This is a genomic window from Bacillus sp. CDB3 (assembly GCF_002081505.1).
Lineage (GTDB): Bacteria > Bacillota > Bacilli > Bacillales > Bacillaceae_G > Bacillus_A > Bacillus_A cereus_AT.
In genome coordinates this window covers 1-42,362 of sequence record NZ_ALBR01000034.1, presented here as the reverse complement: position 1 = coordinate 42,362, position 42,362 = coordinate 1, and the positions used below count along the sequence as shown (strand labels likewise).

The following is a 42,362-nucleotide window of genomic DNA, read 5'->3' as shown; positions in this document are numbered from 1 at the left end:
TACTACCTACCTTACTTACTTACCTACCTAACTTACCTTACTTACTAATAAGTAATACGTAACGTCGTCTACTACGTACTACGTACGAGAGCGGCTTTTATATTATCTATTTCGGTAGACGTGATAACTTTTCTGCAATTGTTCTATAAAACTCTTGAATATTAGAAAAACCTAACGTGTCTGAAACGCTTAATCCTACCATATCGAGATGATCCCAATTTGCTTTCGTTTCGATATGATTCCATTTTCCGATTTGTAAAGACCCATTACTACTTACAACAGTATTAGACGAAGGTGCAATCATAGAATTTGTATTTACTACACCGTCATTTTGCCACCAAGAAGTATCTATTAATGGTCGGTTTTCTTCATATCTTGCATAAGATCCTAAGAAGAATGCATTCCCCATTAGCACTTTATTCATCGTTATATGTGGTAGATGCAAACCTGTTATAGGTGCTGCTTGCGATGCATGTCCACTATAGGATAAGTAATATACATCCGGTTGCGTCGTTACCCAATTATTTAACTCCTTTGCTCCATCAGTACTTAAATCCCATTGACTAATGTCTTTTGTATTTTCCCAAATTGAATTATTTACAATACGATCAGTATATTGGAAAAATGACTCTCCAGCATTCTTTTTTATACCCCATTGATCCAATTTAAAATCATATAATGATAAATTATTGTTTCCACCTAAACTTGCAGCTGTAATGAGTAAATCTTTAACGAATGGTAACAGAAGACTTCCGTCCGCGAGTGTTGTACCATTGTGAGGAGTTGCTAATGTTGTAACACTATGAACATATGATTTACCACCTTCAAATAGTGGCGATATCTTTGCGTTTGGATGATTTTTCACGTAATTCTTTTCTTCATAACTTCCTTCTTTTAACAACTGCACTAAAGTTCTCGTCGTTTGTCCACCCATGCTATGCCCAACTAAATGAACTTTATTAGTTTCACTCCAATTCGGTGCAAATCCACTATAAGTTCTACCAAAACGATTATGTCCATGTTTCTCAGCATGCACCGCTCCATAATCTACTGTTCCACCGTTAATTTGCGCATATAATTCACATGCACGATCCCAGTTACTAGATACAGGCCCAACTGCTGCAGTTTGAACTATATAACCATTTCTCTTTAAATCTTCCTGTATATCATGAACACCACCCCAATATTTAACACCTAGCATTTCCTCTCTACCCCATCCAGCAAATCCATTCACTAATATGATAGGATAATTGTTTTGTTGACCCTCTTCAGCGTATGTTGTTTTCGCTGTGAATGAACAAACAGTCACTAATGCGAAAAAACATATTTTTATAAATAACTTCCCCACACTTTCTCCCCCTAATTAAACGCTTTCATTTTTCTGTGAAAAAGATTGACACAATCAGTTTTTAACTTAAACATAATGTAAAGTATTTTATATACGTTGTATATATAGAAAACATATATAAATGTTGATAAATATTAATTCAAGTTAATATTTACTTTTTACAGTATCAGCTATAGTTTCCTCATGTTAAACGGATTAAAAGATCATAAGAAAACTAATTTCACTGCTTGAAAAGGAGGAAAAAGCATGCAAATCGGATCAAACATTCATACATTATCTCAACCTACTAGAATAACTCCATCTAATCTTGAGCATAATACTATCCCTTCTACTAAACTTGAAGGTAAGAAAGCGAATGATCCTATCAAGTTCAATATTCGTTCATCTGAAAAAGAAATGAAACAGCCTGAGCATACATTTAACGAATTGGATTTATGGGAGATGTTGGAAGATAAAGGTGTTCCTTTATGGATCATACTTGAAATGCTACAAAAATCCCGTAAAGAAAAAGAAGCTCAAAATAATTCAGTTCAACATTCAAATGCGATTGAAGAAACAAGTGAGACTCGATTAAATGAAATAATGTAAATCATAATATTTGATTGGTCTATAAACTAAAAAGAGTTCGAAGTTGATAAAATTTTCATCAGCTTCGAACTCTTTTTTAAGGTTTTTCTCCAATCGTTACAAACTGAAAAGATAGTTCTCCTTCCAAACCTTTAATTAGCTTTTTTACTTTGACATTTTCATTAACCAATGTATTATCTGTCGACATTTTAGGCTTTTCGTCACCTAGAGATTTTTTCAAATGAAGAAGGTGCATTTTCGTTTCATTTGCCTTTATTTCTTTATACACACTATTTTTTGATACAATCACATACCATTGCGTTGGATATTTACGAGTGTTACCTATCCAAGCGTCACTATCGTATGAAACTGGAATCCCTTTTCCTTCTAATTCCATACTTTTCATATTCTTTTCGTCTTCATGTGTAAACAACAGCGAACCTTCTTTTGGGAATTTCGGTAACGTATCTATAATATAATTGGAGCCATTATCTCGTTTACGAAAAACTTTTTCTTTAATCAATGCTTGCGCTGTAGATTCATTTAAAATTAATACCTGTCCATTTCCAACTTTACCTTTTTTCACAGAAAACACTTCATTTTCTTTCGTAATTTCTTGATAACGATTAATAATTGGTGAAATTTTATTTTCATCTCCAATGATTAATAAACCGTTTGCAGGAAATGGATTTTCCTTTTTAGAGCATGCACTAAAACTTATTAAAAGTAGTATCGTTAACATAAAAATAGTTAAAGTTCTTTTCATCGCGTTTCCTTTCATCATACAGTTCATTTTTTCACATACTTTTGTGTAGTCTTACAAGCCTATTGCTCCATAACTTTATAAAGCTTTTGTAGGTAACGCCAACGGGTTATAAAGAAATATAAAACTTGTATACATATAAATGAAATTAAAATAACGATAGAGCTACTTAAAATAGAAAAATCGACTAATTGTTGTAATGCCGTATAAGCAACTACAGTATGAATCACTGCAACAACGATCGGTAAGAAGAACATTAATAATAACTGTCTCGTTACAACTTTTTTTAATTCTCGTTTACTTAATCCCATTTTCGAAATCATTTTATATTGCTGTTGATCTCGGTCCAAATCCGTATATAATCGGAAATAGATAAAACTAGCAGCGAATGTAAAGAAGACGATTCCGACTAAAACACTTGCCATAAGTAATAATCCATTCGTTTGCTTTGCACTTAACAACTCTATTGTTAGAGCTCGGAATTCAAAAGGTATTTCCCTAGTATCTTTATCGAATATACTAATTAATTGGTTTGAAATCTCCTTCGTTTTCATCCAATCGTCTATAACAAATCCATAAGTACGATATGGAGTACCTATATTTAGATCTTTATCATGAGGAATTCCATCATACACACGATCTTGAACAGCAATATAAATACCTCTAGTATCATGAGGTAAAACTAAATTTTCTACAGCTTTTTTCACACGAAATGTCCTTGTCCAATCTCCTTGAATGACTTCAATATTCTTTTTATAATCACCATTTTTAAATTCTTGTTTTTGGGATACCATTCCAGGGATTAATAAAATTTCATCTTCTTTTTCAATCGTTTCTTGTTGATACCCGAGTTCTCTTGCAAGTTCGTTATATTCACTTAACTTCATTACATTTACGTTACTTTCTGTATATTTATTTGAAGATGAAGCCATTCGATACGGAATATTAGCATCTGCAAGATGTTTATTTATAATAGAGAGATGTTTATCCGCTATTTTGTCATTTTCAGGACCTGTATACAGAAATGTATACGGATTTGTCATCCTTACCAAATCTTTATTTCCAAGAGCAGCTGTTGTGCCAATTGCAGTAAATGCAACTGCTGAAATAATAGATACAATAAAAAACATTGTTGCATTATCTTTCATACGGTAAATTAATTCTGAAAATGTTAATATATTTGTTCTCTTTAAAAAGAAAGATTCACTCCTTTTCGCAAGATACAATATATAAACACTACATTGTGTATATAAAAAGTACGTTCCTATAATTACTAGGAGTACACCTATTCCGAGCGTTATAAAATTGGAACTTGGGATAAAGCGAAATACTGAAAAATATCCATATCCTATACAAATTAAAGAAAGTAATGATAATAAAATTGATGATTTCGGTTCAGGTTTTGGCTTTTCCTCTGCTCGAATAAGTTCCACAAGTTCTGTTACTTTTATCATTTTAAATGTAAATAGTGAAACAATTAAAAACAAGAAAAGAAATGTGATAACTGTTAATAATACAGCCTGTACTGGTATATAAAAAGGTAAACCATTACTAATCATTAATACACTTGCACTTATCAATAAAACTAGTTTAGAAAATATGAGTCCAATGAAAATCCCTATACAAATTGAACCAAGTCCAATTAACATATTTTCTATTAATAATTTTTTTAAGCTGTCTCATTGACATACCTTGCATCATTAATATGCCGAATTCTTTCTTACGTGTTTTTAAAAATGAGCTTACTGAATATAGAATAAAGAAAAATGAGAATACAAAAATCAAGCCTTGCGAAACTGAAAATCCCAATGTACCGTATGCACTTATTGTTGCACTTGTCGATTTTAACTCCCCTTGTAAATCTGGATGAAATAATAAAAGTGCATACGTAAAGAAAATCATAATAGAAAATGCACTACTTAAAAAATGAGCTGCATATGTACGTTTATTGCGAAAGATATTATTAAATGCGAACTGACGAAAAGTCATGCCTTTTCCCTCCTAACAAAGAAAGGACATCCATAATCTTTTGGTAAAAAGTTTGCCTGCTTTCACCACAATAAATTTCGTTATATAGTTGACCATCTTTAATAAAAATTACTCTGCTACAAAAGCTCGCTGCATACGGATCATGTGTAACTAACATCATCGTTGCCTTTTCTTCTTTATTAAGAGTATCTAGCACCTCCATTACATCATTTGAAGATTTAGAATCCAAGTTCCCTGTTGGCTCATCTGCAAGTAATAATTGCGGCTTATGAACAATTGCACGAGCGATTGCTGTTCTTTGAGCTTGCCCCCCTGAAATTTCAAAAGTTCTTTTACTCAATATATCTGTAATATTTAATTTCTCTGCAATTTCTTCAACTCGTTTGTTCATTTCTTGTACAGAAACACCATCTAATGTCATCGGCAATACGATATTTTCCTTTACTGTAAGTGTGCTAAGTAAATTAAATGATTGAAAAACAAATCCTAATTGTTTCCTACGGAATAAAGCTAAATTATCTGATGTCAACTGGAAAGGATTTGTACCATTTATTAATATTTCTCCCGATGTTGGAGAGTCGATAGTAGATACCATATTTAATAACGTTGTTTTCCCGCTCCCTGATGGCCCCATAATCCCTATAAATTCACCTTCTTGAATTGATAAATCAATATCTACCAATGCTTTAAAAGGTACTTTCCCTTTATATACTTTACTAATACTTTTTGCATGTAAAATTTCCATTTATATTCTCCCTTCATTTGCACTTCTCACAATATAGTGTAAATGAATTGTCTTATAGCACATATTGATTCATCTTTCATTTATCTTACACGCTTGTAAGATAAATGAAAAAACTGATAACAAACTTATTTTCAAGCTATAACTGAAGTATATCTATCTTATAACATTTGTATAATGACATAAAATACAATGCTACTTATTTCTGGTCGCCGTGACACCTTGTAAATCTATTAATTATATAAATAGAAGTGGGATTAAGAGATGTTTATCCTCATTAATAGCCGCTGTATTCCTTGTATTCTTTATTAGCAACATAAAATATATTATAAAGAATAACTATACAACTTCAAAACGATGAACAATAACTTATAATTCATAAGTATAATCAAAAAAGTAAATAGTACATAAAAAAGCTCAGAGCTTTAGCTCTAAGCTTTTTTAAAATCATTTCATTCTATTATAACTCTTTTTAAAGAGCAATATTTTTTATCCACTCTGATTTGCTCAATAAATAATGATTATATAGTTGGTTTTCTATCGTCTGTTGGCTCATATAAGTAAATCCACATTTCTCAATAACTTTATTTGATGGTACGTTGTTAATTAAAGCAATTGCGTTGAGGACATCTACATTTGTATTTTTAAACAAATAATCAATTAACCCTTTAGTCGCTTTCGTAGCATAACCATTGTTTTGATACTCGCTTGAAATAGCATACATTATTTCTCTATTTGGTGAAGGAAGTTCTTCTTTAATGCTTGTGCAGCACCATCCAATAAATTCATTTGTGGCTTTCTTAAATATTCCCAGCTTTAATATATGATCATCTATGTTAGACATTTTTGTCACTGCATCAAGAAATGCTTTGTTTGCTGGTATTTCATCACTGATAATCCAATGAGCCCTCTGTTCTTTCGTTGATTTCCAGTCCGGCAAAAACTTTTCTATTTCCGGTTGATTTGCTATTTTATAAATACTCTCTGCATCTTTGACCGTAAACTCTTGCAAGTATATATCTCTACAATCTATTCTAAATAACTTAGTCAGACTCTCTTCTCCCATGTTAATCCCCCTCCCTTACGTTACAGCGCCTTAATCTGCTTCGTAAGTTCTATAAATCGTTCATCAAGTTCTTTATATTCTTTGTCTTTAGAAGTTAAAAAGCTTAATCTACCTAATACTTCTTGTCTCTCTGTTTCTAACGTTAAACGTAGTTCTTCAATATCATCTCTTGTTTTAGTAGGTTTTTCTAGCTGCTTTTGTATCGTATGATTTGAAAACACAAGTTTCGTATTAGTTGTTTTCTCCAGAAAATATCGATCGTGAGAAACAATAACTAATGTTCCGTTATACTCAGCTAATGTATTTTCAAGTTGTTCACGTGAAGGAAGATCCAGGTGATTCGTCGGTTCATCTAAAATGAGTACATCTTTTTCATCTAAAATATAAGTCATTAACTTACATTTCACTCGTTCCCCCATACTCATATGTTCAATCGGCTCTTTCCATTGAGAAGATTGGAACCCTAAATGTTTCATTAAATTTTGGACTTTCCCTCTTTCTGCAAATGAATCTTTAAAAAATAAATCTTCTGGCGTTTTATCAAGTGGTAAATCAAATACTTCTTGTGTTAAATAACCGATGTTTGCTGATGGTGAAATCCATGCTTCTCCTTCAGCAGTTTCCGTTCCCATAATCATCTTCAGTAATGTTGTTTTCCCGCTACCGTTTGGTCCAACAATCGCTACCTTCTCACCGTGTTGGATTGTAAAATTAACGTTTTCAAATAATGTCTTTCCATGAAAGTCTTTTTTTAATTGCTTTACTTCTAAAAAGCGTTTTCCTACTTTTTTATTCGCTTGAATAGAGAACTCGACTGAATACTCTTCTTTCACACGTTCTACTTTCGTTTTCTCAAGCTCTTTTTCGAGACGTTTTCGTTTCGATTTAACTTGTGCGTCCATTCGCTTCGCTTTTACACGATAAAACTCTTTAACTCCTTCTTGTTTTGTAGACTGTGCGTGTGCCTTTTGTGACCATGAACTTAATTCTTTTATATGTGTTTCTACTTGTTCAATCTTTTTTTGCTGCTTTTCATATTCACGTTGCTGCGTCAGTCTTTTTTGCTCACGCGCTTTCATATAACTCGTATAATTACCACTATGCTCAATTAATTTTTTATCCTCAATTGACCATATTTTTGTTGCGACAACATCTAAAAAATATCGATCATGCGATACAATGATAACTGTACCTTTCATATTTTTTATTTGTTTAATGAGAAATTCCGTACTCATCTCATCTAAATGATTTGTCGGTTCGTCTAATATTAAAACATTAGGATTTTCCGCAAATCCTTTCGCTAATCGAACCTTTAGCTTTTCACCACCACTTAAAGTATGAAAATCGTTCGTTGGCACGCCCCATTTCGCAAGAAGTTCTGCTTCTTTTGCAATCACATCATTACTAATAAAAGATTCTATTTCTTGTTCAACATATGCCGTTGTCATATTCGTTTGCTGCCATTCAACAATCCCTTTTGATGGCTCAATCTTCCCATTTATTAATTGAAGTAACGTTGATTTACCGGCACCATTTTTACCAATTAATCCGATAACATCCCCTTGTCTTACTGTAAGATTCATTTTCTCTAACAAAGTATTTTCCTTTATTTCAACATAAACATCATTTAATTTTAAAATTTCTTTCATATTACCGATCCCTTTCATTAAGGGAGAACAAAAAATCCCCCAAATTAATTTGGCAGGATTAGTCGTTAACATATTTATACCCAAATACGCTATTACGCATAATAAATAGCAATACCGTTGAATGGAATTGGGCAGACTAATCCTATTTTTTACAAATTGAAATTTATTTAATTTCAACATTTAAAAATAAGATTAGTTAATCATCGTCCACCCATCATTCCTTTCCGTCGTTAGTAACCATATTGTACCATAATAGTAATGTATGAGTAAATGTAATTATATGTACTGTAATAAAGAATGCTTTCTTCTAGGTCTAATTATCATTTCTTTACTTCATATTTAACAAGCGCAAATTACATTGGTTGTAATAAACTTCCAAGCACTCCCTCTTATATAATTTTTATATAAATTTATGTTTAATTATATATTATACATACTACATTTCTGTTCTTATAATAAAGTTATCATTTTTAAGGAGGGATTCTACAATGGAATTTAGCAAACTCGGAAACAGTGGATTAACAGTAAGTAAGATTGCATACGGGAACTGGATAAACCATGGTGGAAAAGTAAATGAAGATACTGCAAATGATTGTGTGAAAACCGCACTAGATGTCGGAATTACAACGTTTGATACTGCTGATGTTTATTCGGACACTATCGCTGAGGAAGTACTTGGCCGATCTTTAAAAGGTATACGCCGAGAAAGTATAGAACTATGTACAAAAGTATGTCATCCGACTGGACCCGGAAAAAATGATCGAGGCTTATCACGAAAGCATATTTTAGAAAATTGTAATGCATCTTTACGTCGATTGCAGACAGACTACATCGATGTCTATTATGCACATAGGTATGATACAACCACTCCTCTTGAGGAAACAATGTTAGCTTTCTCAGATCTTGTACGACAAGGTAAAGTCCTTTATATTGGCGTAAGTGAGTGGACATCAGAACAAATTACCCGTGGTGCAGCACTTGCACGAGAATTGAACATTCCACTTATCGCTAGTCAACCTCAATATTCGATGTTGTGGCGAGTTATTGAAACTGATGTAATACCAACATGTCAACGTGAGGGACTTGGTCAAGTTGTTTGGTCTCCCCTTGCACAAGGTATTCTCACAGGAAAATATCAACCTGGTAAACCAATACCGAATCAATCACGTGCTAACTCTGATGCTGGTAAACCATTTTTCCAAAAACTCGTGCAACGTTGGATGAGTGATGATGTACTCACTGCAATTCAGAAACTTAATCTCATCGCACAAGAAACTAATCTTACCTTATCTCAACTCGCTGTTGCTTGGGTACTACAAAATCCAGCTGTTTCCTCTGCAATTATTGGTGCATCAAATCCGGAGCAAATAAGAGAAAACGTAATTGCGTCTAGTGTTAAATTACAACCTGAAATTATGGATCAAATTGATGGTGTACTAAAAGGTTTCATTGAGTACGATCCGAGCAAAACAGGTTAAAATATCAGTGAATTCTCCCTATAAAGAAGCTTTCCTTTCCAAATCCACACTGCCCATCCTATAAAGATGGGTTTTCATCTTTTACATTCATATTGTGAAGTCGTATAAACCTCTCTAACAACTGTTAAAAAGTTCTCTAACACAACAGACTTTTCATCTAGTCTCCATCCAGCATATAAATTTATTTTCGGGGTATTTTCTTGAATTTCTTTATATATGACTCCCGATTTTTTATAACTTTCCACTGATGATGGAACGACAGAAATCCCCATTCCTGCTGCAACTAAATTCACAATCGTTTGCATTTGGATCGCCTCTTGAACAATATTTAAACTTACTCCATGTTCCCAAAAGTAACTAATAATTAAATCATAAAAGTTAGTACCGAAATGACGAGGAAATAAAATAAATGGTTCATCAACTAATGATTTGATTGAAATGCTAGGTAACGAAACTAAAGGATGATCTTGATGCAAAACTAATTTTAAACATTCTTCAGAACAAACTTCGGAAGCTAATATTTCATTATTCTGCTTGGAACGAATAAATCCAATATGAATTTGTTTTTCATATAGCGCTTTTATTTGCTGGTCTGTTGTCATCTCGCGTAATATAAGCTGAATTTTAGGAAACCGTTCTCGAAATTTTTTTAATATCTCTATTACGGTTTCTGTAGAATCGACAAAACCTATTATTAAATGTCCTATCTTCCCTTCATCCGCAAGCTGTGTTTCTTTAATGGCTCTATCTACTTGAAGCAACGTTTGCCGCGCACCTTCTAAAAAGATCTTTCCAGCATCAGTAAGTTCAACCATTCGTTTCGTTCGATGAAAAAGTTGAACTCCTAATTCTTCTTCTAATTTACGAATTTCTTGACTTAAAGGCGGTTGTGCCATCATAAGACGTTCTGCTGCACGACTAAAGTTTAATTCTTCTGCTACTGTTATGAAATATCTCATTTTACGAATGTCCATTACAATCCCCCTACCATAACCGAATAATAAACAATTCGCTTTTACTTCTCTTAGGTAAATAATTCTTTATTCCCAAGTGGTACAAAACAAGGCTAAAAAACTTATCTCCAAAGTTCTTTAGCCTTGATCACTTGTTACACATTAAAAAATATTATTCGTACAACGGTACCTTTACCAACTTCTGAATGGATTTCTACACTATGTCCTAATTGTTTCGTAATTTCATATACAAGATAGAGCCCCATTCCAGTTGATTCTTTAAAATCTCTACCGTTTTCTCCTGTAAAGAAGGGTTTGAATACTCTTGGTAAATCTTGCTTCGGTATCCCTACGCCATTATCGATAATTTCAAGCACAACTGTATTACCTTCCTTACAAGCTTTCACTTTAATCTTTTCTCTACTACCTGATGAATATTTAATTGCATTCGATATAATTTGTCCAATTAAAAATTGTAGCCATTTCGCATCACTTTCTACAGTAATGCCCTTATCAATTTCAAGCTCTGGATATACGAATTTCCGGATAAAAAAGCGTTTATGTTCATGTACAGAATCATTCACTATTTTATGTAGTTGTACTCTTTCCACATAAAAATCTTGTGTAAATGCCTCTAAACGTGCGACATACAGTGCCATCTCTAACCCCTTTTTCAACCTATCCGTTTCCTCATTAATACTTTCAAAACGCGAATCCACTTCATCTTGTGTAATTAATTCTATTACAGATAAAGGTGTTTTCATTTGATGAATCCACTGATTCATAAAGGTTAAATGATCATTATTTTTTCTCTCTTGTAACTGGAGCTGATTTTGATAATGTCGATATTGTACTTCGAGCAAATCTTGGAGAGCAGTAGATAAAACTGCAAAATCAGATTTTTGAACAGATTCATCCAAAGATTGCATTGGGTTTGCTAAACGCTCATAAAAAGATCGATGTGTAAAATAACGAAATACTAAATAACTTACCATAAAAAAAGCACCTAAAAACATTGCATATAATGCCGTTGAAATACGATTATGCCCATCAAACCAATAAACTAAGAATATGGCTAGTAGTTGGATCGCAGTAAAACAAATAAGGGGTATATGATCACGTATAAACAACCTTATCATTTTTCCATACCAGTATCCCAAGTAATATGCAATCTATATCCAACACTACGAATTGTTTCAAGTGCTCCTTCAATTTGTAACGTTTTTAACTTTTTACGCACACGTGTTGTATTTACACTTAATGTATTATCATCTACATAGGATTCACTATCCCATAATTTATTTAATAATACTTCCCTACTCACAACACGCGGATAGTTTTTCATTAACATCTCTAATAAAATGGCTTCGTTTCTCGTTATATCAATCTCTTGATTCCTAAGTTTTAATACAAGTCTTTCGGGATATAAACTAAGACCTTGTTGCTCAACCATTCGTTCTTCTAATTTCGGTGCATAGTCTCCATAAGCACGTCTTAAATGACTACGAATTTTCGCCATTACAACTTCATAATGAAACGGCTTCGGAATAAAATCATCGCCACCATTTTCTAACGCCATAACTTGATCCATCGTACCTTCACGGGCCGAAATAAATAAAATCGGACATGTAGAAACCCCGCGAATTTGACGACACCAATAGTAACCATCAAAACTTGGTAAATTAATATCTAATAAAACTAACTCCGGTTGTTCTTCTAAAAATATGTCTAACACATTTTGAAAATCCGTTACAATAATTCCTTGGTAACCGTATTTCGCAACATATGTTGATAATAGCTCCGCAATTTTCATATCATCTTCTACAATCATAATTTTGACCATTTCTGAACTCCTTTTTGATCCACAATCTCAAATATACTTATATAAATAAATACTACCTCTTTTCACAAAATCCGTAAAATAGAAAAAGAATACTTTTATACAAAAGTATCCAGGCTGTGGAGAAAGTCTTCTCCACAGCCTGTTTTTGTGTCTGAACCTCTTTTTATGTGTCAACACTGATAAAAAAGAGGAAAAGGAGAGATTTCTTATGATGGGTGCTTTAAAAAATCATCGCGATGAACGTGTATCTGTTTCTGTAGAAGAGTTAGTTCCACAAGATCATTTCCTTCGTGCGATTGAAGCGACAATTCGTTTTGATTTTATTGAGGAGAAGTTACGCCCTTATTACTGTGAAAACAATGGACGTCCGTCAATCCATCCTATCGTTTTATTCAAAATGATGTTTATTGGATATTTTTATGGTATTCGTTCTGAGCGTCAATTGGAAAAGGAGATTAAAACGAATATCGCCTACCGTTGGTTTTTAGGGTTTTCTCTATCAGATACTATTCCAGATCATTCTACAATCAGTTGGAATCGCCGTACCCGTTTTATTCATACAAATATTTTCGAAGAAATTTTTGATGAGATTGTGAGGCAAGCGACGGAGAACCGGATGGTGGGAGGACGTGCACTGATGACAGATTCTACACATATTAAGGCCAATGCTAATAAAAATAAATTTGTACATAAATATAAAAAAGAAAAGGCAAAGTTTTATATAGATGAACTAGAAGCTGCGGTAATCGAAGATCGTGAGGTACACGGAAAAAAGAATTAAAACCTAGAAAGGAAAGTGATACCCCTACTAAAAAAACTCGTATAAGCACTACGGATCCAGATAGTGGATTTTTAATGAGAGATGGAAAACCGAACGGTTTTCATTTCTTAGATCATCGTACAACTGATGCGAAGTACAATATCATTACAGATACCTATATAACGGCTGGAAATATGGCAGATTCCGAGCCGTATTTAGCACGTCTACAAGCTCAAATTAATAAATTCGGATTTAAGGTGGAAGCTGTAGCTCTTGATGCAGGCTATTTTACAGGTTATATCTGTAAGAAATTATCAGAAAGAAATATATTTATGGTGATGGGGTATCGCCGATTTGGAAAGCGAAATAAAGAAGTACCGAAAAGCCAATTTAAATATGTAGAAGAAATGAATGCATTTGCTTGTCCGATGGGATGTATTTTAGAGTATGCGACAACGGATCGCGAAGGATATCGTCAATATAAATCGAATCCAGAAGACTGCGCTGTTTGTCCGCTACGTGAGGTGTGCTTTTCAAAGAAACAGAAACAAAAGTTATCACTCATCATGTATGGGAGAAATATAAAGATATCGCTAGAAAAAACAAGCTAACAGTTACAGGGAAAAAGTTGTATAAAGTACGCTGTTCAACTATAGAGCGAAGCTTTGCGGACGCCAAAGAACTCCATGGCTATCGATATGCTCGGTTTCGGGGGCTGAAGTCTGTCCAAATGCAGGCTTATCTCACCTCAGCTTGTCAAAATATGAAAAAAATAGCCCTCCATCTGACCAAAAAGGGTCTGGTGGAGGGCTATTTTTCTAAATTCTATTATTTTATGTTGTTTTCATTTGCTAAAATCAAAAAGATTTCAGAGTGTTGGGAACCCTAAAGGGTTTCCCAACACTCTGAATACTTTTATACAAAAGTATCCTTTTTCTATTTTTTCTTATTTAATATGAAATTCACTTAGAGAAAATCCTAACTTCTCCACATATTCCCTTCCTAGTTCCATCCGCGCCGTTTTTAGTGGATCCACAACTTGGCAAATTTTCAAATTACCTGCTGCTGATAATAAAAGAGTTGCATCAGCTTTAGACATTTCTAATTCTTCATGTAAAAATGTCACCATATTACGTACAGCGCGACTAGCTGCATCATCTAACAATTTCTCTGAAGCAATTGTCATTATTTTTTCTTTTTGGATAGCCATTGGTAGTGGCCATTTCTTTTCTTTTATAATTTGAACAGTTACAGTTACCTCACCAGCAACCTCTACTCCACTAACACCAATTTCACCATCACCCATCGCAGCGTGTAGATCACCTAATGCTAAAAGAGCACCAGGAACATTTACAGGTAATAATAACATTGTTCCTTCTTTTATCTCTTTACAATCCATATTCCCGCCATGATCATGCGGTGTGCCACATGAAATACTCTCTTCTTTCGGTGCAGTACCAATCACACCAATCATTGGATTAATTGGAATTTGCAGTTCATTTGATAATGAAACATATCCATTATGTATTGGGACAATTTTTACTGTATTTTCATTTAACTTATCACCCATTACACCAAGGTTCGCACCTGTCGTTAAAACGCCCTGCCCTGCAATTTTAATCTTTTCAATCGTTACGACTAAAATATCGCCAGGTTCTGCGCCTTTAATATATACAGGTCCAGTTGCTGGATTAATTCGATTCCAATCTAACTCTTGAAACACAACATCTTCAGAATCAATTTGATTTTCAAAGCAGTCGTACGTTTCAAATACAATCCGACTCCCCTTGTCTACTTTTATACATGGCTCATTATTTGGTGACATTGCATAAATGATGTGTTCTTTATGAATTCGATACATACTACCTCTCCCTTTCCATTATTATCTTCTATAACTAATTAGCTTTAATTCATACAAGCTCCTTGTTAAAATTAAAAGTTATTTTCAGATTACAAAAGCACTTAGCTCATTTTGAAACATACACTCTTTACTATAACAGTTATAGAAAGGTGGTATCACTATGCCCCTTATTCCATACAACGAAAGTGACGTTGATTTACTAGCACGTTTAATCCGTGCTGAAGCTGAGGGCGAAGGACGACAAGGTGAACAACTTGTTGGATGTGTTGTAGTAAATCGTGTATTTTGTGATTGCTTAGATTTTAAAGACCTTCGATCTGTGCGTGATGCAGTATATCAAAGCCCTGGCGGATTTGAAGCGGTTCAATACGGATACTTTTATCAACGTGCCCGTGAATCAGAAAAAGAAATCGCAAGAAAAGTTTTACAAGGTGAATGGCGCTGGCCAGCACGATGGGCTCTTTGGTATTTCCGTCCAGTTGGAGCTTGTCCACCTGAATGGTATAATCAGCCGTTTGCAGGGCAATTTAAAAGCCATTGTTTTTACGAACCACGTGGTGATGAATGTCCAAAAATGTATTCACGATAGTAAAAATTAAGCAACGCAAGTACTCAATAGAATAAGTACTTGCGTTGCTTTTAACTATATTTTAGAAATCTAATAATGTGACGAATTTTCTGGTGCCTACCGCATGTATTAATAATGGTATACGTGGACCATTTGATTGATTCATAATGAGCCTATATAAAATGGTAAATAATTGTTTTTGATTTTCTTTCATTATTTTTTTATTTTCATGATGACAAATCGTATACAATTGCTCCATTAGTTTAGAATGATCGTTATTAGAACGAATTATTTTACAAACTTCTACTAGCCATTTTTTCTGCCGTTCATCTAATGTGTTATAAAACTCCGTATTTTTCTCTTTATTTACCGCAATTAATTTTTTAGATTGAAAGTTTCTTATCCAATACTCAGCACGATTACTTATCGCTATCATTTCAGGTAATGCATAGCTCCTATCTATTTTCTCTAATATATCTTGTAAAATAGATGAATCAAAATTTAATAACGGTAAAGTTCCTGCTACTTGATTAAACTTTGGATACTCTTTAAATCGGCTATCAAGTCTAGAAAGTTTAATTGCAGCAAATAAATCTTCATTTTTGAGTGTTTTATTTTCATAACTATCCTTCAATCTCTCATACTCTGTATAATTGCGAATCACATCTTCATCAAGTCCAATATGAAAAGCTGCGCCGGGCCTATATTTTGCAAACATAAAAAGAATCACTTCTGGTACATACACTTTTAATAAGTCGCTAGGTGTAATACTATGCCCTGAAGAACTGGACATTTTTTCATGATGTCCTTTAATTCCAATGAAATCATAAGCAACGTATTCAGGGGCTTCATAATTGAATATTTCCCTTGCAATTTCTTTTGATACATTATAACTACCAGTTTCCGATGAATGATCTCTTCCGCCTGGTTCGAAAATAACATCCTCTATCATCCATCTCATCGGCCAATCGATTTTCCAATTCAGTTTTATTTGACTTGTATTTAATACGGATAATTTATTTTGATTTCCACATTCACAGTCATACCGAACTGTTTTTAATACTTCATCAAAATGTGTAATAGTTGTTGCATCTTTCCCGCAGCTCTCACAATATAACGTAACGGGATAAAAGTTTTCTCTATCTTCTTCTCGGTGTATTCCTGTTTTAAAAACCCATTAAAATATCATATATTTCTTTTCTTTTATACAAAGACTCTAATATGTTTTCGTTATACCTTCCGCTTCTATATTCAGCATGTTGATATATGAATTCCACTTCAATCCCAAATGCTTGGAGCGATTTCTCAAACTCTTTTTCAAAATGATCCGCATATGAGTTATGACACCCATGCGGATCAGGGATATCACAGTACGGCATACCAATGTATCTTCCAAAAGATGGATCAATATTTTTAGGAACTTTTCTAAACCTGTCATAGTCATCCCATGAAAAGATAAAACGAGTCTTTTTCCCTAAATCTTGCAGAGCCCTTACAACGAAATAAGTCGTTACTATTTCACGGAAGTTCCCAATATGAACAGAACCCGATGGACTAATTCCAGCTGCACAAACAAAAGTTTCTTTGTTTGGATGTTTTCTAATTAATTCATGTGCTACTTCATACGCCCAATGCATATACTCACCTCAATTGTATTTTTGTTTTCACATTTTCAGTTTTATACAATAAAAAAACTCCCACCCCCAAGATTATTAATCTTGAGGACGAGAGTTATTAGCTTCGCGGTACCACCTCAGTTTGTTAATACGTCACCATATTAACCTTTTCAGGTACGGCAAAATATGCTTATACCCTATCTCTATAACGGGAGAACCCGTCGCACCATCCCTAAACAAATTAGTTCCTTGCGCAGCTCCAAGTCTTTTTTCGTTAAGATGTTTAACCGCTCTTTCTCAGCTACCAGAGCTCTCTGTATGTATTCATTCTTAACTACTCTTCTCTTCAATGCCATTTTGAATATTAGTTTTTACATATGATAATTTATAACGAATTCATTGTCAAATTTTTCTGAACGAAAACAAATAACATATAACTATCTAAAAAAATGTTTTATCGCCTTCAGTTGAATTTTATGACTACATTCATCACAACAATATTTCCCCTCCGGATTTCTCTTGAATTCCCTATATTTTCCGCTTCCTTCGTATACGCGAAATACATTTTTACATGAAAAATAGACAATTTCATAAAACATCATATGCATTTCCCTCCCCATGGCTATACGCTATTTTCGAATTACGTGATAAGGTCCTCTTTTCTTACACTGGAAATCTTAATTTCATTTCAGTGAAAGGTTTACCTCTCTTCTTATCGAACTTTATATATAGCTTTAATGAATAGAGGTGAAACATATTGCTCAGAAATATAGAATTAGTCGTTGATGCTAAGGCGAATTTAGGGGAAGGTCCTTGCTGGGATGAGAAGAAACAATTATTATACTGGGTTGATATTATCGAGAAAAAATTATGTCTTTTTAATCCTGTTAAAAAAACAAACCGAGCGATCACTCTCGACCAACAAATCGGTTGTGTTGTTCCATATACGAACGATGAAGTTTTAGTAGCAATGGAACAAGGCTTTTATTCTCTTAATCTTGACACAAAAATACTTACACATATTTATGACCCTGAACCAGATTTATTAGAAAATCGCTTTAACGATGGAAAATGCGATCCAGCTGGCCGCTTTTGGGCGGGCACTACAGACTTATACGGTATTAATGCTGCTGGTTCCTTGTATTGTTTAAACAATAATTTCAACGTAGATAAAAAAGTTGCACATGTAAATACGTCAAATGGTATAGCTTGGTCCCCTGATCATACATTTCTTTATTTCATTGATACACCTACAAAAAAAGTAGTCCGTTTTCATTATGATATACATACTGGTGTAATTAGCAATCCAACAGATGTTATCATCTTCCCTGAAAATGAAGGTATACCCGATGGCATGACAATTGATGTAGAAGGTTGTTTATGGATTGCACATTGGGGAGGCTCGAAGATTACTAGATGGAATCCCTTTACTGGAAAACAGATTTTAAGTATTCCGATTCCTGCTTTATATGTAACGTCGTGTACATTTGGAGGACCTAATTTGACCGATTTATATATCACAACAGCCCGAACAAGAATGACGGATACGGAATTAAAACAGTACCCACATGCTGGTGGTATATTTCGAATTCAAATGAATGTTAAAGGTTGTCCAACCTATTCATTCCGCCATGAAACTATTGGAGCTGAAACACTATGAACAGAATCGATTACATAAGACAAGAAGAGAAAAAATATCACGATCTTTGCTATGAACAATACAAATTATTCGAAGCAGGATCTTGGCTGTATAAACCTGTTAAAACAGTTATGGACATGCTGAACTATTTTGAAGGACAGAAAGACCTACAAATACTTGACCTTGGCTCTGGTGTCGGTAGAAACAGTATTCCGATTGCACAAAAAATCACGAATAATGGCGGCACTGTTACTTGTGTTGATCTACTCGAAACGGCTTTAATGAAGTTACAAGTTTATAGCAAAGAATATGGTGTATTTGAATACATAAAAACGGAACATTCAGCAATTGAAGACTACTATATTGCTCCTAATACTTATGACTACATCGTTGCGGTATCAAGTTTAGAACATGTCAGATCAATAGAAGATTTTAAAAAAGTGCTTCACTCTATGAAAAATGGAACAAAGAGTGGTGGTATCAACTGTTTAATAGTCAACTCTAACATTCAAGAAATTGGCTTGGGAACGAATCAAGAATTAGATGCTTTAGTTGAAATTAATCTTTCTACTGAAGAAATGATACTTGTACTAAAAAGCGTTTATACTGAATGGCTAGAAGTAAAAATTGAAATTAAAAGTTTATCGTATGATATTGTACGTAACGGAAAACACATTAGATTAAAAACGAATGCGATTACTTATGTCGTTCAAAAAATGTAGTATATGCGAGTGGGGAAAATCTTTATTTTATCCAGTCACCACTCGCATATTTATGTAAATTTTATTCCATTGTAATTACAATTTTCCCTCTAGTATGCTGACTTTCACTCAAAATATGAGCTTCTCTAACTCCTTTTTCATTAAACGGAACAACCTTACTAATGATTGGTTTAATTTTTTCAGCTTGAATCAAACCTGATAATTCGTATAATTGCTTTCCGCTTGGTTTTAACCATAAAAATCCTGATTTTATCCCTTGTACTTCATGTGCCGGTTCATGAACGATAGAAACTAGAACACCACTAGGCTTAATAATTGGAAAACTTTTCTCTTGTACTTCTCCGCCGATTGTATCTAACACAATATCATAATCCGATAGTAGCTCTTCAAATTTATCTTTTTTATAATCAATAATGAGGTCAGCACCTAAAGACTTTAAAAACTCTTCATTTTTACTACTTGCAGTTGTAGCGACAAAGGCCCCAAATGATTTCGCGATTTGAATTGCAAAACTACCTACTCCACCAGCTCCAGCATGAATTAATACTCGATCATTTTCTTTTATTTGTGCGTAATCAACAAGACTTTGCCAAGCTGTTAGTCCTGCAAGAGGTATAGACGCAGCTTCTTCAAAACTAATATTATTTGGCATATGTGCTACTAAGTCTGATTTCACTGTAATGTATTCAGCGTAAGAACCTTTCCCTATATTTTCTGGTTTCGTAAACACTTTATCACCTATTTTGAAATGGTCCACATCTTCTCCAACTTCTTCAATTACTCCAGCAACATCTAAACCTAATGTAATTGGAAATGAAAATTGTAGCTTCTCTTGTAATTCTCCCTTTCTTATTTTCCAATCAACAGGATTAACAGATGTTGCGTGTATGCGTATTAATACTTCATTACATTTAATAACCGGCTTTGGAACTTGTCTTTCTTGTAATTTTTCAACACTACCATATTGATCAATAATAATTGCTTTCATTTCCTCTCCTCCTTTCTGTTAATTTTAATAACTAACAATTATTTTTCAAAATTTTTCGTCTTAAATGATAATAAATATGTTTGGAGGTGATATTTATCGCTACTAATTAAGTATTATGAGTGCAAAAAGCATGTACCTAACTTTAATACAATTTAGTTTCCGGATAAGAAACAACAAAAGTTTTATTTTCTTTAATTTTAATGAAACGGAGAGTGTACTATGAGTGAACAAATTTTCAAAGTAAACGGTATTAATTTATGTACAGAAAGCTTTGGCAATCCTAATAACCCAGCAATATTATTAATTATGGGAGCTACGTGTTCAATGGTTTATTGGGATGAAGAATTTTGTGAAAGGTTAGCTAGCACAGGAAGATTTGTCATTCGCTATGATAACCGTGATGTCGGGCGCTCTATTACATATAAGCCTGGGACTTCCAATTACACTGTAGCAGACATGGCTGAAGATGCAATCGGGGTACTCGATGCGTATCATATTGACAAGGCACACCTTCTGGGCATGTCATTAGGAGGTATGATTGCTCAAATTGCTGCAGTAAAACACCCAGAAAGAATTTTGACCTTAACATTACTAGCAACAAGCGTTATTGGATCTGATAACAATACTCGTGATTTGCCTCCAATGGATGAAAGAATTTTGACACATCATGCTAATGGTGCAAATTTAGATTGGACAAATAAAGATGTTATAGCGAAATATTTAGTTACAGGATCACGTCTACTCTGTGGGCCAAAGCGTATATTTGATGAATCAAGAACTTTGAAACAAGTAAAACAAGAAATAGAACGTGCTAACAATCTATTAAGTATGTTTAATCACGCCCTCCTAACAGGTGATAATTCTTATGAGGGTATACTTAAATCAATACTGGTACCAACTTTAGTAATTCATGGTACGGACGATACAGCTCTTCCACTTGAACATGGACTCGCACTTATTGACGAAATTCCGAACTCAAAGCTATTAACCCTTGAAGGTACAGGACATGAGAATCACCACGATGACTGGGATAAAATTATTAAAGCAGTTTCAGAACATATATCCTATATAAGATAAGGATAACTTTTAGAAGGGGCACAAATTGTTTTGTCCCCTTCTTATTTATAGATATTACGATACAATAACAAAAGCCCATCACTGTATTCCTATGTATAGTGATGGGCTCTACCTATTTTTTTCTATGTTTAAAAAAATGGACAATCTAACTGATCAACAGATTCCCACGATTTTTTTTTACATTTTCGATGGATTTACTATTTTCTAATGGTACGTTTTTAAATGGATTCATTTCAACTTTTAATAGAGATGATGGTTCTACATATAAAGAAAAAACATGGCTACTTGGCAAGGTTTTTGATACATCAATATCTCCTACTTGTTTAAATAATTGCTGGGCTGCAAAGAAAAAGAAATTAGTTGGATTAGATTGTTTATTAAGCCAAGCAATCATTTCAGGCGATACTGATTTATTAATATTAATTTTCACTCGATCACCACGTTTATATCGCCTAGATCGCATACTTCCACCAACTAACTTATCGTTAAGTTTGTAAACCCTAACTCTTTTTGCTTATGCTCTCTATATTTTGGCGAGCATGTGTATACTAATAACCCACGAGCATTTGTAAATAACGGATTATCTACAAAAATCACATTTTTCAAGCGTCCTTTTTGTTTTAAAATCATTTTCAAGCTATTTTTAATAATAACTGCGCCCCCACCGTAAATAAATACATATGGATCGTCTTTCATATCATCAATTTTGTTAATAATATCTGTTGCGACACGTGCAGCTAAACCTAAAAACGCTGGTTGCGATTCCTCAACTAACAATGCATTTCTCGGGTGTTTTTCATTTAAATATATTTGGTTAAATTCTGTAATACTATCAATTGTTTTCGTAGGATATTTCCGATTCCATCTTGTAATAATTTGTAGTAACGTTTCTTTTACACCGTACGATAACCCTTTACTTAATTGCGGACGGAAATTTACCCCTAACGAAACAACTTCTTCTGTTGTCCCCGCGCCAATATCAAAAGATAATAATGTTTTATCAACAAAATCAATTTCTGAAACTTGATTTTGTTCACATTCTATTTTATGTTTCACAACATTTCCTTCTTCATCATATACAATACCCCACGTCCCAGAAGCGCCCTCAGGCAGGCATTTACAAAACTCAATAGAAACATTAATCGTAACATCGCGTCCGTTCGGATAATGGAAAACAACCTTATGATTTCCCATATAACGTTTTGCATTTTCAGCTGCTATTTCTTGTGTAATAAGCTGCATAGGAAGAGCGACCGATAAATCATAACGAATATTAATATGACTTGATGTTGGACTTTGACGCATAGCACTTACTGCTAAACCCGATAGTATTGTAATAACCATTAGCTCATCCGTCGACTTATTCGATTTCTTCTCCACTTCAGTACCTTTTAATTGATCTTGAATCACTTTTTCTCCAACGATGTATCGTACATTATTTAACATTAGCGATGGAGAACTAATGGTCACATCAATGTGATTCTCTAATTCTGATAATGATACATCTCCCTCATCTAACAGTCCTGTAGGCTCTCCTATATATAAAGAATAAATACTCGGGATAAAAATAGGGTCCTGCCCTTTCACCATTAACTTCAAACCGTTATTTCCTGCATCTGCACCAGCTTTTAAAAGTATAGACATAACTACCCCCTAAATTAATCTGACATCCCTTCCAAATATATGCGAGCCTATTCTTTTACATTCAAATGTAATGTAATTTTTTATTTATCTTTAAAACAAAATACTATACACCTTCACCTTTCGTGTAAAAAGTATTTGACATGAAACTTTTCAAATTTTATACTATAGGTGTAAAGAGTTTTTTACAAAGGTGGAGGTGCAATTATATATTGGATACTAAAAAAACTATTTTTGTAATCATAATTTTTTCTTTAATCGCTATACTTGTACATGGCACATATAAATACATAACTGAAGGTTCAATTTTGGGCGGGACTATTTTCGCTGCCTCTTTAATACTTAGTAAATTAATTAATCATCTTACATGGGGAGATCCCCACGGTGTGTCAGAAGAAAGTCAGGATGAAATGGGACAGCAAATTACATATAAAAGCTTTAAAATCGCGTATTTTGTTCTAGTAGCTGTTATGTTTCTTATATTATTCTGGTCAGAAGGATTTTCTATGGGTTCCAATTTGGATGGTGTAAAAAACCTTCCCCTATTTATAGCACTTTGTTCTTCATTCTTTATTTATCCTATAGTTGAACTCATTGTCGCAAAACAATATAAATAAAAAAAGTGGTTTTCTGCAAATAGAAAACCACTTTTTTAATACATATCTTCCGCTATTGCTTTTAACTTATTCACAGTCCGCCAATTCCTTACTGTAGCTGGCGTATGTAATTTTTGAAACTGGTTCATTAGTTTAGAATTCCGAATGCTTTTTTTGAAAAACAAATACACAACATTCTCATCTATATAACAATCTTCAGTCTCATTTTTTAGCATAAGCAGCTGATTCTTTTCTTTTTCAGGAAGTACATTTGCTAAAAAGGCAACATGCATACTTTCTCCTTCTAACAATGAATTTGCTTCATAAGGACATTTGTTTATAATATTTATAAATGCCTCATTTGTTCTTAACATAACTGGAACATCGAAATCAAAAACATTTTTAATTTCACATTCAATTCGTTCCTTTAAAAAACTTATCTCTTCTTCTGACTCAAACACTACATTTCCACTTTGAATATATGTTTTCACTTTTTTTAACCCTATTGATTCAAAGATTTTTTTCAAATCCAACATTTTGATTACTTTATGTCCACCTACATTAATTCCGCGTAGTAGTGCAATATAAATTGTCATAACAACACACCTCACATTTTAACAGTCCTAAAAATCGGATATATTTACATCTTCATATTCCTCGGATATTTGCATTGATTTTTCTAACAAATCATGTAATAAAAAAACTTACTACATGATTTTCTTCAAGGGTAAGCTTTGTTATCTTATTATGTCGTTATAGGTAAATGTAATATGAATTGTTGTCCGATTGGTCCCATTCTTCTAAACCCTTTATCTTGAAATCCAACTTTCTCATATAACTTTTGTGCCGGAATATTTTTTTCATTTACAGCAAGAATCACTTCATTTTTTATTGGATAATAATATTTTACAAAGTCTTGTAATAACGCCAATGATTTTTTAGCATATCCTTTCCTTTGTTTATTGTGATTGATAGAAAAAGAAGTTAAAAGTATAGCATCTTTATTTTCTGTAAACTCCTGTACACTGTCACCCGTTTGTAATGCAAAAACACCGACAGGTACTCCGCTAAAGTCCAAAATAACAACTACATTTTTAGTTCGATCATTTTTCGCTTTCTCCAGTAATTCACCTGGATTCGCGGTGAATCGCACTTGTTCACTTGGTAAACTAAATGATTCTATTCTCTCTTTATACTGCTCCTTATACGGAACTAATTGTATTTCCCCTGTATGTATGTTCATGCTTAACTCTCTCATTTTTTTATCAAATTAACTTAAACCTTGCTGTGTTTTAGACTGCACTTTTCCATCCAAAAATGTTATTTCAGCAAATGATTTTGGATCGCTTCCTTTCCAAGCAAAAATTTGTTTAATTTGTGTAGAATGTTCTACCCCTTCTTCTATGAGTAAATCCCCTTCAAAACCGATTAATTCTTTCACTTCTAAATAAGTCATTCCTTCATTAATATTTGAGAAATGATTTATATTAATGGACTCTTGCTTTTTATTTTCCGTTATTGTAGAAGACGTAGCCGTTTTCTTCTTCACTTCTTTCTTCTGATCACACGCTGTCATACTGAAACATATGCATAAACTACCTAATATGAGTGCGCTTTTTTTCATCATAACGGTTGTCCCTCCCCTCATTATTAAACCATATATTCTCTTGAAAATAAACTGAATATTTAATCTTACAGAAAAATCCCGTACAATTTAGTACGGGATTTTCACTATTTTTTCAAATGGTTATTTGACTGATCTTCTTGTTCTTTTCGTAGTTCTTGTTCTTCATCTTTTGGTAATTGTTTATCATTATCTTTAATTGGATTCGTTTCTCTATTTTCAATCATATCATTTGGAACTTGTGGCATTACTCGGCCAACAATTGCTGCTAATTCATCAAGTATACCCTCACCAGTTTTACCATTCTTAATTTGCTTTCCTATTTGTTTTAATCTTTCATACGTATCAACATCTGCTACAACGACTGCATTAGCACCATTGGGATCATTCTTCAAACTTTCTGCAACAGAATACTTAATTGACTCCACGCGAGTTCGATCAAGTTTCGCTTTTACATCAATACCTACAACAGCATATTTCCCAACTACTACTGCTGTCGCATCGTTTACACCAGGTATACTTGCAGCTAAAGATGCTAAATGATCAGCAGCTTTTTCGTTTGGCTTATTTGATTTATTCGTATACGTAACATTTTTCATCGAGACATTTTTTTGTTCTGGCTTTTCATTAGGATTGTCTTTTTTTCCAATACTACATCCAGTAATAACGAAACAAAGCATTAACATATATATAATGATTTTCATTATTTTCACCACTTTATCATTGATGTTTAATCATAAATTTTTTCAACAGCTTGCATCTTCTTCACTTTTTCTTCTGCTCCATTATTTGCGTTAATGAAAATTTGGTATGTATCTTTCCCTAAAGTACCAATAAATTCATAACAAAGTACTTCATTATGCAAGTCATTTACTACTACAGCTTTACGTTCTTCCATAATTTTTACATCGGGGTTAATTTTCTTTCTCGCCTCAGCAGCAGTTAGTTTCGCACTCGGAATTGTTCGTTTTTGATGCGATGCTAAATATTCCTTTGCGGAAAAACCAACAATCGCCCCATCATCTAAAGCAATTTTCATTTGGATTGCTTCTGGATAAATACGCACTCCATTTTCATTTACAACGTACGTAAACACACCGATATTATCATATTGAGAGCTATCAAACAGCTCCATATTTGTAAACTTATGATCCTTTAAAAATGCCAATCCTTTACTTCCTGCATCATTTAAACTAATTTTTTGCTCTTTAATTTCTCGGTTATTCATTACCCAAATTGGATATCCACCTTTTTCCGGTAATATCCATATAATACTCATTGTTCGTTGTTGGATCTTGAATTTTCAGACTGTAGAATGATTCTTTTGCACCTTTTCCACTTTTCTCGACTTCTACTTTTTCATTCCCTTTTAAGTTTAAAAATGATTTCGCGATTTTTTCCGCTTCCTCTTTTGAAATAGCCTTTCCTTCTGCTTCAAATCCACCTTTTTTATTCTTTTGTGCACTTGTAAAAGTCGGTCCGAAGTTTGTAGAAGAGTATGACGTTACATTCTTCTCAACTGTTTTTAATCCATCAATAATTGTGTTATCTGCTGGATCTCGATTTGAAGCAAGTGCCATCTCTACGTCCATCCAGCGTAAATTGTTTTTCAACACCAGATGCTGCACTTTTCTCAGTTCATCTTGTATATTTCCTGCATTTGAATATAAACCTTGTAACGTTTTATATTCTTGATCATTTAACGGTTCTTTTTCTAAATCACGAACCGCTGCACGATAACTAAAATCACCGATATTCGCTAAAAATTCTTCCGTTTTATTAAACGGCATTAATGTTAATGGTAGTTGCCCTACATCTGAACGGGCTTCGGATGTTAAACGCCAAACATCTGCTAATGCTGGTGATAAAGATGAACGTGAATTCATCGCAAGCGTTGTTCCGATTTTATCGTGTAATAGGTCAACCTCATACGCTAAATCATGAAACGCGCGCTGATAACTATTTTCCGCTCTAATTAATACCGCATTCTTCTCTTGATGCTCTTTATAGCCCCAATATCCTGTTCCGACTACACCTACTGTTAATAGTACAATGATAATACCTCGTAACATGTTTCCACCTCCGCTCTATTTACAGAAAATATGTTTACCGATTTTTTTAATTTGTGGACGAGTCCAAATCCATTTACTTGTCGCAGTATCTGGATTGAAATAATACAGTGCATTCCCTGTTGGATCCCATCCATTAATCGCATCTAATACAGCCTTTTTCGCTGTTTCATTTGGAGTTAAATAGATTTGTCCATCCGCTACTGCTGTAAAGGCTCTCGGTTCAAAGATTACACCGGAAACAGTATTCGGAAACGATGCGCTTGTGACACGATTTAAAATAACCGCGGCCACTGCTACTTGTCCTAAATATGGCTCACCACGTGACTCTCCGTATACAGCGTTTGCCATTAGCTGAATATCATTTTGAGAATAACCGTTTGGAACATTTGTCCCTTTACTTTGTGGTGGTTTATTTTCTTGTGCAGTACCACCGCTATTCCCTTTATTAGTTGTAGTACCTTTATTAGTTGTAGTACCTTTATTAGCAGTCGACTTATCATACTTTGTTGCCTTAACAAGCATTTGCTTCGTTTTAGCCCCTGCTAAACCATCAATCGGCAATCCGAATTTTTGCTGAAAATTTCGAAGCGCCCAATATGTACCCCAGCCGAAAACACCATCTACTTTTCCTGTATAAAATCCGTTATATTTCAAACGAGATTGCAATTCAATGACATCTTCTCCAGATGCACCTCTTTGAATCACTTGATTAGAAAAGGCTTCTACATTTTTTATTTGCATACTACTTACGATTAAAGATAAGCCAATAAAAGTAAGTAGAGCTGCTATCTTCAAAAACCCTTTTTGACGCATATGTTTCCCTCCTTAATTACAGAATGAATTCATGGTTATGTTTTGTAAATGTGAAGCTTTTATGTAAAGAAGACAAAAAAAGACAAGCTTATACGCTTGAAGATATATGCACACAATATAAAAAAGAATAAAAGGAGCTTATTATGAAGAGACTTTTCACACGTACTGCATTTATAATCTTTTTAATAACAACTTGTTCAAATATATATACTGGCCCATCTATAGTTCACGCACAACCACCCTATGCAAAATGGGGTAAACTAGCCGTTGAAAAAACGAAAGAACTATATCCGAAAGCTGAGATTATCGATTACCTTCATATAGGTAGAAAACCAAAAACTGTTCAAATAACAGTTGAAAAATTTAAATTGTGGCTGCGTGAAGATGGAAAAGAGTATGGTGTTTTTGTAGATGTAGAGTTTGATACGAAAACAGAGAAATTTTTAAAGATGTCCTTTCAGAAGACAAGTCGATAGAACAAATAACCCCCTCTGTTTTAAGTAAAACAGAGGGGGTTATTCATACACATTTAATAATGAAAGTTATTGTTTTAAACTTAAAGATCGATTCCCTAACACTTTCACCAATCCGCAAATAGCTCCAATTACAACCGCTATTCCGATACTATATAAAAGCACTCTCCCATATCCACCTATTCTCGGATCGAGAAATGGATATGGGTACCAATTAACAAATGGACCTCGTATTAAGCTATAGACAACATATAAAAGCGGGAAAACAAGCCAACTCGCAGCCTGTTTCCATGTAATGGTCTTCGTAGGTGGATTTATAACCCAATCTAAAATCATCGCTAATGGCATGATGTAATGAAGCACAGTATTTACCCATGGTATCGCTGTTTGAAGTGACTCTTCTAATCCCCTTAATAACAAAAAATAAATAAGTCCTGTTGTCAGTATGTATACTGTAGCTGCACCGCGAAGAACTCCAAACTGCTCGGAACGTCCAAGTAGGGCTGTTCCCAAGCTACTTAATAGTAGAATTACCGCCACTAAAATATTGCTTTCAATTGTGAAGAAACTAAAAAAGTTAACTGGATTGAACGGTTTCACTTGTGCCCTTGTAACAAATTGAGTAATAAGTGCACTAAACGCTAGAAGACTTAATAACAGTCTATAAATCGCTATCATTTTTGCACTTCTCATAACACACCTCCTTCCTCTTCTTATTTATGATTGGCATTCTCTTTTATATGCTCTATAAATAACTTTAATGGTACGAGGCCACGTTTAGGCATGTGACTACTAATTACTGCTACGATCTCTAACTGTGGAATGATAATAATGTATTGCCCTCCGTATCCCATAGCAAAATACATACAATACGGTATGTGAAATCTTTCGTTATTTAATACCCACCAGTGATACCCGTATGCCCCGACATGTTCATACGTTTCAAATAGAGCTGTACTTGATTGCTCTAACCATTTCGATGATATAATTTCATTTCCCTTCCAATATCCATTCTGCAAACATAATTTTCCTAACTTTAATACATCTATAGATTTCATTTTCATACCGAATCCGCCAACATATATACCTTGCGGGTCTTGTTGCCATTCATATTCCATAATGTTTAATGGATCAAATAAATACTTTTTCGCGAACTGCTCCGTCGACATTCCCGTTGCTTCTTGAATGACGTAACTAAGTAAGTGAGAAGAACCTGAGTTATAATTCATTTTCATACCCATTTTTTCAATGAACGGCTTTTCTAAAATGAATTGCGCCCAATTGTCTGATTCCACAAAGTCATTTGGGAAAACGACCCCATTGCCGAATTCTTGCCAATCTTCTCCTGTTGTCATAGTTAATAAATGATACAACGTTAATTCCCTCTTTTTCTCCGGTACATTGGGAATCCATGTTGTGATTGTTGAATGTATATCATTTATATATCCTTTATCAATTGCGATGCCAATTAATATGGATACGATACTTTTTGTAATCGAATTTATTTTAAATAACTCATTTGCACAGTCTATCGTTTTATAGTACTCAGTCGTTGTTTCCCCTTTTTGATAAACAAGAAATGTATTCACTTTTTTCTTTTCAAATTTATTTTGTAATTGCTCGAAATTCAAGAAATCTTCCTCCATCTAAATGATTATGTAATATTTGTAGTTCATCTCGTTCTCTCTATTAAATCATATTTGTTTTTAAAACAAAAAATAAACTTGCCAGCATTTAATAGCTGACAAGTTTATTTTTATAATTTCGTTCGAACGTTCCAAAGCTCTGGGAAGAAGCATTGATCAAGCACTCGTTTTAAATAAGATACGCCAGAAGAGCCACCTGTTCCCATTTTATGACCGATAATTCGTTCTACCGTTTTCATATGACGGAAACGCCATTGTTGTAGCCAGTCTTCAATATCGATTAATTTCTCTGCAAGCTGATATAAATCCCAATATTTCTGCACGTCCGCATATACTTCTACCCAAGCCGCTTCTACAGTTGCATCCTCTTCGTAAGGCTGTGTAACATCACGATTTAACACATCTTTATGAATTGGGAATCCTTCTTTAACAAGCGCCTGTATCGCAACATCATACAAACTTGGTGCATGAAGTGCTTTATGAAGACGAGCATGTAATTCTGGGTCCTTTTCATAAATCTTTAATGCATGTGGTGTTTTATAACCAAGTGCATATTCAATCATTCGATATTGATACGATTGAAAACCTGAAGCCTGACCAAGTGAATCACGGAACTCAATATATTCTGATGGCGTTAATGTCGCAAGAATATCCCAAGATTGAATAATTTGAGACTGAATTTTTGATACACGTGCTAACATTTTAAAAGCTGGTGGTAATTTATCTTGTTTAATTGATTCAATCGCCGCATTCAGTTCATGTAAAATTAATTTCATCCAAAGCTCACTCGCTTGATGGATGACGATAAATAACATTTCATCATGATGGTCTGATAATCTTTGTTGACTAGATAATAAGCTATCTAGCTGTAAATACTCTCCGTACGTCATATTCTCCTTAAAATCCGTATGAATCCCTTTTTCCATAATTACCTTTTCATTTTCTTTCATATTAGCCAAACGCCCCTTTGTGTTCATTTCTATTTATATTGGTCTAATAACAGCTCGAACTGGACTCCCATCCGCATCTGTTAATGCAAGTGGTAATGCAATAAGTTCGTAATCGCCGTCTACTACGTGATTTAGTACGACATTTTCTAAAATGTGTATTCCATGTTTAAATAATTGATGATGCGCTGCTAGTTCTTTATCATCTAAAGGATCAACTGATGGTACGTCTACCCCGATTAAACGAATTCCCTTTTCAGAAAGAAAGGCTGCAATATCTGCGCGTAAATGCGGGATTACATCTGGGAATTCATTTGCTTTACCATGTGAAGATGTACGTAATAATAGTCGCTCTACACCTTCTAAGTTAAAACTTTCTAATTCTTTTTTACCGATACTTTCCAGCCCTGAAACATCGATAACTCGTGCTGTACCTACATATACATCTATATCTAAATCTAACACCTTCTTACCGTCATTATCGAAATGAAAAGGTGCATCAATATGAGTACCTGTATGAATGCTCATCGTTAACTTTCCGACATTTACTGAACCACTGTTTTCTTTTGACCATGAAACTTCATATGAAAAAGGTGTATCCCCTGGCCACGTCGCGATATCATTATTTAACGGTTGTGAAATATCAATCCACTGCGATGTTTTCATGCTTATGCCACAACCTCTCGCTTATTTTCAAACTTTTTATATTCTTCATCTTTCATAATGTTCTTTAAAATTTGTACAGAGTTCCATACTTCCTCATACGTATTGTATAAAGCAACAGGCGCAAGTCTAACTCCATTTGGAGCTCTAAAGTCTGGAATAACCCCATTTGCTTTTAACGCTTTACAAATACGTGCCGCCTCAGCATGTTCTAAATAAATATGCCCGCCTCGTTTTTTATCCTCTAATGGATTCCCAATTGTAAATTCAAAGCCTTTTAATTCATGTTCAATTAAATCAAGCATATATCTCGTAATATGTAATGATTTTTCACGTAACTTTTCAATACCAGCCTCTTTAAAAATTTCAAGAGAACCGATTAATGGTGCAGTACTTAATACGTGAGGTGTGCCTATTTGATAAGCTCCTACATGGTCAGCCGCAGTTAATGAATGCTCCATATCAAATTGCTTATCTTTTCTAGAACTAAACCAACCCGATAATCCTGGGAGTCTATTAAAGTGTTTATTATTTACATAAAGGCCTGCAACACCACCAGGACCTGCATTTAAATATTTATAATTACACCATACAGCGAAATCTACATCCCACTCTTTAAAATGATGCGGAATGGAGCCGATTGAATGACATAAGTCAAAACCGATATGAATACCACGTTTATGAGCTTCAGCTGTTAATCGCTTCATATCAAGAATTTGTCCACTCCTATATAGTACAGAAGGCAATAATATTAAAGCGATATCATCGGTCATCGCATGAATAATATCATCTTCAGAAAGTGTTCTTCCATCTCGGCTTTTCACTCGTACTAAATGCTCATCTGGATCTAAGCTTTTTAAACGAATTTGACTCTGAAGTGCATAAATATCTGACGGAAAAGTTAATTCATCCGCAAGAATTTTTGTTCGTATTCCTTTTGGCTCATAAAACGTCGCAATAACTTGATGTATATTCGCAGTCGTAGAACCGGTTACAATAGTTTCTTCCGGTAAAGATCCAATAAGAGGTGCTGTCAATTCACCCAATTTCTCCGAAAGGAAAAACCACGGATGCTCACCTTCAGTCCATCCATCAATCCCAAACTCTTTCCATGAATCTAGCAATGTAAGTAACGATTTCTCTGCTCTTTTTGAAAGCAACCCTAAAGAGTTACCATCTAAATATATTGTTCCTTCTTTTTTATAAAATTCAGATTGAAAATCTTTCAGTTCATCATGTTTATCACATTCAAGCACATACTCATAAGTTGGTTGAAATGGTTCTTTATACATGGTGTCACCTTCTTTTAATTTTCTTTTTATTCTAACTAATTGAAATATATCACTTAAATTGATATAACGTCAATGATATTATGTCAGTTGACTTTATATACGAACTTCTTTTACAATACAATTATATTTTCAGATATTTCAGTATAAAGAGGTGATTCCTTGAAAAATTCTACTCTTTCAACAAGAAAATACCGCTCCTTAGAAACAAAAAAGAAACTATTACAATCCGGTTATACTATTTTTATAAAAAACGGATTTCAGAAAACTACAATCACGCAAATTATTAAACATGCAGAAACTGGTTATGGAACAGCATATGTATACTTTAAAAACAAAGATGCTCTCCTCATCGTTTTGATGGAAGATGTTATGAATCGCTTTTATGATATTGCAGATCGCTCTTTTTCACCTGAAACAAAATTAGACGCATGTGATATGATTCAAAGTCAAGTTAGAGCATTCTTACAATTAGCGGAAGAAGAACGAGATATTTTGCAAGTTGTGGAAGAAGCAATAGGATTATCAGGAGAGATAAGTCAAAAATGGGAGAAGATTCGTGAACGCTTTATAAAAAGTATTACACAGGATATTACTTACTCTCAAGAAAGTGGATTGGCGCAGCCTGAATTAAATAAAGAGATTGTAGCTCGTGGTTGGTTCGCGATGAATGAAACGTTTCTTTGGGAAATTGTGCAAAATGATAAAGAGCTAGATTTAGAAGAAGTTGTACATACATTGACAGTGATGTATACGACAGGTCTATATAAATAGCACACCCTTTATTCATAAGGTGTGCTATTTTACATCTATAAAAATATTTTATCGGGATACGGTAATGCTAAAGGTGGTTTTTCAGATAAAGGGAAATATTTTAGTTTTACAGATTCTCCATCAACCGCTTTCAATCCACCGCCGATAATTTCACACTCAAATACAACAACAATATACTCTACTTGATCTCCACTCGAATATGTATGACGAAATTCTTCCCCTCCAAATACTCCTTTTTCTTTTTTCACTTTTACTTTTAATCCTGTTTCTTCCCACACTTCTCTAACAACCGCTTCTTCTGGTGTTTCTCCTGGTTCGATTGCCCCTGCTGGCAAACTCCAGTATTCTCCTCCGGGATATTGAAATAATATTTCCCCCTGCTCGTTTTTAATTACAGCAGCTATACTCGGCATAAAAATAAGTTCAGATCCTAATTTTTCACGAAGTCTTTTATAATATATTGACATCGGCATTTGATTTTCTCCCTCGCAATAAATAACTGTATTTTCTAGCAATTATTATATAATATTATTAATATCAACTTCTATATAGAAAGGAAGATCGAATGTCACAAGAAAAACTAATAAATCAGTTTCTATCATTTTTATCCGTTACAAAAAAGCCTGTAAGTTTAAATTTTTTAAATGAACTTGTTAAAGCTCATCAAGAGAAAGTAAAGTGGGAAACTCTTACTAAAATAATTGACGGGGAAAAAGGTAATAAAACAGGTAATTACTTACCTTCCATCAAGACATACATAAATCGAATTACAACTAAAGGTATGGGCCGTACTTGTTGGACTCATTCTATTGGATTTCATTGGCTATTATCAAATCTAGGTTTTTCTGTGCAGTATATGTATATGGATCCTGGACATTTATGCGTACGTGTTAACTTAGAGCAACCTTATTATGTCGATGTTGGTTACTGTGCACCTTTATTTCAAGCATATCCACTTTATGAATCATTTCAAGTGAGTAATGTAAGGGCAACCTTTGCTTATCAAGTATCAAATAAGGGAATTCATATTACTAGAAATCCTGGTCCAGCAAATATCTTAAATACAGAGCCAATACATTTAACAAGTATGAAAGAACTCATTATAAAGTCTAATGACTGGCATTCTTCTCCTGTATTAAAGAAAATTCAAATTTTCGGTTATATCGATGGCATTCCAACTTCTATTAATGATAATATTTTAAAACGATATTTCCAAGGTAAGAAAAGAGAAAGTAGCCTTACCTCTTCTGAACTTACTTATTGGATAACTGAAAAATTTTGTATTGATAAAAAAATATACCAAACAGCTACTGAAACTTTTAATGAGAAAACTTCAAAAAAATAAACAGTTACTCAATATGTTAAGTAACTGTTTATTTAAAATATTTTATTAACGATACGATGATACAAAATAGCGATGTAAGTAAAAGCAACAACCCCATATTCTTATTCTCTTTTTCATCCTTCTTAACGTTTTGTATCCCCATACCAGCAAGCATAAAGCCTAACAGTAATTGTAAAATAAGCATACTTTGCTTCGAACCATCATTCCAGCTGTAAATAGAATAGCCCATTACAATAATAGCGAGTATGAATGTAGTAATTTTAATCATAAAAACACCACCTATTTGATTCTATTGTTTTAACCTACTCACCATTCCAACAATAAACTTATACTCAGCTCTACTTTTTCTTACTTTCTTAAAACCCTCTTTCATATCAAAAATAAAACACGTTTTCCGAAACCAAATTCGTACATATAAAGACTCAAAGTAAATAGGTTTTATAATTCCTCGTTCCTCAAATTCAGTTCCATCTTTATTTTCGGTTTCCGTTCGAATGAACCACCTATTCCCGATTCCGATTTCAACATACTTCACAAGCTAACCCCCTTCAGGAAATCTTTTTTCTAACTATTCTATTATTTCCCTGGCAAGCGCACATTCCGACAGAACATGAGCCCTCAAATAAAAGTAGATTACAAAAATCTACTTTTATTGCCTAAATTTTTGTATACGTTTATATAATGTACTGCGGATTACATCTAATAGTTTTGCAACTAATGAAACATTTCCATTTTATAACTTAATTTATTTTGATTTCCCATCATTTTCTGTAATAAAATAAGATTTTCTTTTCGCATATTTCCCGTACATTTCCATTTTGAAAATTGATTACAAATAGCAACTTCTCCATCACAATGAATTACATCTATAAAGCGGTGAATTAAATATAGTTTATTTTGATGTATTTGAATGCTAATTCACGTTCAATTGCATGGACAATTGAAGTTACCATGATGTGAAGACTCAATCGAACAGGAGAAATAGTGTTTTCAACATAATTAGAAAAAGATACGAGTGTATTGAAAATTCGAATATTTTAATGCGCTTCTTTATTCTTTTTTAGTAGCACTATATTTTGTATAATGGACCCAAAGAAAATACATAACCAAAACCACTTTTGTGGATTGTTATTTATAAAGAAAACTATCGCCGCTATTGCGAATAAAATAGTGGCTGCTAAACTAATATATAATTTCGTTCTAATCCCCATTAAGCTTCACTCCCTATCATTTTACAGTACAAAGTAACTCTTCATTTTTCATCTCCAATATGTATTCCTGTAAAACATATTCTTTCCCTCCATGTTTTTCATACCAATCATTTATTCTTCTAACATGCATCTTGTCACTTCTAATTTTCTTTTCAATTGCTTCATAATCTTCATAACTATTATATTCCCATATTGCAAATACTTCAGTCGTACCATCATTATTATCTTTCATCCAGCGTCCTATTAAACGAGAACCATATTTTATTTGATTAGGTAAATTAGTATCATTGAAATGATCATTAAATATTTCTATGAATTCATTTTTTACTACATAGTACTTCCTTCTGTAAAACATACTTCTTCACCTCTTTTATGAAAAGTATCAGCAAACCTTCCCATTACTACCGTATTATAATACTTACCATCCGATAGTTTTTTATCATTTTTTAGAATACCTTCTACCTCAAAACCTAACTTTCTATAAAGCTGAATGGCTTTCTCATTTGTCTCTAGCACTTGTAATGCTATCTTTTTCACTGCATTTTCATCAGCCCAATTAATAGATTGTTGTAATAGGCTCATACCCATTCCATATCCCCAAAACTCTTTTAAAATACAAACTCCGAACTCTACTTTATGAGATAATCTCGTTAAATCAGATCCTTCACATCTCGAAAATCCAACGATACGGTTATGTACTTCCGTAACTAAAAAGAGATTTCTCGTTTTCTCACTATCTGTTTTTATTATTTGTTGGAATCCCTTCGTATCTATAAACCCCTCGCCTTCTTCTCTATCCATATTTTCAGTTTCTCCATCGATCTGAACTCGTATTTTTGATAACCGATCTGCATCTGTTTCAGCTGCAGAACGAATTGTATAAGTTAATCCATTTATATGAAACTCTTGTCCTTTTATAATCATTTCAAACTCCTTTTAAATGCAATCTATTGGCGCTATTACAATTTGTTTACCTTGATTCTCAAATTTTTGAATAGTTTCTTTGCTAGCCTCTTCATCTGTAATTATAAGGTCAATTTCTTTAAGTGACTCTCCTTTTATAAAGCAGTCTATTCCGAGTTTGTTATGAGGAGCTAAACAAATATTCCTTCGAGCGATTTTACTTACCCTTTTACTAAAATATGCAACTTCAGGTGTTGCAGTACTTATACCATGTAATGAAATACCACCACCTGTAGAGAAATAAAGATCAATAGATAATCTACTTATCAATTCCGAGGCAAGTGTATCAGTAATATTTCCTGAAGGTTTTACCTTACCACCAGTTAAATACACTTCTATGTTCTTATATTCTCGTAACGAACTAGCTATCTCTATAGAATTTTGTAATAACTGTAAATGATGTCTCGGGTAAAAACTTTAACATGGCACAATGAATTGAAGCCCCACCAATAAAAACGGAATCTCCTTCTTGTATATACGAAGAAGCAACTTTAGCAATTGCTTCTTCGTATATTGAACTATCACTAAAACGTTTAAATGATTCAGCAGCTAAGTTTCTCACTCGCGTAAGTTCAATTGCACCTCCGTGAGTTCTTTTTAATAAACCATTCTTCTCCATAATTGACAAATCTCTTCTTATAGAATCGATAGACATATCAAAGCTTTCCGCAAGATCCTTTGCGATTACTCTTCCATCTTTCTTAAGTAATTCTAAAATCTTTCCTCGACGTTCTTCAGTAAACATGTTCTCACCACCATTATTGAAGATTCAGAAATTTATCCTTTATTTTAAATTATATGCACGTTTCTTCCGTTTTACAATATTTTCAATCCTTATTCTTCCGTCTTTATACAGGTTTTCCCTCTCTTTCTATTTCATTTATTTATATAGCAAATAAATGCATATTTGCATATTCTACTAAAAGACTACTTTTTATCTTCCTATTGATGTAAAATTATTCCTATGTTTTACTTTTTAATACAGAAAGGAATTACTATGAAATCTTTAATTAAAGTAACTTGTACAGCATTAATATTTACAGGAATAATGGCAGGATGTAATGAAAGTGCTCAACCAAAACAAGAAAAGAGCACTCTCGAAAAAGATGCAATGCACTATGGGGAAATATTTAAAAACGAATACTATAGAGCGACAGTTGAAAATGCAAAGTTCGAAAAAATAGACAAAGAGTGGCGCCTTACAACTCGTGTTACAATCAATAATGCTCGTGCTGACGGACAAACGATAGATCTTTCGGAAATACAATATTTCATAAAAGATGAAAAAACTGGTGAAAAATATGAAGGTGAATTTATACAAAATGAGAACGCTAAAAAGGTTCCATCTGAGTTCTCTTTAACTACTGACATTCAATTTAATATGAAAACTTCACCAAAAGATTTAAATAACATGTATTTATACATAGATAGTAAAGTTGCTCCGTTAACAGATACATATTGGAAGCTTGATAATCTAGTATCTAAATAAAAAACAGTCATTTAAGACTGTTTTTTGTTATTAAACTAATAAAGTTTACTAGTTACATTTCTCAAGCAATACATCTTTTGCACAAATTATTACTTCTTCAAATGGACAATCAAATAACACACCCAATTCAAATCCATCTTCAGTAAGTTCTATTTCATGACACATCCACCAAGCACCTTCAAATTTTTTCGGCATTGAATATTCCGTAACTCCTATAAAAGTAAGTCGAAGCTTTTCAAAATCACTAAAACTACCACTGCAATCTAAAGTAATAATTAGCCTATCTTTTGATCTCCTCTCAACTGATTTGACTACACTGTCATGTAGTGAGTATTCATGTAGTTGCACGACATTCTGTGGAAGTTTTTCTTTTATAGAATTAAAATTTTCTAAATAATCTTGTTCTAAATCATTCATTCTTTTCTCATAGTCCTCTGTCCACTCAAGCATAAGTTTCTTTAATTTTTCCGATGGATATTCTGAATTAATTGTGTTGTCATGAATATACGGATGTAGTGACTTAGGAAGAAACTTTAATAAATCTTCTTTCTTTTCTTCCACGTCTTCTCTCAAACTTTTCTTATAATCCATTCCTACCTTTTCGCTCTCTCGCAACATCTCTTCCCATTCTTCTAATGTTTCTGAGAAAATTAAAAATCCAAATACTTGCATTTCTTTATACCATTCTATTGTGAAATATTTCAATGACATCTCTCCTAAAACATTTTAACATCCAAGAAAAGCAATATATCCACTTATTATATCATTCCAATAACCGTTTTTTCTAAAGAATAAATGTAAAACTGTAAATATTCCGCCTATTATTTCTAAAACTTCAGAATATTTACAAAAATACGAAATTGGAATACATTTTACATGTACAAGTTTTGCCTGTACAAAAATTTAAACAAAAAGGGATGGTTATATGTTGATGAAATTAGTAGCAGGGACATTAGTAGCAGGTTTTGCATTAACTGGAGGATTAGGAGTAGTAAGTGCTGCAGAAAAAGATAATACAATTAAAACATTTGATTATTTAAAAGTTGATGAAAAGAATGTTAGTTCATTTGCAAAATTAAGCGATCAATCAAAAAAAGACATCCAAATTACTATGGTACTACCTAAACAAAATGAAAATGGAGATTGGTTAGCTTACGGATTTACTAACAGAGAAGCATTGAATGCTTTTATTGAAAAAGATAAAAAGGCACTAAAAAATCAAATTAACCCTTTAGGTAGTGGTGCTGGTAGTACTGATTTTTATGAACATAAAGATAAAGGTGGCCAATATATTTACTGGAGCAGCGGCTTTAAAAACTTACCATCTAGCTGGAACGACAGAATTTCTTCTGTAAGTACAGCTTCACCTTCTGCAAGCTATTCAACGACACTTTGGGAACATACTTCAACACAAGGATATGGAAAAGGTGTCTCCTTTAGACACTCTGATTGGTATGGTAAAACTGCTAATTTAGCTGCTGATTGGAACGATATTACTTCAGCAATTGAAATCAAATAGTAACAGGGCATTTTGCTACTTAATTATTATTAGATAGTAGAAAGACCAGTCATTATAGACTGGTCTTTCTACATTTAAGCATGTACAGCATGTCCTACCGCCTGTAATAATGCTTCATTTGCTTCAAATAAATTAGAGAATCATGACATTATTCACTATCAAAACTCTTCTGCAATTTCCGAATGTAAATAATTTGACCAATATGATACGCGTTATGAGTCGTTACATTAGCTAATATTTCCCACCACTTTGCAGATACAGGAAATCCAATTACATCACTTTCAACCTTGTCTTCATTTATGAGACTTTGCCACTGTAACAGTTTCTCTAATAGTTTTTCTCTTAACTCTTCAAATGTTTGATTATCAGATAGCATAAAACTCTTGTTATTATCACCAATAGCGGGCACAGCATTAACATTTGATTCTTTATACCTTGTTTGCCATGTCGAGTTCCAATACAGCAAATGTTGTACAATTTCAGCTATACTATTACTCTCTTCATTCGGTTTCCAGAAGGCTTCTCTCTCAGATAAATCCTTAACTGCATCTGAAAATGGAATATACCAACTAGGATCATTCGCATTTGCTAATAATTGATCTGCTAAAACGTCTTTAACATGGAACACTTTGCTTCCCCCCATTTTAAAAACTTAATTTCATCATCATGAATGCAACACTCACTTCTCTATATACGCTGAGTCTGTACGATTCCCTCTTTTTATCCACACTTATGCGCTAGCACCTAATCCATAAGCCGCCTCCTAAAATACAGAAATACTACTAATTTCTATTACTTGCATAAAAACAATATGTAAGATTAATAGATTTTCTCCTTAATACTCGTTATGATGAAAGAAAAAGAAAGCGAGCGGACAATGAATAAAAAAATTGCGGTTATTACAGGTGCATCAAGTGGATTCGGACTATTAACTACACTTGAACTTGCAAAAAAAGATTATTTAGTTATCGCTACGATGAGAAACCTTGAAAAACAAGTAAACTTACTATCTCAAGCTGCTAAACTCAACTTACAACAAAACATAAAAATTCAACAATTAGATGTAACCGATCAAAACTCTATACATAACTTTCAATTATTTTTAAAAGAAATAAACAGAGTAGACCTTCTCATTAATAATGCAGGATATGCCAATGGGGGCTTTATAGAAGAAATTCCAGTAGAGGAATACCGTAAACAATTTGAAACGAACTTTTTTGGAGCTATATCAATTACTCAACTTGTTTTACCTTATATGAGAGAACAGAAAAGCGGAAAAATTATTAATATAAGCAGTATTAGCGGCCAAGTCGGATTCCCTGGTTTATCCCCTTACGTTTCTTCAAAATATGCATTAGAAGGCTGGAGTGAATCCCTTCGCTTAGAAGTAAAACCATTCGGAATAGATGTTGCTTTAATTGAACCAGGTTCTTATAACACGAACATATGGGAAGTGGGTAAACACTTAGCTGAAAACCAATCTGATACGACCTCTCCTTACAAAGAGTATATGGATAAAATACAAAAACATATTAATAGTGGCAGCGATACACTTGGTAATCCGATCGATGTAGCTAATAAAATCGTTGAAATTGCTGAAGCAAGGCGTACTACATTACGATACCCAATTGGGAAAGGTGTAAAATTTATGATCTTTGCGAAGAGAGT

At 33.5% G+C, this 42,362-nt stretch carries 43 protein-coding genes, 8 pseudogenes and 1 other annotated feature; of the genes and pseudogenes, 14 read left to right on the top strand and 37 right to left on the bottom strand.

All coding sequences use genetic code 11. The annotated features are described in order from the left end of the window. Positions 1-106: 106 nt before the first annotated feature. Positions 107-1,348 carry an esterase/lipase family protein gene (locus CDB3_RS10810; protein ID WP_128854482.1) on the bottom strand — a complete coding sequence of 414 codons (1,242 nt, stop codon included), beginning with the start codon at positions 1,346-1,348 and terminating at the stop codon, positions 107-109. A 246-nt stretch (positions 1,349-1,594) separates the two neighbouring features. Here CDB3_RS10810 and CDB3_RS10805 point away from each other — a divergent pair, with 246 nt between their 5' ends. Next, positions 1,595-1,936: a DUF3914 domain-containing protein gene (locus tag CDB3_RS10805; protein ID WP_128854481.1), complete on the top strand. Its 342-nt coding sequence runs from the start codon at positions 1,595-1,597 to the stop codon at positions 1,934-1,936. 76 nt (positions 1,937-2,012) lie between these two features. Here the strand turns inward: CDB3_RS10805 and CDB3_RS10800 are convergent, their stop codons facing one another. The 5 genes and pseudogenes from CDB3_RS10800 to abc-f all read right to left on the bottom strand — a co-directional run bounded on the left by CDB3_RS10800 (position 2,013) and on the right by abc-f (position 8,124). Then, positions 2,013-2,696, bottom strand: a complete 684-nt coding sequence (locus tag CDB3_RS10800; protein ID WP_256869745.1) for a lipoprotein BA_5634 family protein — start codon at positions 2,694-2,696, stop codon at positions 2,013-2,015. 44 nt (positions 2,697-2,740) lie between these two features. Continuing rightward, positions 2,741-4,667, bottom strand: a pseudogene (locus CDB3_RS10795) (ABC transporter permease). Continuing rightward, complete coding sequence (locus CDB3_RS10790) at positions 4,642-5,412, bottom strand: ABC transporter ATP-binding protein (RefSeq protein ID WP_128854479.1); 771 nt, start codon at positions 5,410-5,412, stop codon at positions 4,642-4,644. Before CDB3_RS10790 ends, CDB3_RS10795 begins: the two are co-directional and overlap by 26 nt. Before the next feature lie 469 nt (positions 5,413-5,881). Next, the gene (locus CDB3_RS10785) at positions 5,882-6,475 is read right to left on the bottom strand and encodes a GNAT family N-acetyltransferase (RefSeq protein ID WP_128854478.1); all 594 of its coding nucleotides are present in this window, start codon (positions 6,473-6,475) and stop codon (positions 5,882-5,884) included. 20 nt (positions 6,476-6,495) lie between these two features. After that, a complete protein-coding gene (gene abc-f / locus CDB3_RS10780) occupies positions 6,496-8,124 on the bottom strand; it encodes a ribosomal protection-like ABC-F family protein (protein ID WP_128854483.1) in 1,629 nt (542 codons plus the stop codon). 488 nt (positions 8,125-8,612) lie between these two features. Here abc-f and CDB3_RS10775 point away from each other — a divergent pair, with 488 nt between their 5' ends. Further along, on the top strand, positions 8,613-9,602 hold the full coding sequence (locus CDB3_RS10775) for an aldo/keto reductase family protein (protein WP_128854477.1): 990 nt from the start codon (positions 8,613-8,615) through the stop codon (positions 9,600-9,602). 74 nt (positions 9,603-9,676) lie between these two features. On the opposite strand, the gene CDB3_RS10770 is transcribed toward CDB3_RS10775, so the two are convergent. The 3 genes from CDB3_RS10770 to CDB3_RS10760 form a co-directional block, all read right to left on the bottom strand. Next, a complete protein-coding gene (locus tag CDB3_RS10770) occupies positions 9,677-10,576 on the bottom strand; it encodes a LysR substrate-binding domain-containing protein (RefSeq protein WP_128854476.1) in 900 nt (299 codons plus the stop codon). 134 nt (positions 10,577-10,710) lie between these two features. After that, positions 10,711-11,694, bottom strand: a complete 984-nt coding sequence (locus tag CDB3_RS10765; protein WP_128854475.1) for a sensor histidine kinase — start codon at positions 11,692-11,694, stop codon at positions 10,711-10,713. Continuing rightward, a complete protein-coding gene (locus CDB3_RS10760) occupies positions 11,691-12,398 on the bottom strand; it encodes a response regulator transcription factor (protein WP_128854474.1) in 708 nt (235 codons plus the stop codon). Before CDB3_RS10760 ends, CDB3_RS10765 begins: the two co-directional genes overlap by 4 nt. A gap of 208 nt (positions 12,399-12,606) precedes the next feature. Here CDB3_RS10760 and CDB3_RS10755 point away from each other — a divergent pair. Beyond that, positions 12,607-14,047: pseudogene (locus tag CDB3_RS10755) on the top strand (IS1182 family transposase). Between the two features lie 57 nt (positions 14,048-14,104). Here CDB3_RS10755 and CDB3_RS10750 read toward each other — a convergent pair. Then, positions 14,105-15,019 carry an acetamidase/formamidase family protein gene (locus tag CDB3_RS10750; RefSeq protein WP_128854473.1) on the bottom strand — a complete coding sequence of 305 codons (915 nt, stop codon included), beginning with the start codon at positions 15,017-15,019 and terminating at the stop codon, positions 14,105-14,107. Positions 15,020-15,179: 160 nt separating this feature from the next. Here CDB3_RS10750 and CDB3_RS10745 point away from each other — a divergent pair, with 160 nt between their 5' ends. After that, the gene (locus CDB3_RS10745; protein WP_128854472.1) at positions 15,180-15,608 is read left to right on the top strand and encodes a cell wall hydrolase; all 429 of its coding nucleotides are present in this window, start codon (positions 15,180-15,182) and stop codon (positions 15,606-15,608) included. 61 nt (positions 15,609-15,669) lie between these two features. Here CDB3_RS10745 and lysS read toward each other — a convergent pair. Continuing rightward, positions 15,670-17,224, bottom strand: a pseudogene (gene lysS / locus CDB3_RS10740) (lysine--tRNA ligase). Between the two features lie 80 nt (positions 17,225-17,304). Then, positions 17,305-17,562: a binding site (T-box leader), on the bottom strand. Between the two features lie 78 nt (positions 17,563-17,640). Continuing rightward, complete coding sequence (locus CDB3_RS10730; RefSeq protein ID WP_128854469.1) at positions 17,641-17,811, bottom strand: DUF2197 domain-containing protein; 171 nt, start codon at positions 17,809-17,811, stop codon at positions 17,641-17,643. A 149-nt stretch (positions 17,812-17,960) separates the two neighbouring features. On the opposite strand from CDB3_RS10730, the gene CDB3_RS10725 reads away from it, so the two are divergent. Next, positions 17,961-18,863 (top strand): SMP-30/gluconolactonase/LRE family protein, encoded by a 903-nt coding sequence (locus tag CDB3_RS10725; RefSeq protein WP_128854468.1) that lies wholly within the window; start codon positions 17,961-17,963, stop codon positions 18,861-18,863. After that, positions 18,860-19,564: a class I SAM-dependent methyltransferase gene (locus tag CDB3_RS10720; protein WP_128854467.1), complete on the top strand. Its 705-nt coding sequence runs from the start codon at positions 18,860-18,862 to the stop codon at positions 19,562-19,564. Before CDB3_RS10725 ends, CDB3_RS10720 begins: the two co-directional genes overlap by 4 nt. A gap of 61 nt (positions 19,565-19,625) precedes the next feature. Here CDB3_RS10720 and CDB3_RS10715 read toward each other — a convergent pair whose 3' ends face one another. Beyond that, entirely contained in the window at positions 19,626-20,552 is a 927-nt protein-coding gene (locus CDB3_RS10715) for an NADP-dependent oxidoreductase (protein ID WP_128854466.1), read from the bottom strand. Between the two features lie 219 nt (positions 20,553-20,771). Between CDB3_RS10715 and mleBCA the strand changes: the two genes are divergently transcribed. Then, positions 20,772-21,629, top strand: coding sequence for a BCA family alpha/beta fold macrolide esterase (gene mleBCA / locus CDB3_RS10710; protein WP_128854465.1), 858 nt, complete (start codon positions 20,772-20,774; stop codon positions 21,627-21,629). Positions 21,630-21,757: 128 nt separating this feature from the next. On the opposite strand, the pseudogene CDB3_RS10705 reads toward mleBCA, so the two are convergent. Further along, positions 21,758-22,092: pseudogene (locus CDB3_RS10705) on the bottom strand (hypothetical protein). A gap of 11 nt (positions 22,093-22,103) precedes the next feature. Further along, a complete protein-coding gene (locus CDB3_RS10700) occupies positions 22,104-23,273 on the bottom strand; it encodes a ParM/StbA family protein (RefSeq protein WP_098766611.1) in 1,170 nt (389 codons plus the stop codon). Positions 23,274-23,482: 209 nt separating this feature from the next. Here CDB3_RS10700 and CDB3_RS10695 point away from each other — a divergent pair, with 209 nt between their 5' ends. Beyond that, the gene (locus CDB3_RS10695) at positions 23,483-23,887 is read left to right on the top strand and encodes a hypothetical protein (protein ID WP_128854463.1); all 405 of its coding nucleotides are present in this window, start codon (positions 23,483-23,485) and stop codon (positions 23,885-23,887) included. A 35-nt stretch (positions 23,888-23,922) separates the two neighbouring features. Here the strand turns inward: CDB3_RS10695 and CDB3_RS10690 are convergent, their stop codons facing one another. From CDB3_RS10690 to sleB, 6 genes and pseudogenes are all read right to left on the bottom strand, one after another. Next, the gene (locus tag CDB3_RS10690; protein WP_128854462.1) at positions 23,923-24,462 is read right to left on the bottom strand and encodes a DUF1697 domain-containing protein; all 540 of its coding nucleotides are present in this window, start codon (positions 24,460-24,462) and stop codon (positions 23,923-23,925) included. Positions 24,463-24,611: 149 nt separating this feature from the next. After that, entirely contained in the window at positions 24,612-25,109 is a 498-nt protein-coding gene (locus CDB3_RS10685; protein WP_128854461.1) for a GNAT family N-acetyltransferase, read from the bottom strand. Between the two features lie 27 nt (positions 25,110-25,136). Further along, entirely contained in the window at positions 25,137-25,493 is a 357-nt protein-coding gene (locus CDB3_RS10680; protein ID WP_128854460.1) for a hypothetical protein, read from the bottom strand. Between the two features lie 104 nt (positions 25,494-25,597). Next, complete coding sequence (locus tag CDB3_RS10675; RefSeq protein ID WP_071746127.1) at positions 25,598-26,194, bottom strand: YhcN/YlaJ family sporulation lipoprotein; 597 nt, start codon at positions 26,192-26,194, stop codon at positions 25,598-25,600. Between the two features lie 26 nt (positions 26,195-26,220). Next, positions 26,221-27,562 (bottom strand): annotated as a pseudogene (gene ypeB / locus CDB3_RS10670) (germination protein YpeB). Positions 27,563-27,577: 15 nt separating this feature from the next. Then, a complete protein-coding gene (sleB, locus tag CDB3_RS10665) occupies positions 27,578-28,375 on the bottom strand; it encodes a spore cortex-lytic enzyme (protein WP_128854459.1) in 798 nt (265 codons plus the stop codon). Between the two features lie 143 nt (positions 28,376-28,518). On the opposite strand from sleB, the gene CDB3_RS10660 reads away from it, so the two are divergent. Further along, positions 28,519-28,851: a DUF3889 domain-containing protein gene (locus CDB3_RS10660; RefSeq protein WP_097829352.1), complete on the top strand. Its 333-nt coding sequence runs from the start codon at positions 28,519-28,521 to the stop codon at positions 28,849-28,851. A gap of 66 nt (positions 28,852-28,917) precedes the next feature. Here the strand turns inward: CDB3_RS10660 and CDB3_RS10655 are convergent, their stop codons facing one another. From CDB3_RS10655 to kynU, 5 genes are all read right to left on the bottom strand, one after another. Next, complete coding sequence (locus CDB3_RS10655) at positions 28,918-29,541, bottom strand: Pr6Pr family membrane protein (protein ID WP_128854458.1); 624 nt, start codon at positions 29,539-29,541, stop codon at positions 28,918-28,920. Positions 29,542-29,561: 20 nt separating this feature from the next. Further along, positions 29,562-30,479 (bottom strand): serine hydrolase domain-containing protein, encoded by a 918-nt coding sequence (locus tag CDB3_RS10650; protein WP_128854457.1) that lies wholly within the window; start codon positions 30,477-30,479, stop codon positions 29,562-29,564. A gap of 125 nt (positions 30,480-30,604) precedes the next feature. Then, complete coding sequence (gene kynA / locus CDB3_RS10645; protein ID WP_128854456.1) at positions 30,605-31,444, bottom strand: tryptophan 2,3-dioxygenase; 840 nt, start codon at positions 31,442-31,444, stop codon at positions 30,605-30,607. A 33-nt stretch (positions 31,445-31,477) separates the two neighbouring features. Continuing rightward, entirely contained in the window at positions 31,478-32,107 is a 630-nt protein-coding gene (gene kynB / locus CDB3_RS10640) for an arylformamidase (protein ID WP_128854455.1), read from the bottom strand. Between the two features lie 2 nt (positions 32,108-32,109). Further along, entirely contained in the window at positions 32,110-33,396 is a 1,287-nt protein-coding gene (gene kynU / locus CDB3_RS10635) for a kynureninase (protein WP_128854454.1), read from the bottom strand. Between the two features lie 159 nt (positions 33,397-33,555). Here kynU and CDB3_RS10630 point away from each other — a divergent pair, with 159 nt between their 5' ends. Continuing rightward, positions 33,556-34,167 carry a TetR/AcrR family transcriptional regulator gene (locus CDB3_RS10630; RefSeq protein ID WP_128854453.1) on the top strand — a complete coding sequence of 204 codons (612 nt, stop codon included), beginning with the start codon at positions 33,556-33,558 and terminating at the stop codon, positions 34,165-34,167. 35 nt (positions 34,168-34,202) lie between these two features. On the opposite strand, the gene CDB3_RS10625 is transcribed toward CDB3_RS10630, so the two are convergent. Beyond that, positions 34,203-34,640 carry an NUDIX domain-containing protein gene (locus tag CDB3_RS10625; RefSeq protein WP_128854452.1) on the bottom strand — a complete coding sequence of 146 codons (438 nt, stop codon included), beginning with the start codon at positions 34,638-34,640 and terminating at the stop codon, positions 34,203-34,205. A 92-nt stretch (positions 34,641-34,732) separates the two neighbouring features. Between CDB3_RS10625 and CDB3_RS10620 the strand changes: the two genes are divergently transcribed. Beyond that, positions 34,733-35,512: an arylamine N-acetyltransferase family protein gene (locus CDB3_RS10620; RefSeq protein ID WP_128854451.1), complete on the top strand. Its 780-nt coding sequence runs from the start codon at positions 34,733-34,735 to the stop codon at positions 35,510-35,512. Between the two features lie 28 nt (positions 35,513-35,540). Here CDB3_RS10620 and CDB3_RS10615 read toward each other — a convergent pair whose 3' ends face one another. The 8 genes and pseudogenes from CDB3_RS10615 to CDB3_RS10590 form a co-directional block, all read right to left on the bottom strand. Continuing rightward, a complete protein-coding gene (locus tag CDB3_RS10615) occupies positions 35,541-35,780 on the bottom strand; it encodes a DUF3953 domain-containing protein (RefSeq protein WP_128854450.1) in 240 nt (79 codons plus the stop codon). A 21-nt stretch (positions 35,781-35,801) separates the two neighbouring features. Further along, a complete protein-coding gene (locus CDB3_RS10610; protein ID WP_128854449.1) occupies positions 35,802-36,047 on the bottom strand; it encodes a DUF3977 family protein in 246 nt (81 codons plus the stop codon). Between the two features lie 114 nt (positions 36,048-36,161). After that, positions 36,162-36,236, bottom strand: a pseudogene (locus CDB3_RS33085) (helix-turn-helix domain-containing protein); the annotation flags it as partial. Positions 36,237-36,340: 104 nt separating this feature from the next. Next, a pseudogene (locus CDB3_RS33235) lies at positions 36,341-36,465 on the bottom strand (helix-turn-helix domain-containing protein); the annotation flags it as partial. An 84-nt stretch (positions 36,466-36,549) separates the two neighbouring features. Further along, complete coding sequence (locus CDB3_RS31630) at positions 36,550-36,723, bottom strand: hypothetical protein (RefSeq protein WP_179139690.1); 174 nt, start codon at positions 36,721-36,723, stop codon at positions 36,550-36,552. Between the two features lie 16 nt (positions 36,724-36,739). Next, entirely contained in the window at positions 36,740-37,078 is a 339-nt protein-coding gene (locus tag CDB3_RS10600) for an NIPSNAP family protein (RefSeq protein ID WP_128854448.1), read from the bottom strand. After that, complete coding sequence (locus CDB3_RS10595; protein WP_128854447.1) at positions 37,051-37,647, bottom strand: GNAT family N-acetyltransferase; 597 nt, start codon at positions 37,645-37,647, stop codon at positions 37,051-37,053. Before CDB3_RS10595 ends, CDB3_RS10600 begins: the two co-directional genes overlap by 28 nt. A 12-nt stretch (positions 37,648-37,659) precedes the next feature. Beyond that, a pseudogene (locus CDB3_RS10590) lies at positions 37,660-38,431 on the bottom strand (DeoR/GlpR family DNA-binding transcription regulator). A gap of 252 nt (positions 38,432-38,683) precedes the next feature. Between CDB3_RS10590 and CDB3_RS10585 the strand changes: the two are divergent. After that, positions 38,684-39,175, top strand: coding sequence for a hypothetical protein (locus CDB3_RS10585; RefSeq protein ID WP_128854446.1), 492 nt, complete (start codon positions 38,684-38,686; stop codon positions 39,173-39,175). 48 nt (positions 39,176-39,223) lie between these two features. On the opposite strand, the gene CDB3_RS10580 is transcribed toward CDB3_RS10585, so the two are convergent. Continuing rightward, positions 39,224-39,880 (bottom strand): DUF4085 family protein, encoded by a 657-nt coding sequence (locus CDB3_RS10580; protein WP_128854445.1) that lies wholly within the window; start codon positions 39,878-39,880, stop codon positions 39,224-39,226. Between the two features lie 220 nt (positions 39,881-40,100). Here CDB3_RS10580 and CDB3_RS10575 point away from each other — a divergent pair, with 220 nt between their 5' ends. Further along, complete coding sequence (locus CDB3_RS10575) at positions 40,101-40,694, top strand: hypothetical protein (RefSeq protein WP_128854444.1); 594 nt, start codon at positions 40,101-40,103, stop codon at positions 40,692-40,694. Positions 40,695-40,842: 148 nt separating this feature from the next. On the opposite strand, the gene CDB3_RS10570 is transcribed toward CDB3_RS10575, so the two are convergent. After that, positions 40,843-41,322 carry a DinB family protein gene (locus CDB3_RS10570; protein WP_128854443.1) on the bottom strand — a complete coding sequence of 160 codons (480 nt, stop codon included), beginning with the start codon at positions 41,320-41,322 and terminating at the stop codon, positions 40,843-40,845. Positions 41,323-41,571: 249 nt separating this feature from the next. Between CDB3_RS10570 and CDB3_RS10565 the strand changes: the two genes are divergently transcribed. Beyond that, positions 41,572-42,362 (top strand): oxidoreductase (locus tag CDB3_RS10565; protein WP_218673339.1); only part of this gene is annotated, 791 nt, incomplete at its 3' end.

Bases quoted from the DNA above. Each gene is read 5' to 3' on its own strand.
- CDB3_RS10805 (WP_128854481.1), top strand. From the start codon at position 1,595: ATGCAAATCGGATCAAACATTCATACATTATCTCAACCTACTAGAATA.
- CDB3_RS10800 (WP_256869745.1), bottom strand. From the start codon at position 2,696: ATGAAAGGAAACGCGATGAAAAGAACTTTAACTATTTTTATGTTAACG.
- CDB3_RS10790 (WP_128854479.1), bottom strand. From the start codon at position 5,412: ATGGAAATTTTACATGCAAAAAGTATTAGTAAAGTATATAAAGGGAAA.
- CDB3_RS10785 (WP_128854478.1), bottom strand. From the start codon at position 6,475: ATGGGAGAAGAGAGTCTGACTAAGTTATTTAGAATAGATTGTAGAGAT.
- abc-f (WP_128854483.1), bottom strand. From the start codon at position 8,124: ATGAAAGAAATTTTAAAATTAAATGATGTTTATGTTGAAATAAAGGAA.
- CDB3_RS10775 (WP_128854477.1), top strand. From the start codon at position 8,613: ATGGAATTTAGCAAACTCGGAAACAGTGGATTAACAGTAAGTAAGATT.
- CDB3_RS10770 (WP_128854476.1), bottom strand. From the start codon at position 10,576: ATGGACATTCGTAAAATGAGATATTTCATAACAGTAGCAGAAGAATTA.
- CDB3_RS10765 (WP_128854475.1), bottom strand. From the start codon at position 11,694: ATGATAAGGTTGTTTATACGTGATCATATACCCCTTATTTGTTTTACT.
- CDB3_RS10760 (WP_128854474.1), bottom strand. From the start codon at position 12,398: ATGGTCAAAATTATGATTGTAGAAGATGATATGAAAATTGCGGAGCTA.
- CDB3_RS10750 (WP_128854473.1), bottom strand. From the start codon at position 15,019: ATGTATCGAATTCATAAAGAACACATCATTTATGCAATGTCACCAAAT.
- CDB3_RS10745 (WP_128854472.1), top strand. From the start codon at position 15,180: ATGCCCCTTATTCCATACAACGAAAGTGACGTTGATTTACTAGCACGT.
- CDB3_RS10730 (WP_128854469.1), bottom strand. From the start codon at position 17,811: ATGCATATGATGTTTTATGAAATTGTCTATTTTTCATGTAAAAATGTA.
- CDB3_RS10720 (WP_128854467.1), top strand. From the start codon at position 18,860: ATGAACAGAATCGATTACATAAGACAAGAAGAGAAAAAATATCACGAT.
- CDB3_RS10715 (WP_128854466.1), bottom strand. From the start codon at position 20,552: ATGAAAGCAATTATTATTGATCAATATGGTAGTGTTGAAAAATTACAA.
- mleBCA (WP_128854465.1), top strand. From the start codon at position 20,772: ATGAGTGAACAAATTTTCAAAGTAAACGGTATTAATTTATGTACAGAA.
- CDB3_RS10700 (WP_098766611.1), bottom strand. From the start codon at position 23,273: ATGTCTATACTTTTAAAAGCTGGTGCAGATGCAGGAAATAACGGTTTG.
- CDB3_RS10690 (WP_128854462.1), bottom strand. From the start codon at position 24,462: ATGACAATTTATATTGCACTACTACGCGGAATTAATGTAGGTGGACAT.
- CDB3_RS10685 (WP_128854461.1), bottom strand. From the start codon at position 25,109: ATGAACATACATACAGGGGAAATACAATTAGTTCCGTATAAGGAGCAG.
- CDB3_RS10680 (WP_128854460.1), bottom strand. From the start codon at position 25,493: ATGATGAAAAAAAGCGCACTCATATTAGGTAGTTTATGCATATGTTTC.
- CDB3_RS10675 (WP_071746127.1), bottom strand. From the start codon at position 26,194: ATGAAAATCATTATATATATGTTAATGCTTTGTTTCGTTATTACTGGA.
- sleB (WP_128854459.1), bottom strand. From the start codon at position 28,375: ATGCGTCAAAAAGGGTTTTTGAAGATAGCAGCTCTACTTACTTTTATT.
- CDB3_RS10660 (WP_097829352.1), top strand. From the start codon at position 28,519: ATGAAGAGACTTTTCACACGTACTGCATTTATAATCTTTTTAATAACA.
- CDB3_RS10655 (WP_128854458.1), bottom strand. From the start codon at position 29,541: ATGAGAAGTGCAAAAATGATAGCGATTTATAGACTGTTATTAAGTCTT.
- kynA (WP_128854456.1), bottom strand. From the start codon at position 31,444: ATGAAAGAAAATGAAAAGGTAATTATGGAAAAAGGGATTCATACGGAT.
- kynB (WP_128854455.1), bottom strand. From the start codon at position 32,107: ATGAAAACATCGCAGTGGATTGATATTTCACAACCGTTAAATAATGAT.
- kynU (WP_128854454.1), bottom strand. From the start codon at position 33,396: ATGTATAAAGAACCATTTCAACCAACTTATGAGTATGTGCTTGAATGT.
- CDB3_RS10625 (WP_128854452.1), bottom strand. From the start codon at position 34,640: ATGCCGATGTCAATATATTATAAAAGACTTCGTGAAAAATTAGGATCT.
- CDB3_RS10620 (WP_128854451.1), top strand. From the start codon at position 34,733: ATGTCACAAGAAAAACTAATAAATCAGTTTCTATCATTTTTATCCGTT.
- CDB3_RS10615 (WP_128854450.1), bottom strand. From the start codon at position 35,780: ATGATTAAAATTACTACATTCATACTCGCTATTATTGTAATGGGCTAT.
- CDB3_RS31630 (WP_179139690.1), bottom strand. From the start codon at position 36,723: ATGGGGATTAGAACGAAATTATATATTAGTTTAGCAGCCACTATTTTA.
- CDB3_RS10600 (WP_128854448.1), bottom strand. From the start codon at position 37,078: ATGTTTTACAGAAGGAAGTACTATGTAGTAAAAAATGAATTCATAGAA.
- CDB3_RS10595 (WP_128854447.1), bottom strand. From the start codon at position 37,647: ATGATTATAAAAGGACAAGAGTTTCATATAAATGGATTAACTTATACA.
- CDB3_RS10585 (WP_128854446.1), top strand. From the start codon at position 38,684: ATGAAATCTTTAATTAAAGTAACTTGTACAGCATTAATATTTACAGGA.
- CDB3_RS10575 (WP_128854444.1), top strand. From the start codon at position 40,101: ATGTTGATGAAATTAGTAGCAGGGACATTAGTAGCAGGTTTTGCATTA.